49 protein-coding genes and 1 riboswitch (1 of these 50 cut by a window edge) are annotated in these 53,770 nt (G+C 53.3%); of the genes, 24 read left to right on the forward strand and 25 right to left on the reverse strand.

All coding sequences use genetic code 11. The features are described from left to right. Nucleotides 1-2,227, forward strand: partial view of a putative LPS assembly protein LptD gene (locus ABD931_RS15550; RefSeq protein ID WP_345268679.1) — the 3' portion only. The gene continues 752 nt to the left of window position 1, outside the view; the window shows 2,227 of its 2,979 coding nt (coding positions 753-2,979); its start codon lies off the left edge, out of view; it ends in the stop codon at nt 2,225-2,227. Between the two features lie 55 nt (nt 2,228-2,282). Here the strand turns inward: ABD931_RS15550 and ABD931_RS15555 are convergent, their stop codons facing one another. From ABD931_RS15555 to ABD931_RS15600, 10 genes are all read right to left on the reverse strand, one after another. Beyond that, nucleotides 2,283-3,140: an SRPBCC family protein gene (locus ABD931_RS15555; RefSeq protein ID WP_345268681.1), complete on the reverse strand. Its 858-nt coding sequence runs from the start codon at nt 3,138-3,140 to the stop codon at nt 2,283-2,285. Between the two features lie 162 nt (nt 3,141-3,302). Next, nucleotides 3,303-4,169 (reverse strand): metallophosphoesterase, encoded by an 867-nt coding sequence (locus ABD931_RS15560; RefSeq protein ID WP_345268683.1) that lies wholly within the window; start codon nt 4,167-4,169, stop codon nt 3,303-3,305. A 51-nt stretch (nt 4,170-4,220) separates the two neighbouring features. Beyond that, nucleotides 4,221-5,894, reverse strand: a complete 1,674-nt coding sequence (locus tag ABD931_RS15565; protein WP_345268684.1) for a complex I subunit 4 family protein — start codon at nt 5,892-5,894, stop codon at nt 4,221-4,223. 6 nt (nt 5,895-5,900) lie between these two features. Then, the gene (locus ABD931_RS15570) at nt 5,901-7,811 is read right to left on the reverse strand and encodes an NADH-quinone oxidoreductase subunit 5 family protein (RefSeq protein ID WP_370469325.1); all 1,911 of its coding nucleotides are present in this window, start codon (nt 7,809-7,811) and stop codon (nt 5,901-5,903) included. 27 nt (nt 7,812-7,838) lie between these two features. Beyond that, nucleotides 7,839-8,576 (reverse strand): class I SAM-dependent methyltransferase, encoded by a 738-nt coding sequence (locus tag ABD931_RS15575; RefSeq protein ID WP_345268686.1) that lies wholly within the window; start codon nt 8,574-8,576, stop codon nt 7,839-7,841. 105 nt (nt 8,577-8,681) lie between these two features. After that, nucleotides 8,682-9,296: a 2OG-Fe(II) oxygenase gene (locus tag ABD931_RS15580; protein ID WP_345268687.1), complete on the reverse strand. Its 615-nt coding sequence runs from the start codon at nt 9,294-9,296 to the stop codon at nt 8,682-8,684. A 45-nt stretch (nt 9,297-9,341) separates the two neighbouring features. Further along, nucleotides 9,342-9,653, reverse strand: a complete 312-nt coding sequence (nuoK, locus tag ABD931_RS15585) for an NADH-quinone oxidoreductase subunit NuoK (RefSeq protein WP_345268688.1) — start codon at nt 9,651-9,653, stop codon at nt 9,342-9,344. Beyond that, entirely contained in the window at nt 9,640-10,185 is a 546-nt protein-coding gene (locus tag ABD931_RS15590; protein ID WP_345268752.1) for an NADH-quinone oxidoreductase subunit J family protein, read from the reverse strand. The genes nuoK and ABD931_RS15590 overlap by 14 nt, the downstream gene beginning before the upstream one ends. 25 nt (nt 10,186-10,210) lie before the next feature. Further along, a complete protein-coding gene (locus ABD931_RS15595; RefSeq protein ID WP_345268689.1) occupies nt 10,211-11,188 on the reverse strand; it encodes a 4Fe-4S dicluster domain-containing protein in 978 nt (325 codons plus the stop codon). Between the two features lie 113 nt (nt 11,189-11,301). Continuing rightward, nucleotides 11,302-13,710 carry an alpha-ketoacid dehydrogenase subunit alpha/beta gene (locus tag ABD931_RS15600; protein WP_345268690.1) on the reverse strand — a complete coding sequence of 803 codons (2,409 nt, stop codon included), beginning with the start codon at nt 13,708-13,710 and terminating at the stop codon, nt 11,302-11,304. 267 nt (nt 13,711-13,977) lie between these two features. On the opposite strand from ABD931_RS15600, the gene ABD931_RS15605 reads away from it, so the two are divergent. Together ABD931_RS15605 and ABD931_RS15610 are read left to right on the forward strand one after the other, a co-directional pair. After that, a complete protein-coding gene (locus ABD931_RS15605; RefSeq protein WP_345268692.1) occupies nt 13,978-14,406 on the forward strand; it encodes a DUF1573 domain-containing protein in 429 nt (142 codons plus the stop codon). Nucleotides 14,407-14,543: 137 nt separating this feature from the next. After that, complete coding sequence (locus tag ABD931_RS15610; protein ID WP_345268693.1) at nt 14,544-15,446, forward strand: prohibitin family protein; 903 nt, start codon at nt 14,544-14,546, stop codon at nt 15,444-15,446. A gap of 33 nt (nt 15,447-15,479) precedes the next feature. Here the strand turns inward: ABD931_RS15610 and ABD931_RS15615 are convergent, their stop codons facing one another. The 7 genes from ABD931_RS15615 to ABD931_RS15645 all read right to left on the reverse strand — a co-directional run bounded on the left by ABD931_RS15615 (nt 15,480) and on the right by ABD931_RS15645 (nt 25,744). Further along, nucleotides 15,480-16,415 carry an alpha/beta hydrolase gene (locus ABD931_RS15615; RefSeq protein WP_345268694.1) on the reverse strand — a complete coding sequence of 312 codons (936 nt, stop codon included), beginning with the start codon at nt 16,413-16,415 and terminating at the stop codon, nt 15,480-15,482. 70 nt (nt 16,416-16,485) lie between these two features. Further along, complete coding sequence (locus tag ABD931_RS15620; RefSeq protein ID WP_345268695.1) at nt 16,486-17,733, reverse strand: serine hydrolase domain-containing protein; 1,248 nt, start codon at nt 17,731-17,733, stop codon at nt 16,486-16,488. Between the two features lie 282 nt (nt 17,734-18,015). Beyond that, the gene (gene metH / locus ABD931_RS15625) at nt 18,016-21,837 is read right to left on the reverse strand and encodes a methionine synthase (protein ID WP_345268696.1); all 3,822 of its coding nucleotides are present in this window, start codon (nt 21,835-21,837) and stop codon (nt 18,016-18,018) included. A 102-nt stretch (nt 21,838-21,939) separates the two neighbouring features. Next, a riboswitch (SAM riboswitch) is annotated at nt 21,940-22,045 on the reverse strand. Nucleotides 22,046-22,115: 70 nt separating this feature from the next. Further along, nucleotides 22,116-22,502, reverse strand: a complete 387-nt coding sequence (locus ABD931_RS15630) for an SxtJ family membrane protein (protein WP_345268698.1) — start codon at nt 22,500-22,502, stop codon at nt 22,116-22,118. A gap of 3 nt (nt 22,503-22,505) precedes the next feature. Further along, nucleotides 22,506-22,655 (reverse strand): DUF5989 family protein, encoded by a 150-nt coding sequence (locus ABD931_RS15635; RefSeq protein WP_345268699.1) that lies wholly within the window; start codon nt 22,653-22,655, stop codon nt 22,506-22,508. 22 nt (nt 22,656-22,677) lie between these two features. Beyond that, nucleotides 22,678-23,847 (reverse strand): SGNH/GDSL hydrolase family protein, encoded by a 1,170-nt coding sequence (locus ABD931_RS15640; RefSeq protein ID WP_345268701.1) that lies wholly within the window; start codon nt 23,845-23,847, stop codon nt 22,678-22,680. Nucleotides 23,848-23,881: 34 nt separating this feature from the next. Continuing rightward, nucleotides 23,882-25,744 (reverse strand): carbamoyltransferase family protein, encoded by a 1,863-nt coding sequence (locus ABD931_RS15645; protein WP_345268702.1) that lies wholly within the window; start codon nt 25,742-25,744, stop codon nt 23,882-23,884. A 174-nt stretch (nt 25,745-25,918) separates the two neighbouring features. On the opposite strand from ABD931_RS15645, the gene ABD931_RS15650 reads away from it, so the two are divergent. After that, nucleotides 25,919-26,806: a Ppx/GppA phosphatase family protein gene (locus ABD931_RS15650; protein ID WP_345268703.1), complete on the forward strand. Its 888-nt coding sequence runs from the start codon at nt 25,919-25,921 to the stop codon at nt 26,804-26,806. An 88-nt stretch (nt 26,807-26,894) separates the two neighbouring features. Next, a complete protein-coding gene (locus ABD931_RS15655; protein WP_345268705.1) occupies nt 26,895-27,914 on the forward strand; it encodes a GNAT family N-acetyltransferase in 1,020 nt (339 codons plus the stop codon). 2 nt (nt 27,915-27,916) lie between these two features. Here ABD931_RS15655 and ABD931_RS15660 read toward each other — a convergent pair whose 3' ends face one another. Then, entirely contained in the window at nt 27,917-28,786 is an 870-nt protein-coding gene (locus tag ABD931_RS15660; RefSeq protein WP_345268706.1) for a hypothetical protein, read from the reverse strand. Between the two features lie 123 nt (nt 28,787-28,909). Between ABD931_RS15660 and ABD931_RS15665 the strand changes: the two genes are divergently transcribed. The 13 genes from ABD931_RS15665 (at nt 28,910) to pfkA (ending at nt 42,288) form a co-directional block, all read left to right on the forward strand. Further along, nucleotides 28,910-29,896 (forward strand): NAD-dependent 4,6-dehydratase LegB, encoded by a 987-nt coding sequence (locus tag ABD931_RS15665; protein WP_345268708.1) that lies wholly within the window; start codon nt 28,910-28,912, stop codon nt 29,894-29,896. Further along, nucleotides 29,889-31,034 carry a LegC family aminotransferase gene (locus ABD931_RS15670; RefSeq protein ID WP_345268709.1) on the forward strand — a complete coding sequence of 382 codons (1,146 nt, stop codon included), beginning with the start codon at nt 29,889-29,891 and terminating at the stop codon, nt 31,032-31,034. Before ABD931_RS15665 ends, ABD931_RS15670 begins: the two co-directional genes overlap by 8 nt. After that, nucleotides 31,031-31,678 carry an acetyltransferase gene (locus ABD931_RS15675; protein ID WP_345268710.1) on the forward strand — a complete coding sequence of 216 codons (648 nt, stop codon included), beginning with the start codon at nt 31,031-31,033 and terminating at the stop codon, nt 31,676-31,678. Before ABD931_RS15670 ends, ABD931_RS15675 begins: the two co-directional genes overlap by 4 nt. Continuing rightward, nucleotides 31,675-32,697 carry an N-acetylneuraminate synthase gene (gene neuB / locus ABD931_RS15680; protein WP_345268711.1) on the forward strand — a complete coding sequence of 341 codons (1,023 nt, stop codon included), beginning with the start codon at nt 31,675-31,677 and terminating at the stop codon, nt 32,695-32,697. The genes ABD931_RS15675 and neuB overlap by 4 nt, the downstream gene beginning before the upstream one ends. Next, on the forward strand, nt 32,694-33,806 hold the full coding sequence (neuC, locus tag ABD931_RS15685; protein ID WP_345268713.1) for a UDP-N-acetylglucosamine 2-epimerase: 1,113 nt from the start codon (nt 32,694-32,696) through the stop codon (nt 33,804-33,806). Before neuB ends, neuC begins: the two co-directional genes overlap by 4 nt. Next, nucleotides 33,790-34,833 (forward strand): nucleotidyltransferase family protein, encoded by a 1,044-nt coding sequence (locus tag ABD931_RS15690; RefSeq protein WP_345268714.1) that lies wholly within the window; start codon nt 33,790-33,792, stop codon nt 34,831-34,833. Before neuC ends, ABD931_RS15690 begins: the two co-directional genes overlap by 17 nt. Further along, a complete protein-coding gene (locus ABD931_RS15695) occupies nt 34,830-35,525 on the forward strand; it encodes an acylneuraminate cytidylyltransferase family protein (protein ID WP_345268715.1) in 696 nt (231 codons plus the stop codon). Before ABD931_RS15690 ends, ABD931_RS15695 begins: the two co-directional genes overlap by 4 nt. Before the next feature lies 1 nt (nt 35,526). Next, complete coding sequence (locus tag ABD931_RS15700) at nt 35,527-37,062, forward strand: lipopolysaccharide biosynthesis protein (protein ID WP_345268716.1); 1,536 nt, start codon at nt 35,527-35,529, stop codon at nt 37,060-37,062. Nucleotides 37,063-37,080: 18 nt separating this feature from the next. Beyond that, nucleotides 37,081-37,887 carry an FkbM family methyltransferase gene (locus ABD931_RS15705; protein WP_345268718.1) on the forward strand — a complete coding sequence of 269 codons (807 nt, stop codon included), beginning with the start codon at nt 37,081-37,083 and terminating at the stop codon, nt 37,885-37,887. Between the two features lie 5 nt (nt 37,888-37,892). Next, nucleotides 37,893-38,738, forward strand: coding sequence for a class I SAM-dependent methyltransferase (locus tag ABD931_RS15710; protein WP_345268719.1), 846 nt, complete (start codon nt 37,893-37,895; stop codon nt 38,736-38,738). A gap of 2 nt (nt 38,739-38,740) precedes the next feature. Further along, a complete protein-coding gene (locus ABD931_RS15715) occupies nt 38,741-40,012 on the forward strand; it encodes a glycosyltransferase family 4 protein (protein WP_345268721.1) in 1,272 nt (423 codons plus the stop codon). Beyond that, the gene (locus tag ABD931_RS15720; protein WP_345268723.1) at nt 40,009-41,181 is read left to right on the forward strand and encodes a glycosyltransferase; all 1,173 of its coding nucleotides are present in this window, start codon (nt 40,009-40,011) and stop codon (nt 41,179-41,181) included. The genes ABD931_RS15715 and ABD931_RS15720 overlap by 4 nt, the downstream gene beginning before the upstream one ends. A gap of 132 nt (nt 41,182-41,313) precedes the next feature. Then, complete coding sequence (gene pfkA / locus ABD931_RS15725; RefSeq protein WP_345268724.1) at nt 41,314-42,288, forward strand: 6-phosphofructokinase; 975 nt, start codon at nt 41,314-41,316, stop codon at nt 42,286-42,288. Between the two features lie 2 nt (nt 42,289-42,290). Here the strand turns inward: pfkA and ABD931_RS15730 are convergent, their stop codons facing one another. Then, a complete protein-coding gene (locus tag ABD931_RS15730) occupies nt 42,291-43,076 on the reverse strand; it encodes a YdcF family protein (RefSeq protein ID WP_345268726.1) in 786 nt (261 codons plus the stop codon). A gap of 103 nt (nt 43,077-43,179) precedes the next feature. On the opposite strand from ABD931_RS15730, the gene ABD931_RS15735 reads away from it, so the two are divergent. Beyond that, nucleotides 43,180-44,619, forward strand: coding sequence for a DUF5106 domain-containing protein (locus ABD931_RS15735; RefSeq protein WP_345268727.1), 1,440 nt, complete (start codon nt 43,180-43,182; stop codon nt 44,617-44,619). Nucleotides 44,620-44,651: 32 nt separating this feature from the next. On the opposite strand, the gene ABD931_RS15740 is transcribed toward ABD931_RS15735, so the two are convergent. Further along, nucleotides 44,652-45,581: a DUF58 domain-containing protein gene (locus ABD931_RS15740; RefSeq protein ID WP_345268729.1), complete on the reverse strand. Its 930-nt coding sequence runs from the start codon at nt 45,579-45,581 to the stop codon at nt 44,652-44,654. A 305-nt stretch (nt 45,582-45,886) separates the two neighbouring features. Then, nucleotides 45,887-46,333 carry a septal ring lytic transglycosylase RlpA family protein gene (locus ABD931_RS15745; protein ID WP_345268730.1) on the reverse strand — a complete coding sequence of 149 codons (447 nt, stop codon included), beginning with the start codon at nt 46,331-46,333 and terminating at the stop codon, nt 45,887-45,889. 269 nt (nt 46,334-46,602) lie between these two features. Between ABD931_RS15745 and ABD931_RS15750 the strand changes: the two genes are divergently transcribed. Together ABD931_RS15750 and ychF are read left to right on the forward strand one after the other, a co-directional pair. Next, complete coding sequence (locus tag ABD931_RS15750) at nt 46,603-46,923, forward strand: DUF3276 family protein (RefSeq protein WP_345268731.1); 321 nt, start codon at nt 46,603-46,605, stop codon at nt 46,921-46,923. 171 nt (nt 46,924-47,094) lie between these two features. Then, the gene (gene ychF / locus ABD931_RS15755; protein ID WP_345268733.1) at nt 47,095-48,198 is read left to right on the forward strand and encodes a redox-regulated ATPase YchF; all 1,104 of its coding nucleotides are present in this window, start codon (nt 47,095-47,097) and stop codon (nt 48,196-48,198) included. A gap of 54 nt (nt 48,199-48,252) precedes the next feature. Here the strand turns inward: ychF and ABD931_RS15760 are convergent, their stop codons facing one another. The 3 genes from ABD931_RS15760 to ABD931_RS15770 all read right to left on the reverse strand — a co-directional run bounded on the left by ABD931_RS15760 (nt 48,253) and on the right by ABD931_RS15770 (nt 51,425). Continuing rightward, a complete protein-coding gene (locus ABD931_RS15760; RefSeq protein ID WP_345268734.1) occupies nt 48,253-49,008 on the reverse strand; it encodes a LytR/AlgR family response regulator transcription factor in 756 nt (251 codons plus the stop codon). A gap of 3 nt (nt 49,009-49,011) precedes the next feature. Then, complete coding sequence (locus tag ABD931_RS15765) at nt 49,012-50,580, reverse strand: sensor histidine kinase (RefSeq protein ID WP_345268736.1); 1,569 nt, start codon at nt 50,578-50,580, stop codon at nt 49,012-49,014. Nucleotides 50,581-50,786: 206 nt separating this feature from the next. Beyond that, nucleotides 50,787-51,425, reverse strand: coding sequence for a sensor histidine kinase (locus tag ABD931_RS15770; protein ID WP_345268737.1), 639 nt, complete (start codon nt 51,423-51,425; stop codon nt 50,787-50,789). 49 nt (nt 51,426-51,474) lie between these two features. On the opposite strand from ABD931_RS15770, the gene ABD931_RS15775 reads away from it, so the two are divergent. The 3 genes from ABD931_RS15775 (at nt 51,475) to ABD931_RS15785 (ending at nt 52,835) form a co-directional block, all read left to right on the forward strand. Further along, complete coding sequence (locus ABD931_RS15775; RefSeq protein ID WP_345268739.1) at nt 51,475-51,600, forward strand: hypothetical protein; 126 nt, start codon at nt 51,475-51,477, stop codon at nt 51,598-51,600. Between the two features lie 158 nt (nt 51,601-51,758). Continuing rightward, a complete protein-coding gene (locus tag ABD931_RS15780; RefSeq protein WP_345268740.1) occupies nt 51,759-51,911 on the forward strand; it encodes a hypothetical protein in 153 nt (50 codons plus the stop codon). 21 nt (nt 51,912-51,932) lie between these two features. Beyond that, nucleotides 51,933-52,835 (forward strand): alpha/beta fold hydrolase, encoded by a 903-nt coding sequence (locus tag ABD931_RS15785; RefSeq protein WP_345268741.1) that lies wholly within the window; start codon nt 51,933-51,935, stop codon nt 52,833-52,835. A 344-nt stretch (nt 52,836-53,179) separates the two neighbouring features. Here the strand turns inward: ABD931_RS15785 and ABD931_RS15790 are convergent, their stop codons facing one another. Continuing rightward, nucleotides 53,180-53,431: a hypothetical protein gene (locus tag ABD931_RS15790; protein ID WP_345268742.1), complete on the reverse strand. Its 252-nt coding sequence runs from the start codon at nt 53,429-53,431 to the stop codon at nt 53,180-53,182. Nucleotides 53,432-53,770: the final 339 nt, after the last annotated feature.

Below are 53,770 nucleotides of genomic sequence, written 5' to 3' on the forward strand. Positions count from 1 at the left end.
ACAGGTGGTGGCGGGGCCGTTTAACCTCGTTATCAATCAGGTGCCCCTGCCCATTGGGCTGCCGTTCGGCTTTTTTCCGTTTCCCAAGAAAAAAGATATTGGCGTATCGGGCATTCTGATGCCGCAGTATGGCGAAGAACCTAACGGCCGGGGCTACTACCTGCGCGACGGGGGCTACTATTGGGCCGTCAACGAAAATATCGGCCTGCAGTTCAAAGGGCAGATTTATTCGCGGGGAAGCTGGGGCCTGGGCCTTACATCGGCCTACAACAAGCGCTATAGTTTCAGCGGCAACGTAGATCTGCGTTTCAACCTCAACCGCTCCGGCGACCGGATCGATACCACCCAAAGCCCACGCAAGGACTTTGCCGTTATCTGGTCGCACGCACCCCAGTCTATCGGCAAGCGCGGCACGTTTTCGGCCAACGTCAACATCAGCAGCAACAGTTTTAACCAGTTCAACTCATTCGATCAGCAGCGCTATATCTCCAACGTGGCAGGCTCGTCGGTCCAGTACAGCCGCTCGTTTGGGCAGTATGTCCGGGCCAGCGCCAATGCGCGGGTCAACCAGCAGTTTGGTCAGACAAATCGCGTGACGAATATACGCGAACTCGGCCGCACCGATGCGTCTACCAATTTCAACCTGGGAGTCAACCAGATTGCCCCGTTTGCCTTGCGGGGTGGCAGTGGCCGCTGGTATGAGAGCTTCCGGGTAGGCTTTGACTTCAGTGGCTCGGCAGGAGTTAGTAATACTATTCGGCGACAACTCGATACCACAGGCCTGGGCTTTAGGGTGGTCGGACGCCAGGCCGTAAGCCGGGTTGAACTCATACGCGACAGCCTTCGGCGTGTTGAGGCCATTCGACAGGGCCAAACTGTTGCAGATCCAAACCTGATTGCCTTTAATATGGCTAACCTGCCAACCATCCTGAAGAACGCGCAGATTGAAGGCCGCTACAGTATCCCTATTGGTTTGCCAAACCTGAAGCTGCTCCGGTATATTAACCTGACGCCCGGTTTCTCCTTCTCCGGCGATATCTATACCAAACGACTTAACTACAGTTACCTGGGGGGCGATTCTGTGCGGGTCGATACAACGAAAGGTCTGTACACCGTATACAATTTTGCCGTCAGCGCCAGCATGAACACGCGGTTGTACGGAACAGTCTTTCTGCGGGGCAAACGGCTGGAAGCCATCCGGCATACCCTGGCTCCCTCGGTTTCATTTAGTTATGTACCGAATTTTTCAGACCCCAGCTTTGGCTTTTTCCAGGATTTGTCCATGATTCCGGGTCTGCGGCCGACGCAGCAGCGGGTCTCCCGCTTCCGGGGTCTGGGCGGAACCGCCGGCAGCAGCCTGCCGGGAGCCTCGGCCTTTATTTCGTTCGGGATTGTGAACCAGTTGGAGATGAAAGTTCGTACCCGCGACGATACCACGGGGCAACCGTTCCGCAAAATTTCCCTGTTTGATAACATTAGCCTGACGGGCAGTTATAACCTGCTGGCGCAGGAGTATCCGTTGTCGCCCCTTCAGTTAAGTGCCAACACGCAGATTTTTAAGAACATCAGTTTCAACTTTTCGTCGACCTTCGATCCGTACGCCTATCGGCTTTTCGGCGGCAATTACAGTTACCTGTTTCCGGGAAACGCTATTCCGGAATACTTACAGTCACCGATAATAACGCAGCCAAATTTTACGCGGGTCAATTATTACGCCATTCAGGCCGGGCAGGGGCTGCTCAGGATGACAAATATGCAGGCATACCTCAGCACCCGGCTGGCCCCCAAAAGTGCCAATAAGCCGAAGCAAAGTCCCAATGCCTCCGATGCAACCATGCGGTCGATCAACGCCAATCCGGACCTGTACGTAGATTTTAATGTTCCCTGGACGCTGAATGTCAGCTATACCCTGGGTATCAATAAATTTACTCCGACGGAGAGCAGCGTGATTCAGGCTTTGACGCTGACCGGCGATTTCAGTCTGACGCCAAAATGGAAATTCACCTTCCAGTCAGGCTACGATTTTCAGGCTATGTCACCCTCGCTTACCACCATCGGCATCAGCCGCGACCTGCACTGCTGGGAGATGAACTTCAACTGGACACCCTTTGCCGGCAGTTCGTTCCGGGCCAGCAACTACTCATTCGACCTGCGTGCCCGCTCGGCTATTTTGCAGGAACTGAAGCTGAGCCGTCGCCGGACGTTCTACGACCGGGGCGGTTTCTAAAATCAAAAAAGCCCGGCTTCCAAAAGCCAGGCTTTTTTGATCACAACTGTTATTGTTACACGGTTCCCCGCATGGGATCTACGTACGGCATTGCCGGCTGGGTTGTCGACGGCTGATCCAGTCCCTGATCGGCCAAGGCCGTAGCCGGCTGCTGCGTCGTTGGCTGATTCTTCAGGTTGTTGACGGGCACATCACCGGTCTCCAGGTAATACTTGAAACGCCGGATGTCTTCCCGGACCATATCCTTAAAGACCGGATTGAAGAGTTTGGCTACGGCACTACCCAGCGCACCGGCAGGCGGCTGGTAACGGATGGTCGCATGTACCTCGGTGCCCCGGTTGTTGGGTGCATCGGTGAAGCGTACCTCTCCGGCATTATCCACGGTAGCGCCCGGTACGGATTTCCAAACGATGCGGCTGTTTTCTTCCTCTTCAACAATTTCGGCATCCCAGGCCAGAGCAGTCAGACCCGGAACATTGACCGGTTTAGCCTCCCAGTGCGAGCGTTTGTTGTCAAGCTGGGTTACCCGCTCCAGATGGTGCATAAACATAGGCAGATTTTCCAACTGCCGCCAGAACTGGTACACCTCTTCGCGGGGTTTGTTGATGGTCACACTCCGGCTAATCTCCAGCGGCTCCGCACCCTGGTCACTGGTAGAGCTGTCGCGTCCGACAGCTTCGTTGACCGGGCAATAGCCTGATACGCCCCGGAAGATAAGCGACCCTCCCAGGATGGCCAGCAGGGTGCCTCCCAGGCCGCCCCGTTGTACACCAATGGCCGTCATAACCGCCCCGCCGGCGGCCGAAATAATGCGCTCCGTGTCGCCCACATTAATGCGGCTCGACCCAGTTGGTTCTGGTGTGATAGCGGATGTTCCCAATACATCCGATACGCTTTTTTGATGTTCTGCCATACGAATTAGATTTACACAATTTCTACAGGCTAAGCATATTAAAAGAGCAGTATTCGTACGAAAACAGTCACTGCCCTCCCTGTATGCTAACCCAGGATACGGCAGAATGTTGGCAATCGCGGCATTAAAATGAGTTTGCCGGGTACGGTAGGTTTATACTTGTCAGGGGTAGTAATGCAGTAGCGTAATTTCGGCCCGCGCCCAGAAACGGAAAGGGACCGTTGAGGTACCGAACCCTTTGGAAACGTACAGAAACGGCTTCTCCTTGTTATACCAGCCGCTGATATATTCTCCGGCTTTGGGGGGCAGTATGGGCGTAAACAGGCCGAAAAAGGTGACCTGCCCGCCATGATTGTGCCCGGCAAACAGGTAGCTGATGCTTATTTTATCGGCCTCGCTCCGGCCGGCGTTTAAACGAGCCAAATCCTTCCTGAGTTGTTCCTGCTGGAGAGGACTATGAATCAGCGCCAGGTGGTGACGCTCCGACCCGACGTTTTCCAGCGCCTGAAACAAATTAGCATCACCATTCAGCATGTCATCCAGGCCGGTAATCATAAAGCGGGTGCCCTGTATGTCATACGCTTTGGATTCATTAACGAGCAGATCACCGTTATGCTTCCGGTACACATTGCGCAGGGCGTCCAGCGAGATGTCGGCTTTGTATTCATGATTTCCCAGAATCGCCACTTTCGGAATCTGTTTGGGCAGAAGATTCAGAAATTCGTCCAGCGGCTGATTCTTCCCGTCGGCATCCACCGAATCACCCGCCATCAGGATCAGGTCGGGCTGTATCTGATTGATGGTTTCGGCCAGACGCGTGTAACGTGAATCGACTATTTTCTCCAGGTGCAGATCGGTCAGCAGCAGTAGTTTAAGCCGGGAGTTTTCGTCTTTAGCGTTTAGGTTGCCAATGGCATACCGCTTGATCTGAAAGAAGTACCGTTCCAGCACCAGTGCATCCAGCACGGCAATGGCTGCGCCGGCCAGTCCGGCGTAAAATAACGCTTGTTTGTGTTTTTGCCGGAGCATGGTTTCGGAATAAAAAAGTCTTTTTATCCAACTGCCCATACGGCAACCTGGTTACCCCACCACAAACTTCTCCAGCCAGCGGGCTACACTGGCATTGGTCAGGTTGAAGATCAGGTTAGGAAAAAGCCCCATCAGCAACGCCAGAACCCCTAAAGGTATAAGCAGCCAGCGCTCCCGATTGGTCAGGTCACTCAGGCTGTGGGTGGCCTCGTGCCGCGACCAATACGGGCCGAAGAACATTCGCTGCAGCGTCCAGAGGAAATACGCGGCCGCCAGCACAATACCCAGGGTCGCCACGGCGGTCATCCAGCCGGGTAGCCAGAACGACTGCAAACTCCCCATCAGCGTAAACAGCTCACCCACAAAGCCCGAAAAGCCGGGCAGGCCCAATGAGCCGAAAAAAGCAATGGCCGTGAGCGTAGCGTACTGCGGCATGGGCGCGATCAGACCCCGGTAGCTATCAATGCGCCGGTCGTGGGTACGGTCGTAAATGACCCCGGCAATCAGGAACAGCATGGCGGATAAGACGCCATGGCTGACCATCTGGTAAATCGCTCCGTTAATACCTTCGGACGTTAGCGATGCAATACCCAGCAGCACAAAACCCATATGAGATACCGATGAGTAAGCAATCAGCTTTTTGACGTCTGCCTGCGCTAAGGCATTCAGGCCACCGTAAAGGATGGAAAGCACCCCCAAAACCGCCAGGGGACGGGCAAATTCGGCACCACCGTCCGGAAACAATCCCCAGGCAATTCGCAGAAAACCGTAGCCGCCGATCTTTAGCAACACCCCCGCCAAAACCACCGAAACGGGCGTCGGCGCTTCTACGTGCGCGTCGGGCAACCAGGTATGTAACGGAACAATGGGCAGTTTGATGGCGAATCCGATAAATACCGCCCAGAATGCCAGCATCCGCGTGGGTAAGCCCAGTAGTATGGTTTCGCCCGATAAGCTGAGAAAAGAGCTCGGCAGGTAATTGCTGCCGTCGGCCATATACCGCAGGTCGAAGGTATGCACAATCTCCGCCGAACTGAGCTGAAAATTGGCCAGTCGCAGTTGCACCAACCGGATTATATCGCTGGTTACGGCCGCCGGATCAGCTACCATGCCCGATGCCACCGCTGTGCTGACCGGGTCCATCACCGACATGTACAGGGCAATCATCACCAGCAGGATCAGCAGCGAGCCCAGCAGCGTATACAGAAAAAATTTGATGGAGGCATACTCCCGGCGCAGACCGCCCCAGAGGCCGATGAGAAAGTACATCGGCAGCAGCATGAACTCGAAGAACAGAAAAAACAAAAAGAAATCCAGGGCCATAAAACAGCCCATCACGGTTCCCGTCAGCAGCAGGTACAGCGAGAAATACGCTTTTTCGCGGTGGCGTATAGACCAGGACGATACAACCCCGGCCAGCAGCACCACCGCCGACAGCAGCACCAGCGGCAGACTAATGCCGTCGACCCCAACCAGGTAATCGATGGAGGCAATACCGAAGTTGCCCAGCGGCAGCGTAATCCAGTCGGCCTGCTCCAGCAGTTGGTAATCGGCCAGTTGCCCGTCAAAGGCGGTGTAAGCCATCAGACTTAACAGCACTTCGGCAACGGCAACCACCAACGCAACCCAGCGGAAGCGTTCGGGCCGGTCGGCGGGCAAGGCCGTTACCAGCAGCGCACCCGCCAGTGGAACAAAAATTAACAGAGTGAGTATGGGTATATTCATAAGCCTTTACAGCAACCACCAGAGAAAAAGCAGCAGACCCGCCACGGCGGTCGCAATATACGACTGCACCCGGCCATTCTGCACCGACCGCGCCAGCCGACCCAGCCGACCTGTCAGCCAGACAGAGCCATTGACAAGACCATCGACAAACCATCTGTCTACCCAATGCATGATATGAGCCAGCACCACCGAGCCCATACCGGTGCCGTCGACCACGCCGTCGATCACCTGCCGGTCGGTACGGTACAGCAGCGTCGACACAAAACGAACCGGATTAATAATGCTCCGCTGGTAAAACTCGTCGAGGAATCCATACGCCACCGACGCCCGTACCCACACTTTTTCCGGGCGGGGTTCAACCAGGCGAAAACCCAGCCAACCACCGAGCAACACTAAGGCTACAGACACCACCGCCAGCCACCAGGGCGCTGCCGGTTCTTTGGCCGATAGCCAGTAAAAAAACCAGCTGTTATGCGCCGAAAGCGGGTTTAACGAAAACCAGAAGGCCACCGACAGCCCCGCCAGCAGCAGCACCGGAACGCGCATGAGCGCATCCGGCTCGTGCAGATGCCGGTAGGCCACCCCTTCATTCCGGTAGTTGCCAAAGAAAATCAGTCGCCACTGCCGGGCCATATACAAGGCTGTTAATCCGGATGAGAGCAGCAGCAGCAGCGGAATACAATAGGCCAGATTGGTCGGTGGCCCGGCGGCCCAGCCAAAGGCCCCAGCCAGTATGGCTTCTTTAGACAGAAAGCCGGAGAAGAAGGGCAAACCCGCCAGCGCAGCCGCGCAGATAGTGTACGCCCAAAAGGTAATAGGCAGCGCTTTCCGCAAACCACCCATCTGCTGCATATCCTGTGTATGCACGGCATGTAGTACAGCCCCGGCGCTCAGGAAAAGACCTGCTTTAAAAAACGCATGGGTCAGCAGGTGGAACATAGCCCCCGATACATTTCCGGTACCCATAGCGGCTACCATTAGCCCAAGCTGAGAGACGGTCGAAAACGCCAGTACTTTCTTTATATCCGATTGGAATAAGGCGGAATAGCCTCCCCACAGCGCCGTTACTGTTCCGATAACGACAATCGCCAGCAGCGCATCCGGCGAAAAAACCGGGTGAATACGCGCCAGCAGAAAAATACCGGCCGCCACCATTGTAGCCGCGTGCAGTAGCGCCGATACCGGCGTAGGGCCTTCCATGGCATCAGGCAGCCATGTCAGCAGCGGAAACTGCGCCGATTTGGCCACACAACCCATAAACAGGCATAACCCCACCACTGTGGGCATACCGCCGGCCGGCACCGCCATACCCAAAGCTGCCAGTTCTGTAGTACCAAGCAGATGATAGGTATAAATAATGCCGAACAGAAAAGCCGCATCGCCCACCCGGTTCATCAGGAAAGCCTTTTGGGCTGCCAACGCGGCCGCCGGGCGCTCGTACCAGAACCCTATGAGCAGGTACGAGGCCAGCCCAACCAATTCCCAGAACGCATACAGGATTATTAGGTTTCCGGCAAGGATAATACCCAGCATAGCCCCCACAAACAACTGCAGGTAAGCAAAATACCGGCTCAGCCGGCGTTCGTCGCGGAGGTATGAGATCGAATAAACCTGCACCAGCAAGGCTACACCATGAACCAGCAGGAGCATCAGCACCGCCAATCTGTCGAGCTGAAAGCTGACGGCAACCTTCATACCGGGTAAGGTTACCCACTCGTGCCGAAGGTGAACCGGCGCACCCGGGAGGAGCCAGGTCAGCCACAGAGATGCCAGCAACCCCGTTAGGGTCAGGCCGGCCGCAAGCCGGCCGGCGCGGTGGGGAGCCGGCAACCGCAACAACATCAGAAAACCAGAAAACGGCAGAAGCAGTACTCCGGTGGTAAGCAGGGTAAGCAGCGACAATGCGTTATCCGTTATCCGGCATTCATATACCAAAGCAAAGAGTTATACAGCTTTCTTACGCGCCACGCACAGAATGGATATACCAAAAGGCAGGGACGACCATTTGAGCAGGTAGCGCTCAAGCGAAAAAATATACTGCAACGGGATATTTATAAAACTGGGAGTAAGTGAAAAATCGGTAGCCTCTCGTTTCTTTTTCGACGCCCGCAGCAAAAAACGAGCAGCACTAATGGGCAAAAACAGCAGGAAATTAAAGTAACTGATTTTCTCGACAACCAACCCCGACGATTCCATCAGTTCCTGTAAACCATCTTTTGTGTATCTGCGCTTGTGGTGTACTACGTCGTCATGCTCCGACCACAGCCAGTTATAGGCCGGAACCGTAATTACAGTAATCCCGTTGGGCTGCAGCATACCGGCAATAGCCGTTATTGCGCTTTTGTCGTCCTCAATATGTTCAATTACATCAAACGCCGTAATCAGCTCATACTTGGCGTCGGGACGATCCTGCGGAAAAAATCCATGAATAATGGTAGCTTCGGGCAGATTCTCCTTGGCCATGGTTACGCCCTCAATGGAAGGCTCCAGCAACGTAAGCCGCTGAGCGTGCCTTTTCAGCATGATTGCATTTATAGCCGGCCCGGACCCAATATCTAAACAATTAGACGCTTTTTTAGGCACAAAAGCCGATAAAATAGAATCCAGAATACCACGCCGGGCCTTGAACCACCAATGAACGCGTTCAATATGCGCAAACTCGGCATACACATGAGACTGCATAGAGAAGTAATGAGTAGTTAAATTTTTATGTCTTCTGTTTTCAAACGTGATACTAGTGTTAATTAGCGACCTCGCGCAAAAAAACGTGCAAATCTTATTAACGGGTCACGCTGTTTTGAGCCAGCCGGTCAGACTCAGCCGCTCCCGGGTGGCCGGTAGCACCTCGTGCTCCAACCGGCCACTTTCGAAACAAACCAGCCGGCCGCCTTTCGGCACTACTAGTTCGGTCCGCTCCTGCCCTGCTGCCTGCGGCAGGTAAATCGCTAACTGCCCTCCGTCGTGCTCCTCCCAATCCGGATTCAGATAGCAGATTACCGATAACTTTCGTCGGGAATCTGTCCGAAACTGATCGAGGTGACGTTTATAAAAGGTGCCGGGCGGATACAGGGCATAGTGAAATTCCGACTCGCGCAGGCCCAGGTAGCAGGTGCGGTTCACATAGTCCATAAACGCCTGAACCCGCTGCCAAAAGACAGCCTCATCGGGCGTCAGGTCCGATTCGCTGAGCCATTGGATTTCGTCACCCCGAATCTGGGCTTCCACAACGACCTGCTGATTACCCATGCCCGCCGTTCGAAACTGCCCCTGTGCCCGACGCGCACGCAGGCGACTGGCCAACGGCAGCATTTCGTCTGCCGTCAGGAAATCATCGGCAACACCGTAGCCGTTTTCAAGAATGCCTTGTATTAGGGTTTCGTATAGTTCTTCCACCGTATTCATAAGCTGGTTACTGCGGCCGGAAATACGCTCCGGCGTTCAGGTATCCTACTGCTTCATCTCATTCAGTTCATCCAGTTGCACTGTCCGGAAGTGCCGGTATACCTGAATGATTATGGCCAGGGCAACAGCGGCTTCGGCAGCGGCCACTACCATGACAAATAACGCCAGCATCTGGCCCTGTAAATGGTCGGGGTCGTACTGACTAAAGGCCACCAGGTTCAGGTTCACCGCATTAAGCATCAGCTCCACCCCCATCAGCACCATAATGGCATGCCGTTTTAACAGCACAATAGCCAGCCCTATGCTGAACAGGGCCGCTCCCACCAGCAGATACCAGCCCGGATTAATGGTTTCCATTGGTGATACCGGGTTTACGTGGGTAAGCCAGATAGGCCGCACCAATCAGGGCAGCCAGCAACAGCATACCGGCAATTTCAAACGGCACCACGTACTCCGTCATCAGTTGCCGGCCGATCGTATCCACACTGGTCTGCCATACCGCCGGCCGATTGAACAGCACATAGTCTGATCGTACCAGGACACTGTAAAGAGCCCCAAACAGGGAGCCCGCCACCAGCAGGGCTACTGGCCAGCTTCGGTGCCGGGTCAGGATATAATTTGGCCGCCGACTGTCTGTTTCGGGCACCGACGATGCCGTTTTGCTGGTCAGCATTACTCCGAAAATAACCAGTACCAGAACCCCGCCTACGTAAATCATGATCTGGGCAACGGCCAGAAAGTCGGCACTGGCAATTACAAACAGGCCGGCAACGCCCAACAAGGTCAGCAGCAGAAAAAATGCTCCGTAGAGAACATTCCGGGTGAGCAGCACCGCCACTGCTCCGCTCAGCGTCAGAAGCGCAAATCCGTAGAAAGCCAGTTCAACCATCCCGGCAAAGATAGTTAGTACCAACTTATTTTCCTGCATCGGGTTCAGACGCTTCCGGAGCGGCTGGCCTGGGCTTCATCGTCGGCCGGAATCCGGGACGTGCTGCAGGTGATGCTGACTCGCTGGTTGGTGCGGGCTTTTTTGCTTCTTCTGTGGCTGCAGCAGGCTTTTCGGCCGGGGTTACTGCGCCGGTATCAGGGGGGCCGTCTTCAGGAGCAGCCGGCTTTACTGCCGGTTTTTGGGTAGGTCTGAACACTGGGCGCTTCGGTACGGGCGTTTCCGTCTTGTCCTCAACCGGCGCGGCTGCGGGCGCAGGTTCGGGGGCCGGTGCTGGTTCAGACACACTGGCTGCGGGTTTCTGCGTAGGCCGGAATACCGGGCGCTTGGGGGCTGAAGGTTCAGCGGGTTGTTCGGCTTTAACTTTGGCGGCCGCCTGCTGGGCTTTCAGTTCTTCTTTTTCCAGCTGGAACTGCTCAAATAAGCGCTTCTTTTCTTTAGCCTCTTCCGGGCTCAGGTTGGAAAAGTTGTAGGTGAGATTACCCAATTCATAGGCACTATAGTCGAAGGTCTTCTCCATAGTCAGGCATTCTGTCGGGCATACCACCGTACAGAGGCCGCAGTAGCAGCACTTAGCCATATCGATGTCGAACTTGGAGGCATACAGGCGAATGGGCGACCCATCTGAAGCGCGGCCAATTTCTTCCGTGGCTTTAATGGCTTCAATAGTAATGCAATCCACGGGGCAGACTTTGGCGCACTTATCGCAAACGATGCAGTCTTCGATCTCATTGTGGAGCCGGTAGCGGCCGTTATCCGGGATAGGCAGTTGTTCGTGCGGATACTGTAGCGTAACCAGGCCGGTCTGCTGCTCAAAATAGTTAGCTGCGGCCACGCCAATAGGCTTCCGGCGGCTGGTGGCATCACGCAGGTGCTGCAGGGTCAGCTTTAGCCCCTGGAGTGTCGTACTGATCCCTTGCTGTATATCCTTGAAGTAACTACTCATGGTAAACTAAAAACGCAGATGACGCTCAGCGTTTTGGTAAAAGTGGCGGGGATGGCAGGGGGGCATGGATAGCAGGGGAGTTCCCGCAAACCAGGCCATCCCTGCAATCTCCGCTAATATAGAGCCGGAAAGCGCTGCGGTTCTGCCTCGTGCATGATCTCGTACACTATATCTACTACATCTTCGACATTCGGCTTCGAGAAATAGTCGCCATCGGAGCCGTAGGGAGGCCGGTGAGCTTTGGCAGTGAGCGTACGCGGGGCCGAATCCAAATACCGATAAGCGTTTTGCCCTTCCAGTACCTGCTGCATCATGTAGGCCGTTGTGCCACCGGGAAAATCTTCATCGGCAAACAGTACGCGGTTGGTCTTCTTCACCGATTCCACAATGTGGTGGTACCTATCGAAGGGCAGCAGCGATTGCACATCGATGATCTCTATGCTAATGCCGAGTGCCTGCAAGGACTCTACGGCCTCCAGCACAATGCGGCACATAGAGCCATACGTCACCACCGTCACATCGGTGCCCTGCCGGAGCGTTTCGGGTATGCCCAGGGGCAGACAGAATTCCGTCAGATTGGCCGGTAGTCTTTCTTTGAGCCGGTAGCCGTTCAGGCATTCGACCACCAGCGCCGGGTCGTCGCCTTTGATCAGGGTATTATAAAAGCCGACCGCCTGCGTCATGTTGCGCGGCACCAGCACGTGTATACCCCGCAGGCTGTTCAGCAGGGCACCCATAGGTGAGCCGGAATGCCAGATACCTTCCAGCCGGTGCCCCCGCGTCCGGACAATCACCGGCGCTTTCTGCCCGCCTTTGGTGCGGTACTGCAGCGTCGCCAGATCGTCGGTCAGCGTTGCCAGCGCGTAGAAAATATAGTCGAGGTACTGGATTTCCGCAATGGGCCGCAGGCCGCGCATGGCCAGGCCAATACCCTGCCCGATAATGCTTGTTTCACGAATGCCGGTGTCGGTGATGCGGAGTTTGCCGTATTTCTCCTGCAAACCGGCAAAGCCCTGATTGACGTCGCCAATCCGGCCTACGTCCTCCCCCATCGCTACGACGCGTGGGTCACGACCGAACAGGCTGTCGAAGTACCGCTGCATAATGAGGTAACCATCCAGCAGCGGGCTATCATCAGTATACTGAGCCGCCAGGGGGGTAACCTGCATTGGGGATTCGGGCGATTCGCTGTAGAGGTGCGAGCTAAACCGGTCTTCGTTCTCCTGCCCTGCCTGTTCCAGCCAGTTGAGCAGGGCCTGCTTACCGGCCGAGTGGTCGTGCCGCAGCACCCGCAGCGCTTTTTTAACGGAGATTACGGCATCTTTGTACAGGGGATTAGTCTCCCGGCGCAACTCTTCCCGCAGAGCCATCAGCTCGGGCGCTTTGGGGTTATTCCGGGCAGCCTGCTGCAGCAGGGCAAGGGCCTCTTCATGGGCACTTTTGGTCGACTCCAGAAACGCTTTCCAGGCATCGCCCCGCGCTTTTTTGGCCGTTTGCACAGCTGCCAGTTCAATTTCGTCGAGCTCTTCGGTAGTGGCCATGCCGCTTTCCAGTAGCCACTGCCGGAACTTCCGGTTGCAGTCGTGTTCGGCCTCCCAGGCCAGCCGGTCTTTTGATTTATAGCGTTCGTGGGAGCCGGAGGTAGAGTGTCCCTGCGGCTGGGTCAGTTCCTGCACGTGAACCAATACCGGCACGTGCTCGTCGCGGCAGATGCGGGCTGCCTGCTCAAACGTCTCGACCAGCGCCGGGTAATCCCAGCCATTAACGGTGAAGATGGCAAAGCCTTTATCCTCCGCATCCCGCTGGAAACCGGCCATCGCCTTGGAAATGCTGGCTTTGGTGGTCTGCAGGTTCACCGGCACCGAAATGCCATACCCGTCGTCCCATACCGACAGCAGCAGCGGTACCTGGAGTACGCCGGCCGCGTTCATGGTTTCCCAGAACATCCCCTGCGAAGTAGAGGCATCGCCGATAGTGGCAAAAACCACCTCGTTGCCGTGCCGGGAGAATTGGGTAAAGGCGTGAAGGTCGGGATTTTCCCGATACAGTTTGGAGGCATACGCCAGACCAAGCGATCGGGGTATCTGCCCGGCGGTAGGCGCAATATCACTGGCGCAGTTATACAGTTCGGTCTGATTCCGCCACTGCCCGTTATCGTCGAGCCAGCGGGTGGCATAATGGCCATTCATCTGGCGACCCGCCGAATTAGGGTCGTGTACTACATCAGGATGGGCATACAACTGGGCAAAAAAAGCGGTCCAGGTTAACTCTCCCAGAGCAGCCACGAACGTTTGATCCCGATAGTACCCCGACCGGAAGTCGCCCCGTCTGAAAGCGCGGGCGGCCGCCAGTTGAGCGACCTCCTTACCATCGCCGAAGATCCCGAATTTGGCTCGTCCGCCCATTACATCTTTCCGCCCTAACAGACTCACCTGCCGGCTCTCCCAGGCCAGTCGGTAATCTGCCAGAATAAGTTCCCGGCTCAGTATATCAACCGTACGTAGGTGTTCGTTTGCTACCACAGAACTGCCTTTAAAGGGTTTGACTAACGTTTGATGATGAAGGTGTTGCCGTCTTTTCCGAGTAATAACGTATACCGTTTACTCAATTCGGCCTGGCATAAAGCCGTATAAAAATAATATAAAAAGAGGCAGCTTTCAAAAAAACGATTTTTTACGTTTCTTTGTTAACAGGTCGGCGGCCGATGTTTGTTTGGCTAAGCCACAGAGGCAGTTTACATTTGTAGTGTGTAGCAACTAATTAACCAAACCTAAATTTATCAAATACCAATGAAAAAGTTTTTTTCACTATTCGTAGCTCTTTTTGTATTTATTGCAGTTGGCTACGCACAGAAGGGCGTCATGAAGTTCAAGAAAGAAACGCATGACTTCGGTAAGGTAGAGCAGGGGAAGCCCGTCACGCATGTATTTGAGTTTACCAACGCAGGTACAGATCCGATAGTGATTGCCGATGCGGTAGCGTCTTGTGGCTGTACCAAACCTACGTTCTCCCGCGAGCCGATTATGCCGGGTAAAACAGGTTCGATCTCGGCTACCTACAACGCAGCTGCCATGGGTGGCTTCAACAAGTCGGTCACCGTAACCAGCAACGCCGAAACGCCTTCTGTTGTCTTGTATCTGAAAGGCGAAGTTGTGTCGAAAGAAGCAGCTCAGGCGGCTACCTCTTCCTCTGCTGATAAGAAGAAAGGTACAAAGTAACTCCCGTTCTCACTCATATAGGTACGAAGACTTCACGCTTTTAAGCTGAAGGGTTAATTGATCGAGTAGTACCTAAAAGGCATCTGGCAATACCGGATGCCTTTTTTTATAACTTAACCAAAAAAATCCCGAAGACCATGTTTTTCATGATATTAGGCGTGTTCGCGCTCATCGCCGGGTATGCCGTTAATACTCCAGCGCTGACTATATCGCGCTTTTCCCGGCCGTTTAAAGTAATCGGCCTGATTCTGCTTATTGTCGGTTTTCTGACGGCCAGTATTCGCCAGATCGATGCCGGCCATGTGGGTGTGGTATCCCTGTTCGGTAACGTAAGCGATCATATATTGACACCGGGTCTGAACTTTGTGAACCCCCTGGCTACCGTCACCGAAGTGGATGTAAAAACCCAAAACTATACCATGTCGGGCGTAAATGATGAAGGCCAGAAAACCGGAGACGATGCCATTCGGGTGCTGACCGCCGACGGTCTGGAGGTAATTATTGATCTGACTGTGCTGTACCGGGTAGTGCCGACCGAATCACCCCGGATTTATCGGGAGATCGGTACGGACTTTAGTGATAAAATTGTCCGGCCGGTTACCCGTACCCGTATCCGCGATAATGCCGTTTATTACGATGCCGTAGCCCTGTACTCCACCAAGCGCGACGAGTTTCAGGCCCGGATTTTTAAGGCCATCGATCAGGATTTTAAAGCCAGGGGCATGTTTCTGGAGCAGTTGCTGGTGCGGAATATCACGCTGCCGACCTCGGTTAAGCAGACCATCGAGTCGAAGATAAACGCCGAGCAGGAAGCACAAAAGATGCAGTTTGTTCTTCAGAAAGAGCGCCAGGAAGCTGAGCGTAAGCGCGTTGAGGCTCAGGGTATTGCCGACTACCAGAAGATTCTGGCTACGGGTTTGAGCGATAAGCAGTTGCAGTATGAGCAAATTAAAGCCCAGCGCGAACTGGCGGCATCGCCTAACGCCAAGATTGTGATTATGGGTAGCCGGGGCAACTTACCGGTGATTCTGAATAATTGACAAAAGAGGCCCCTGAACCGGGGCCTCTTTTGTTTAACGAATCAGATTTTGGCTCCTCAACCAGGCCTTGCAACTCTCCGGCCAGTTGACCAGTGAGCCTTTGCCCTCGGTGCGTAGGGCGTAGCCATGCCCGCCGGTGGGGTACAGGTGCATTTCGGCCGGAACGCCGTTCTTCAGCAAAGCCAGGTAATAGTTGATACTGTTTTCGACAGGTACGGCTTTGTCGTCCATCGAGTGAACCAGAAACGTAGGTGGTGTCTGGTTGGTCACCTGGAGTTCGTTGGAGTAATAGGCAATCAGGTCGGCGGAGGTTTTATTGGCCCCCAGCAGTTTATCGCGGGAGCCGGTATGTGCCTTATCCCCAAAGGTCACCACCGGGTACATCAGAATGGCAAAATTGGGCTTAGCCTCGGCGCTAGCCTGCGCTCCCCGGTAGTAGTGCGTCGACAGGGTAGCTGCCAGGTGGCCCCCGGCCGAAAAGCCGATAACGCCGATTTTGGCGGGATCGATACCGTACCGGCTCGCGTTCTGCCGGATCAGCTTCAGGCCCTGCATGGCATCCATCAGGGGCACCTCGTGCTGGTTGGTCATCAGTCGCTCGTCGGGTAGCCGGTATTTGAGTACAAACGCCGTTACACCCAGATCGGCAAACCAGCGGGCCATATCGGCCCCTTCGTGGCCGGAAGCCAGAATGGAATAGCCACCACCCGGACAGATCATAATGGCGGCACCCGTGGCTTTGGCTTTGTCGGGTCGGTAAACCGTCAGTGTGGGTATCGAAACCTGGCTGATCCGGAGAATACCGTCATTGCCTGGGTCTCCTTTTTCGGGCAGACTGGCCCCCGGAATAGCGTTGGGAATGGCGTTGTCCGGCCAGAGTTTGATTACTTCGTTGGGAGTTTGGGCTATGGCAGTGGCCATAAGGAAAGAGGCAGAGACGAACGTCGCCAGCCGACGAAAAAGGTTCATACAAAACAGGTCAGGATTTTTCGGCAACTTACAGCATTCTTATCAAACCTGCCAGCCCAACGCCTGTTTATCAGATATCGACTTCACCATCGTCGTCGGGGCCAATATCCCGGTTGGTACTTTCCAGTACGTTGGCAATACCCTGCACATCATACACCAGTCGGTTCAGGCGGTTGCTGAGCATAATAATGACATATTGGTGGCGCGGACTAAACCAGAACATGGTATTGTAGCCTTTCCACCAGCCGGTATGGTAGATGTATTCCGGCTGCTCATTATTATCGAGCCGCATCCGAAACCCGTAGCCATAGTTCTTCAGGCTTTTTTTCTCAAAACTGCGGGGAATAAACGCTTCAGCCAGGGTTTGCTTTCGCAGCAGACAATCGCCGTTGAGGGCCATGTACCATTTGAACAGATCGCCGATGGTTGAGTAAACCCCTTTATCACCCAGCACATCGTCGTAATAATCTTTCGGAATACGCCGGTTGCCCTGGTATCCCGCCGTTTTATGGAGGTTAAAGGAGTCATTCTTAGACGTAGCCAGGTACGTATTGTGCATACCCAGGGGCTCAAAAATATTCTTACGGACAAAGGTTTCAAAAGGCTGGTTGGCTACTCTTTCAATGATAGAGGCCAGGACCATATAATTGGTATTGCTGTAACTGAACGTCCGGCCGGGAATATTATACCGCTTGGGCGTCGGCTTCACCGTGGCAAACCAGTGCATAATGGTGGCGTTGGTCGGGTACGGCTTGTCGCGTTTGTAAAAGTTGATCTTCATGCTGTCGTCGAAGGCGTAGGCGTAGTTGGGCAGCCCGCTCCGGTGACTCAGCAAGTCGTGGATGGTAATGTTGTGGTAGGGAAAATCAGGGTAAAATTTCTGGATAGTATCTTCAAAGCTCAGCTTACCGGCCTCTACCAGTTTCAGGGTAGCCACGGCGGTAAAGGTTTTGGACAACGAAGCCAGTTGGAATTTTGAATCTTCAACGATGGTATCCCGGTTTCCTTTTTCAAAATGGCCCAGGCCGTTCCAGCCCTTGTAAAGCACAACGCCTTTCTGCGCTACCAGAATACTGCCGTTCATGCCGGCCCGGAACTTGGCGCGGGCGATTTCCCGGATGCGCTGCTCTTTTTGTTCGGCCTTTATATCGTCCCGGATACGAGCCTCCTCCTGCGGTGACAGCTCCAGTTCTTTGGCGCAGTTCCGCATAGCCGTGGCCGAACGGTTCAGTTGCTTATCCTGGGCAGTGTCCGAATTGCAGGATGAGCAAATGAGGGTAATCGAAATAAACGTAATCCAAACGTTGAGAACATGCATCGTCACTAACCTGGCCCTGCGGGTTTTAATAGTTTAGCAAATGGTACTTGGTAAATAGCCGGCGGCCTCTTTTGTTCGGGCAATTAGTAAGTATTTATCGTACAGCAGGTTTGGCTGTATAACCGCGCCCAACTCCTGTTCCTTCGTATATAAACGTATTTTTACCCACGCAAAGGTATAGATTGCCGCACTATCGCCAACGGTATTTGGCAAAATCTATGGATTGACTAATGTAAAGGTAAGGCCTAAAAAAAGCCTCCCGGGTACTCAGGAGGCTTATCATCAGGCGTCGTAGCTGAGGACCGGTGCCAGCCAGCGCTCCAGTTCTTCTACCGGCATGGCTTTGCGCTGGGCGTAATCCAGCACCTGATCCCTGCTGATTTTGCCCACGGCAAAATACCGGGATTCCGGGTGCGAGAAGTAGAAGCCGCTCACCGACGAGGCCGGGTACATGGCAAAGCTCTCCGTCAGCGTAATACCGGCCTGACCAGCATCCAGCAGGTCAAACAGAATTTGCTTTTCGGTATGGTCGGGGCAGGCCGGGTAGCCGGGTGCCGGCCGGATACCCTGGTATTTTTCGGAGATCAGATCCTCGTTCGATAGTTTTTCGTCAGGCTGGTAGCCCCAGAACTCCTTGCGAACCCGCTGGTGCATCAGTTCGGCAAAGGCTTCGGCCAGGCGGTCGGCAATGGCTTTGATCATGATGCTGTTGTAGTCGTCGTGATCGCGCTCGTACTGCTCAACGAGGGTTTCGATGCCGATACCGGCCGTGACGGCAAACATGCCGATATAGTCTTCGCGCCCGGTCTCCAGCGGGGCCACAAAATCGGCCAGGCAGAGGTTGGGCAGGTTAGCGGCTTTCTGGTTCTGCTGGCGCAGAAAGCGAAGTACGGCTTTGGTGTCGTAGACGAGGGAGCTGGCGGCGGGGGTGGATTGCTGACGCGGGGAAACGGATTGGATCGCATCGGCGAACCGATCCGTTTTACTGAGCTTGTACTCCAGATGCGTGTGCGAGCCGTGCCGTTCGCAGGGAATTTCCCGGATTACTTCGTCGAACTCGTGCAGCAGTACGTCGTCGTCGGTTGAGTTGGCCGGGTAAAAGCCGATGACGGCATTTGCCTTGAGCAGTTTTTTGTCAATTACCTCCTGCAACAGCCGGTTGGCGTCGTCGTACAGCTTACGCGCTTCGGCTCCGACGGTGGTATCGTCAAAGATCTTAGGGTACTTGCCGTGGAGCTGCCAGGTCTGGAAGAACGGTGTCCAGTCGATGTATTTGGCGATTTCTGCCAGCGGATAGTCTTCAAAAAGCCGGTTTCCCAGGAAAGCGGGTTTAACCGGCTCAAACGTCGACCAGTCAATAGGCGTACGGTTGTCGCGGGCCGCAGCAATGCCGATATAGTTCTTTTCCTGACGACGCTTGGCATGATCTTCGCGCAGCCGGGCGTATTCGGCTTTTATATTGGCAAAGATCTCGTTGCGGGTAGCAGCCTCCTCACTCGTTAGCCGACCGGCCACGGGTACGCTCCGGCTGGCGTCCAGCACGTGAACCACCGGCCCGGAGTAATGCGGGTCAATTTTAACGGCTGTGTGGATACGGGAGGTGGTAGCGCCACCAATCAGCAGCGGAAGGGTAAAGCCCTGCCGCTCCATTTCCTTAGCCACACCCACCATCTCATCGAGCGAGGGAGTAATCAGGCCACTCAGACCGATGATGTCTACGTTCAGCCGCCGGGCTTCGTCCAGGATCTTCTGGGTAGGCACCATCACGCCGAGGTCGATGATCTCGTAATTGTTACAGGCTAGCACCACGCCCACAATATTCTTGCCGATGTCGTGAACATCGCCTTTGACGGTAGCCAGCAGAATCTTGCCGACAGGTCGGGCTTCTCCGCCCCCTTTCAGCTTCTCGGCTTCGATAAACGGAATCAGATAGGCCACCGCTTTTTTCATCACCCGCGCCGATTTCACTACCTGCGGCAGAAACATCTTACCGGCCCCAAACAGGTCGCCTACCACGTTCATGCCGTCCATCAGCGGCCCTTCAATCACCTGCAACGGCTTATCGAACTGCTGCCGGGCTTCTTCAATATCCTGGTCAATATAATCGGTAATACCTTTCACAAGGGCGTGTTTCAGCCGCTCGTGTACCGGCTCGCTGCGCCAGCTTTCATCCTGCACCACTTCTTTGCCTTTGGCCTTCACGGTTTCGGCAAATTCGACCAGGCGCTCGGTAGCGTCGGGCCGGCGGTTGAGCAGGACGTCTTCCACCCGTTCCAGCAGGCCTTTGGGTATTTCGTCATATACGCCTAACTGACCGGCGTTAACGATTCCCATATCCATACCAGCCCGGATGGCATGGTACAGAAAGGCCGTGTGAATAGCCTCCCGGACGAGATCGTTACCCCGGAAGCTGAACGATACGTTGGACACACCCCCGCTCACTTTGGCCAGCGGCAAGTTCTCTTTGATCCAGCGGGTGGCATTGATGAAGTCAACGGCGTAGTTGTTATGCTCTTCGATACCCGTGGCAACCGTCAGAATGTTCGGGTCGAAGATAATATCCTGGGGCGCGAAATCTACCTTATCGACGAGTATCCGGTAGGCCCGTTCGCAGATTTCGATGCGCCGTTCGTAATTATCGGCCTGTCCATTTTCGTCAAAGGCCATCACCACGGCAGCCGCGCCATAGCGTTTGATGAGTTGGGCACGCTCGATAAACTTTTCCTCGCCGTCTTTCAGCGAAATGGAGTTGACGATGGCTTTGCCCTGCACGCACTTCAGACCTGCTTCGATGACCTCCCACTTGGAGGAGTCGATCATGATTGGCACGCGGGCAATATCGGGTTCCGAGGCAATCAGGTTCAGGAAAGTAGTCATTACCTCCACCGAATCGAGCATACCTTCGTCCATATTGACGTCGATAACCTGCGCACCGTTCTCCACCTGCTGCCGGGCCACCGACAGGGCCGCATCGTAGTCACCCGCCTTAATCAGCCGGGCAAACGCTTTGGAACCGGTCACGTTGGTGCGCTCGCCGATGTTGACGAAGTTGGTCGTTTCGGTAATTTTCAGCGGTTCCAGGCCGCTGAGTTTCTGGTAGGGTTCGGGCTGAGGAATCGGCCGGGGCGGGTATTTGGCCGCAGCCTCGGCAATAGCCCGGATATGGTCGGGTGTAGAGCCGCAGCAGCCACCAACAATATTGACAAATCCGTCGCGGATAAAGCCTTCGATCTGTGACGCCATGCTGGCGGGCGTTTCGTCGTACTCGCCAAACTCGTTGGGCAGGCCGGCATTGGGGTAGGCCGAAGTATAGAAATGGGCTTCTTTGGCCAGGGTTTGTACGTAGGGCCGCATCAGTTCGGCACCCAGGGCACAGTTCAAACCCACGCTCAGCAGGGGCAGGTGCGAAACCGAATACAGGAACGCTTCGGTCGTCTGCCCGGATAGTGTACGGCCGCTGGCGTCGGTAATGGTACCCGATACCATAATCGGCAACGGTTGCGTGCCACACCCCGTAAAAAAGGTATCAATGGCAAACAGGGCCGCTTTGGCATTAAGTGTGTCAAAGATGGTTTCCACCAGCAGCAGATCGCAGCCGCCTTCGACCAGCCCTTTTACCTGCTCGTAGTACGCATCAACAAGCTCATCGAACGTAATGGCGCGGTAACCGGGATTGTTTACATCCGGCGACAGGGAGGCCGTGCGGTTGGTCGGCCCCATAGCCCCGGCCACAAAGCGGGGTTTTTCCGGATTCAGTTGGTTAAACTCCTCCGCCACTTCTTTCGCAATCCTGGCCGACTGGTAGTTCAGTTCATACGCCAGGGCCTCCATATAGTAATCGGCCATGGCAATGGAGGTACTGCTGAAGGTGTTGGTCTCGATAATGTCGGAACCCGCGTCGAGGTACTGCCAGTGAATTTCCTTAATAATGTCCGGCTGCGTGATCGACAACAGATCGTTGTTGCCTTTCAGGTCGTGGGGCCAATCGCGGAAGCGCTCGCCCCGGTAGTCAGCTTCGGTTAAGTTATAACGCTGGATCATCGTACCCATAGCACCGTCGAGGACGAGGATACGCTGTTGCAGGAGGTCGGCAATCTTTTTCAAGGGCACAAGCAGTTAACAGCTCGATTAAACATCGGTTCGTTAGTCCGAAAAGTCTACGTCAATCAGGTAAATTATCGAAGAAAGGGCAGGTGTTGACTGTCACACTTATCTTCCCCCGGCTGGGGTGGAATGTGGCACCGTTTCTGTGGGGAGCAGCCGGTTGCCAAGACTTCGTCGGGTCCAATCCCTCTGTCTTTCTCGATAAGTAACACAAATATATACAAAAAATAGGCGCACCGCCAAACGGTGCGCCTACAGAACCTCCTGAACGGTCTTTTTTACCAGGTATGTTCCAGATCGTCTTTCGTGTACGTATGATTTCGCTCGGCGTACATAGATTTTTCCGCGCTCCGTTTCACGGCCAGCGGATTTTTGGTCGACAGCCGGTACAGTACCGCAATGGGAAACAGAAAAACGTAGAAAAGCAGTGACAGGATAATTTTGCCGTTTACGGCACCCAGCACTTCGGCCAGTTTAAACCACATTCTGACCAGAAAGTCACCAATGACGGGTATAGCCAGACTGACCACCCCTACAGCAACCGCAGCGTACAGCAACCAAACCGATTTAAAGACAAAATACAATACCAGCAATCCGGTAACAATGACTAACTGAGCCTTTACCTTCTCGGTGGTATTCATAGCAAGCTTTCCGATAGCATTCATGGATTAAAACAGGGTGTAAATAAACGGAGCAACGGCCGAGCCACCGCCAATTACAATCAGGACGCCAATCAGCAGCAGCAGGATAATCATCGGTGCCAGCCACCACTTTTTACGCTCTTTGAGAAACTGAAATATGTCTTGAAAGAAATCCATAACTTAAAGTATTAAGTGTAACTTATTTAGAACTTGCCAGCGGTGCGGCTCCGGCCCCTTTGGTCTTGCCGCCCGATGCTACCAATTGAAACAGAGCCTCGCCCACCCGCCTGTTTACCAGCGCACTGGCGTGGGCGTCGTTCCGCCCGACAATGCGGTCATCGGGATCAATATTACGTACCAGATCGGCTACTTTGAGTACCGGTACATTGTTTTTCTGAAAAAAGTCGACTACTGGCTGCGTATACTCTGTTGTCTTTTCCAGGTTATGCGAGAACGGAAACAGCACCAGATACATTTTCGCGTTATGCAGCCGGGCATACGCCATAATCTGATTCAGGTCATTCAGGTGTGCATTGATAATCTCCGGCTTTGTGTATGCGGTTCTCACATACGAAAGATACGAGGAGGCCTTACCATGCGGCAGTTGCCAGTAGATAAAGTTCAGCAGGTATGACCGCACAAAAAGCGTTTGAACAGGCTTTGGCAAATCTGTGTAGGGTTCAAACCCCTCCAGAGTAAGCCCGTTATCTCTGGCCGCTTTCTCAATATCATTCGGAAAATACTGCAAAATCAGAATATCGGGTTTGACCGGAAATGTTTCCAGCCGCTTGTATTCTTCTTTTGTATCCAGGCCGGACAAACCCAGGTTATAAACCACATATTTGTCTTTGCCGAGCTTATCGGCGAGGACGTTGCCGTAGCGATCTTCGGCTGATTTTATACCATGCCCGGCGGTGAAGGAATCTCCTACCACGAGCACTTTCTGCTTGCCCGCCGTATCGATTTTTTCAGAATCCCGGTAGCCTTCCGGCGTCATGGGCGGCCAGTAACGCTCAAACCAGATATGCGATGCCAGCGTCAGGCCACCTTCGTGACTCTGGGCCACAAACATAAAGGCAATCTCCAGAAAAACCAGCAGCAGCACCACCGGTAAGGCCAGTGTAACCAGATTACTCAGCAGCCTGGGTGCTTTCTTGTTCTTGACAATGCCGTAATAATACATCCGGACTAGTTCAACAACCACCAGGATGAGTAAACAGCCTCTGGCAATGCGTATATATACATTGTCGAATACTTCATTGTAAGGGTAGTTAAACTTGACTTTCATCCAGTCACTGAAAAAGACAAAGAAAGTCAGAAAACCCAGCAATATCAGACGAAACAGGCTGCTAATAAGCTTTGAACCCATGTAGTGAAAATCTAAAACGTTAGGTCAACGGTGGTTAATCCAGCACAAACTCTTCTTTCCAGTTGTCTTTCTCCTGCCACTCCGGCTGCTTCTTTTTGTCGAATACGTAATTGCCCACTACCAGATAGTCCATTTCAGTACGCATAAAACAGCGATACGCATCGTCGGGCGTACAGACAATCGGCTCACCCCGTACGTTAAAGCTTGTGTTGACAATCACCCCGTAGCCAGTCAGTTGCTTAAACGCGTCGATCAGTTGATAATACCGCGGGTTGGTGTCTTTGTGTACGGTTTGAATACGGGCCGAAAAGTCGATATGCGTAATCGACGGCAGATCGGAGCGCTGGTAATACAACTTCTCCCGCAACGGAAACGAATCATAATTGGCGGGCAGGGCCGTCCGCCGTTTATCTACAACCGGATGTACCAGCAGCATATAGGGCGACGGGCCGTTATAGTCAAAATAATCGGCACAATCTTCGGCCAGTACCGAAGGCGCAAATGGACGGAACGACTCCCGATACTTGATCTTCAGGTTCAGTTTCTTTTGCATCTCGGCATTGCGCGGATCGCCCAGGATACTACGCCCACCCAACGCCCGCGGTCCGAACTCCATACGGCCCTGCACCCAGCCCACCACGTTTCCGTCGGCCAGAATACGGGCAACATCGTTACTTAATACGCCAAAGTCATCGAAGTGGGTATATACGGCCTTGTATTTGCGGGCCATCAGCTCCACATCCAGATCCGAGAAGGTAGGGCCCAGGTAAGAGCCCCGCATGGCATCACGTTCGTAATCAATAACGCGCTCGTTGCCAAAATAAATATAATAAGCTGCCAACGCGGCCCCTAACGCGCCACCCGCGTCGCCGGCAGCGGGCTGAATAAAGATCTCGTCAAAAACGCCGGACTTCTGCAATTTGCCATTGGCGACGCAGTTCAGCGCTACCCCGCCGGCCAGCACCAGGTTATTGGCATTGGTCAGTCGCCGGGCTTCTTTGGCCATCTGGATCACAATATCCTCCGTCACCTGCTGAATGGCCAGGCCGAGGTTACAATGGTGCGCCTGAAGTTCATCCTCCGGGTTGCGTTTTGGAAAGCCGAACAGATCGGCCCATTTCTGCTCGTGAACCATCCGCAGGCCGGTAGCATAATCAAAATATGCCTGATTCAGCCAGATAGAGCCATCTTCTTTGATATCGACTAACTTCTCTTTAATGGTCTTCACATAGCGGTCGATGTCTGGCGAAAGCGGGTTACCGTAGGGAGCCAGACCCATTAGCTTATACTCACCGGAGTTTACCTTAAAACCCAGGAAATACGTGAAAGCGGAGTAAAGCAGCCCGAGGGAATGTGGAAATCGTAGCTCTTTCAGGATCGAAATATTCTTGCCTTCTCCGAGGCAGATGGAGGCTGTTGCCCATTCGCCTACGCCATCAACGGTCATGATGGCAGCCCGCTCAAAGGCAGAGGGGTAAAACGCACTGGCGGCATGCGAGAGGTGATGCTCCGGAAACAAAAGTTTAACCTTTTTCTTCGGGTCGTAGCCCAGCTTTTCCAGCTCTTCGCGAATCAGGCGCTTGAGAAAAAGCTTCTCCTTTAGCCAGACAGGTATTGCCATCAGGAACGACGAAATACCTTTGGGAGCAAACGTATAATACGTCTCCAGCAGCCGCTCGAACTTCAGCAGGGGTTTGTCGTAAAAGACAATGGCATCGAGCTGGTTGAGCGTGGTTCCGCCGTACTGAAGACAATGTTGTATTGCATTCGCCGGAAAGTTCGGATCGTGTTTCTTTCGGGTGAACCGTTCCTCCTGAGCAGCAGCAACAATACGCCCATCCTCGATCAACGCTGCGGCAGAGTCATGGTAAAAGGCTGAAATACCTAAAATTGTCATGAAAGATTGGGATAATCAAACAGGTCAAAATTAAGGGGAATTCTAATAAACAAAAATTCATGTTAAGCCTTTCTGCCAATTTCTGAGTAACCGGAATTCAACGGGTGCCCAATAGCAGCGTTATAAAATTGCTATCTTTGGCCGTTTATTTCAGCACACGTAACAGACTGTAAGTTGAAAATTGCGGCTATTGATATCGGCTCTAACGCAGCCCGGTTACAGATTTCAACGGTTCTTCACAACGCTGACGCGGTTAGTTTCAAGCGCGTAGAATATGTTCGCTTTCCCCTCCGGCTCGGCCACGATGTTTTTTCCTTTGGCTCTCTCACGCCCGAAAGTATTGAGCGTACCACCAAACTCATGCAGGTCTACAAACTGCTGATGGAACTGCACGAGGTGGAAGGCTACATGGCCTGCGCCACCTCTGCCATGCGCGAATCGGAAAACGGCCACGCCGTTGCCAGCTACATTAAATCCGAAACGGGTATTCCCATTCACATCATCGACGGCCAGAAAGAAGCCCAGCTCATTAATAATGTAGTAGTTCAGGCTCTCGACGACCGGCAGTATCTGCACATCGATGTGGGGGGTGGTAGCACAGAGCTTAATCTGTATCTCAACCGGCAGAAGATCAATTCCAAATCGTTTAAAATCGGATCGGTCCGGCTGCTGGAGGGCAAAGAAACCAAAGGAGCCTGGACAAAAATGGAGCACTGGATTGAGGAGAACGTTGACTCGTCCCGCGAAATCATTGCGGTAGGCACGGGCGGCAACATCAGCAAGCTGTTCAATATGGTGTCCAAGCTATCGGAAACGACCACTACGCTGGCCGAAATAAAACGGATGAAGAACTACATTGCCCACTTTAGCCTGGATGACCGAATTAATAAGCTCCGGCTCAACGCCGACCGGGCCGACGTGATTGTACCGGCCGCCGAGATCTATATCTGCGCGATGGAATGGGCCGGTGCCCAAACGATTGTGGTTCCTGATCTGGGTCTGAAAGACGGCATTATCCAACTTGTTTTCGAGCAGCTTAGCAAACGAAAAAAGCGGAAGTAACCGCATTAGCAAAACGTCGTTTCGTTTTACCTTTTCCGGCAAATAGGGGCAGAAGCTATACGGATTTCAAAAAACGGAGTTGATCAGGATGGCCGAAAACCTGGGAGATGAGTATGAAGTCAGATGCCTGACCACGGCTGCGGAGACTGTACCCCTACCGCCCTTCTCTTTTGATGTCTTTCTGTACCTACAGCCCGAACACGTAGCCTTACAGGCAGGCCCTGATTGGCAGATGTATGTGCTGCTCAATAAACAAACCGCACAGATAGATGGGCTGGCGCATTTCTTTCGGGAGAATGCGCTGGCACGCTCTCCCTGGCGGGCACCCTTTGGCGGGGTTCAACTGCGCCAGGGTCTGCCCGAAATCACGGCAACGGCTTTTTTGCATCATCTCCAGCTTCATCTTTGGCAGCAGGGCATCCGTCAGGTGCAGTGGCTGCAGTGTCCGGATGCCTATGCCCCCGAAACCAATAAATGGCTACGAGCTGTGTTGCCCGGTTATGGCTACACGTTGCAATATAACCAACTGAACCACCATATTCCGGTTACAGAATCGCCGTTTACCGCTAACCTGCATGATTCCCTCCGCAGACGACTCAGAAAGTGCCGGAAGGCCGGCTTCCTGTTTCAACAGGAAGCCGCAGTCACGCTGCCCGAAGCCTATGCGTTTATAAAACGCTGTCGGGACGAGAAACAGAAGCCACTTTCGTTATCGCTCGACCAGTTGAGCCGCTATTTCGATCTGTTTCCGGATCGTTACTTTCTCTTTACGGTGCGAACGGAGGGCGAACTGGCTGCGGTGGGCGTGGCGGTATTGGTTACACAGGGTATTCTGAATCATCTGTACCCCGCCAGCCCCAAACGCTTTAATACGTATAGCCCCTCAGTGCTGCTGAATGCCGGCTTGTATACCTATTGTCAGAGCCGGCATATTTCTATGCTGGACCTGGGCGTGTCGGCACCCGTACAGGAGCGCGAAGAAGACTATAGTGGGTTATTTACCTTCAAAGAACGGCTGGGCGGTCTTCCTTCCTGGAAACCTGCTTTTCTGAACGCGGATCCCGGTACCCGAACCTCTCCCAACCTGGTATTCGGGAAGACACTGTAGTGTCAGGCCTCAGCTACTTCTGTTGTTTTGTAAATGTCCAGGGTGTGTTGTTTAGGAAAACTGTCTACCAGGCCCTGCCGGTTCAGGTTCACAATCGGGTAGTTCTTAAACTTTTCGAGGTGTTTGAACAGGTAATGATGAAAATACAGCAACTCACCTACACTGTTGGCATGGGTATCCCGCACTCTGGAAGGAGCAGCCCCCGGCCTGTCGTAGAAATGTTTGTCGATATAGTACATATCGTTATGCTCATCGACCATCAGGTTCAGGAAGTAATCATTATCGAAGCCGCAGATATAGATCTGACTGTAGCCCATATAACACGCAGCCGCCAGGGCTTTGTAGGAGGTCATGGAGATATAACTGCGCGGCCCGGTAATGGTAATCCGGCTGAGAAACAGATTACCCCGGTCGTAGTAGCCAAACTTTTTGCGGAACGGTGCCTTACGATAATGCTCAAGCGGCACAAAACAGGTAATGTCTGTCTGACTCAGGAGCGCCATATCCCGCTGCAGCCGCTCGGTCAGATGCGGGTACCGCTCCGGATAAAAAAACGCCGGATCACTCAGCAGGTAATAATCGGGAACTACCACCTCCGCCAGGGGCGAGCTGATGTACGAATTAACCGCAAAGACCTCAAACCCGCTTTCCTGCTGCAGGCGGGCAATCTTCTGCGGGTCGAGTTTGGCAACAGAAGGTCCGTTAGCCAGCACTATGGCCTGTTTCGCTCGCTTACTGCCTTTCAGCCGCCGGGTTTGCTGCAGATAGCCATAATTCCGGATAACCACCTTAAACCGGTAATACCAGTTACGGGCTACGGTATCCAGCCAGAACAGAAGAATGCGCGGTATATTCAGATCGAGGTACTTCATCAATGGCCACAAAAACAGGATGCAAAGCTACTACGAATACCCCAGACTGCGTAGCGGAGAGACGCTGCGTTGCCACCCCATATTTATTTCTTAATTTTGTCTGGTTGCGAACACCTCCTGTGGATGAAAAACGTACTAGTTACCGGTGCCGACGGTTTTATCGGCAGCCATTTGGTAGAGAAACTCCTGGAAGACGGGTATGCCGTAAAAGCCTTTACGTATTACAATTCCTTTAATAGCTGGGGCTGGCTGGACACCCTTCCGGCCGAAAAACTACAGTCGGTAGAAATCTTTGCCGGTGATGTGCGCGACCCAAACGGCGTACGGACAGCCCTGAAAGGCGTTGATATCGTTTTTCACCTGGCCGCACTTATTGCCATCCCGTACAGCTATCATTCGCCGGACAGCTACGTCGATACCAACATCAAGGGTACGCTCAATATTTTGCAGGCAGCCCGCGATATAGGCGTCGAAAAAGTGCTGGTGACCTCTACATCGGAGGTATACGGCACCGCCCTGACCGTACCCATCGACGAAACGCACCCGCGACAGGGGCAATCGCCCTACTCGGCTACCAAAATCGGGGCCGACTTTATGGCCGAATCCTTTTACCGTAGTTTCAACCTGCCAGTGGTAACGGTTCGTCCGTTTAACACCTATGGTCCGCGACAATCGGCCAGGGCCGTTATTCCAACTATCATAACGCAGTTGCTCAACGGATACCGCCAGATCAAGCTGGGAGCCCTCCACCCCACCCGCGATCTGGTGTTTGTCAAAGACACGGTCAGTGGCTTTGCCGAAATAGCGAAACAGGATGCGCTGATCGGGCAGGAGGTAAATATTGCTACCAACGCCGAAATCAGTATAGGTGACCTGGCGCATAAAATCATCGACCTGATGGGGGTGCAGGCCGAACTTGTTTCAGATGACCTCCGGTTGCGACCGGAAAAAAGCGAGGTAGAGCGGTTAATGGGGTCTAATCATAAGATTACGTCGGCTACACCGTGGCGGCCCCGCTATACGCTCGACCAGGGACTCCGGGAAACCATTGAGTGGTTCAGCAATCCCGATAATCTTAACCAGTATAAGGCGCATATCTATAATGTTTGACCAGTTTGTTCAGTTTGTACGCGATCAGTTTGGCGAACAGGAGCGCTTTATTCCGTTGCACGAACCCCGCTTTACGGGCAACGAGAAAAAATACGTCAATGATGCTATTGATTCGACGTTTGTCTCGTCGGTTGGCAAGTACGTCGACCGTTTTGAAAACATGATCCGGGCGTATACCGGGGCCTCCTACGCCATTGCCACAGTAAACGGTACGGCGGCTCTGCACATTGCCCTGATCCTGGCAGGTGTTAAACGCGATGAACTGGTCATCACTCAACCGCTGTCGTTTATCGCCACCAGCAACGCCATTTCCTATACCGGGGCTGAGCCTTGCTTTGTCGACATCGACCCGGCGACGCTCAGCCTTAGTCCCGAAAAACTGGCCGTATTTCTGAGCGAGCAGACAACCGTCAGCGAAGGAAACTGTTACCATACAGCCAGTGGGAAGCGCATTGCCGCCTGTGTACCAATGCACACGTTCGGGCACCCGGCGGAAATTGACGCTATTGTCCAACTCTGCAACACCTATCATATCCCCGTAATCGAAGATGCGGCCGAATCGCTGGGCAGCACCTACCAGGGCCGGCAAACGGGTACGTTCGGGTTGGTAGGCACCTACAGCTTCAACGGGAACAAAACCATTACCTGCGGGGGCGGAGGCATGGTAGTTACCAACGATGAAACGCTCGGCAAACTGGCCAAACACCTGACCACCCAGGCTAAGGTGCCGCATAAATGGGCGTTTGACCACGATTATATCGGTTATAACTACCGTTTACCTAATCTGAACGCGGCCATGGCCTGCGCCCAGCTGGAGCAACTGGATGGGTTTATTGCCAATAAGCGGGAGCTGGCCCGCCTGTATGAAGCGTTCTTTGCCACCACTTCGTACCCGTTTATCCGGGAGCCGGCCCGGAGTCAGTCAAATTACTGGCTGAACGCCATCTTACTGCATGACCGCCGGGAGCGGGACGAGTTTCTGGAATATACCAACAGCCGGGGTATAATGACCCGACCGGCCTGGACGCTGCTGACCAAACTTCCTATGTTCAGCCACTGTCTGCGGGACGATATGTCTGTTGCCGAATACATAGAAGACCGGCTGGTTAACATCCCCAGCAGCGTACGAACGACATGAGCCGGGAACCGTTGATTCTGGTAGGCGGTGGCGGTCACTGCAAATCGGTGATCGAGGTGGTAGAAGCCTCCGGTCAGTTCAGTATTGCGGGGATTGTCGACGTCAGCGAAAAAATAGGCACCGAGGTCAGTGGGTATAAAGTAATTGCCGGCGATGCGGATCTGGACTTGCTGGTGGGCTCTTACCGTTATTTTCTGGTAACGGTTGGGCAGGTCCGGTCCGGTGCCGTCCGCAGCCGTCTTTTTCACCTGATAAAAAGCCGGGGCGGTATACTGCCCACCCTGATAGCGCCCACTGCCTACGTTTCCGGCCGGGCAACACTCGGCGAAGGGTCGGTGGTTCACCACCATGCCTTTGTCAATGCCGGCGCGCAGATCGGGGTAAACTGCATCATCAACACCTCCGCGCTGGTTGAGCACGATGCCCGTATCGGCGACCACTGCCATATAGCAACGGCAGCCGTTATTAACGGCGATTGTTCCGTGGCCGATCATTGTTTTGTGGGTAGCCATGCCGTAGTGGCGCACGGTATTACGGTAGCCTCCAGCTGCCTGATTGGCGCAGGAGCCGTTGTCTTAACCCATACGGAAGCCAATACCCTGTACGCGGGCAATCCGGCGGTTTTCAAAAAGAAAATACAATGAGCAGAACATTAATTATTGCCGAAGCCGGTGTTAACCACAATGGCAGCACCGACCTCGCCAGACAATTGATTGATATAGCCGCCGATGCCGGAGCCGATATTGTCAAGTTTCAGACGTTTAAGGCCGAAAAGCTGGTCAGCTCCTCGGCCCGGAAAGCCGACTACCAGGTGACCAATATGCCCGGCGAGGCCGATACCTCCCAGTTCGGTATGCTGAAAAAGCTGGAACTCTCGCCGGAGCAGCACCGGGAGCTGATGGCCCACTGCCGGACGCGGAACATCCGGTTTCTGTCTACCGCCTTTGACCTGGAGAGCCTTGCTTTTCTGGCCGGGCTGGGCCTGGAGGTCTTTAAGATTCCGTCCGGCGAAATCACTAACCTGCCTTACCTGCGACAAATCGGCCGTTTTGGCAAGCAGGTGATTGCCTCGACCGGTATGGCCACAATGGACGATATTGAGGCTATGCTGGCGGTGCTGACCTCCGCCGGCACGCCAAAAGAAAACATTACGGTGCTGCACTGCAATACCGATTATCCGTCACCTTTTCAGGACGTGAACCTGCGGGCCATGCAAACCATCAGGGATACGTTTGGGGTTGCGGTCGGGTACTCCGACCATACCCCCGGCATTGAAGTTCCTGTTGCGGCCGTGGCGCTTGGGGCCACCGTCATTGAAAAACACATTACCCTCGACCGCTCGCTGGAAGGCCCCGATCACCTCGCTTCGCTGGAACCCGAGGAACTCCGGCACATGGTCCGGGCCATCCGGCATATTGAGGTAGCCTTAGGCGACGGCGTGAAGAAGCCGACGCCCTCCGAACAAAAAAACATGGCAGTGGCCCGCAAAAGTATTCACCTGGGGCAGGCGCTGCCGGCCGGCCATGTGCTGACCGAGGCCGACCTGGTTATGAAACGCCCCGGCAGCGGGATCTCGCCCATGCAGATGGATAGGGTAATTGGCCGTACCCTGGCCGTTGATGCAGCCTCCGATCACCTTTTAACATGGGAAGACCTGCAATGAAAATTGGCGTTCTGACCAGTTCCCGGGCCGATTACAGCATTTATTACCCCCTGCTGGTAGAGCTGGCACGCGATCCTTCTTTTGACCTTGGTATCATTGCCTTCGGCACACACCTGTCCCGGCATCACGGCCATACCGTCGACCAGATCATTGCCGACGGCTTTGCGGTAACGCACCGGATCGGGACCATGCCGCCGGGCGATGCGCCGGCCGACATCAGCTGGGCTATGGGTGCTACCCTACAGGCGTTTTCAGCGCTATGGCCGCAGGAAACCTACGACCTGGTTTTCTGCCTCGGCGATCGCTACGAAATGTTTGCGGCTGTGGCCAGTACGCTGCCGTTCAACCTGCCGGTAGCCCATATACACGGGGGCGAAACTACACTGGGGGCCATTGATAATGCCTTCCGGCACGCCATATCGGTCATGTCGGCGTATCATTTTACCACCACCGACGTTTACAAAGAACGGGTTATCACGCTGACCGGGTCGGCAGAGAATGTGTTCAACGTAGGTGCACTGAGTATCGACAACCTTAGCCACCTGACGCTGCTGACCAAAAGCGAATTCAGGGAGAAGTACGGTATCGACCTCGATATACCGACCATTCTGATTACGTTTCATCCGGAAACGGTATCGTTTGAGAAGAATAAAGAACATGTAGCGGAACTCATTGAGGCCCTGACGCAATTAACGGATTATCAGCTGGTCATTACCATGCCCAATGCCGATACTATGGGCAATTATGTACGCGAGCAACTCGTTCGGTTTATAGACCGGCACGATAACGCTATTGGTATCGAGTCATTCGGCACGATCGGTTATCTTTCGTGCATGAAATACTGCCGCTTTATGTTGGGAAACACCTCCAGCGGCTTTGTCGAAGCCAGCTTTTTCCCGAAGTACGTGATCAACCTGGGAAATCGGCAGGACGGACGGCTTGTAACACCCAATATCCTTAGCTGCGACCTGAAAGCCGCCCGCATTGTTGATGCCGTGCGTACCCTTGAAAATGCTCCCGTACCGGCGCCGATAGCCGTTTACGGCCGTGGAACCGCAGCCCAACACATTGTTTCTATTTTAAAACAGCTTAGTGGAAGATTACAGTAAACATATTATCCCGCAGGATGCGCCCATTACCACCGCGCTGGGGCAAATTAGCAGTCTTGGCCAGTACCTCACCCTGTTTGTGACCGATAAGGCCGGGAAACTGCTGGGCACGCTGACCGATGGGGATATCCGCCGGGGGCTCCTGAGCGGTAAGCCCCTCACCGACCCGGTAAGCCGGTTCATGAATACCCACTACCGGTTTCTCCGCCAGAACGAGTACGATACAGAGACCATCCGGCGGTTTCGCGGGCAACTGCTGCAGCTTATTCCGGAGCTTGACGAACACAACCGGATCATACGCATCATTAACCTGGCAAAGACAAAAGCGCTGTTGCCGGTCGATGCCGTTATTATGGCCGGCGGCCGGGGCGAACGGCTGCTGCCCCTTACCCGTAATACACCAAAACCCCTGCTGAAAGTAGGAGACAAGCCTATTATTGAGCATAATGTAGACCGACTTATCCGCTTTGGTATCAACCACATCCATATCACTACCCGGTACCTTGGTGAGCAACTGGAAGATTACTTTGGCGACGGTTCATCCAGGGGAGTACATATTGATTACACCCGGGAAGACGAACCCCTGGGCACCATCGGATCACTGCGGCTGACGAACAACTACCATTCCGATGCCGTGCTGCTGATGAATTCCGATCTGCTCACCAATATTGATTTCGAAGACTTTTACGAAGAGTTCCGGCGGCACAACGCCGATATGTCGGTCGCTACGGTACCTTATCCGGTCAGTATTCCCTACGCCGTGCTGGAGACGCAGGATGGGGATATTCTGTCGCTGAAAGAAAAGCCCACGTACACCTATTATATCAATGCCGGCATTTACCTGATGAAGCGGGCCGTGATAGACCTGATACCAGCGGGCCAGTATAATGCAACCGATCTGCTCGACCGGCTCATCGACGGGCAGTATAAAGTAACCTACTTTCCGCTGCTGGGCTACTGGCTCGACATCGGCCGGCCCGAGGATTACCAGAAAGCGTGTGTGGATATAAACCACATTACCTTATGAGGTGCCTGTTTCTGATCACGGCGAGAGGTGGCTCCAAAGGTATTCCCGGCAAAAACATTAAGCCTTTTGTGGGTAAACCCTTGCTGTATTACGCCATCGATACCGCCCGGAAACTGGCCTCCGATAAGGATATATGCTTGTCGACCGATGACGACGCCATTATCAAAGCGGCCGAACTCTATGGGCTGCGGGTACCATTTAAGCGGCCGGCCGCTCTGGCTACCGACCGGAGCGGGAGCTATGAGGTAATTCTCCATGCGGTAGATTTCTATAAACAACAGGGGAAACGCCCGGAGGCTGTCGTGCTGCTTCAGCCCACATCACCCTTTCGGACCGACCAGCATGTGCGGGAAGCCCTGGCGCTGTATTCCGACGAACTCGACATGGTAGTATCGGTGACCGAGTCGGCGAGTAACCCCTACTACAACCTGTTTGAAGAAAATCCGGAAGGCTATCTGGAGCGGTCGAAAAAAGGCCATTTTGCCCGGCGGCAGGACTGCCCGCCGGTGTATGAATACAACGGAGCCGTGTATGTAATCAATACGGCATCGCTGGCGCAAATGCCGCTCAGCCAGTTTACCAGAATAAGAAAATACGTCATGAGCGCCGAGGATTCCGTCGACCTGGATACTCCGCTCGATTGGGAAATTGCCGAGTTTCTGGCCGGCAAGCGTTCCCGGACAGGAGCATAAAATGGGTATTATCAAGAAACAGGCTATTCAGGGGACTATCTTCTCCTATGCCGGTGTGGTGCTGGGGTTTATTACTACGGGTATTCTGATGCCCCATATGCTCAGCAAAGACCAGGTGGGTCTGCTGGGGCTGCATGTCTCCGGGGCCATTATGCTGGCTCAGTTTGCCGGCCTGGGCGTCAGCAATGCCGGGGTCCGGTATTTTACCTACTTTCGGGATTACGAGCGCCAGCACAACGGCTTTTTGCTGATTACCATTATCGCTTCGCTCATTGGTTTTCTACTGAGTACCGGAGTCTTACTGGCGCTCCGTCCGCTGATTGTCGAGTGGTACGGTAAAAACTCACAGTTGTTTGTTTACTACTATTACCTGCTGATACCGGTTACGTTTTTTACCCTCTTTTTCGGCCTGTTCGATAACTACGCCAAGCTGCTTTACGATTCGGTAACGGGTACGTTCCTCCAGCAGTTTGTGCAGCGGCTGCTGATTATGGGGGCGGTGGTGGTGTATGGGCTGGGGCAGGTATCGTTTCCGGCGTTTCTGGGTTTATGGTTGCTGTCGCTGGCGCTACCCCTGCTCATGCTTATCGGCAAAATAGCCCGCAACAAAGCGCTCGCGCTAAACCGGCAGTACATCCGCGTTGACGAGACCATGCGCCGGCAACTGGGCCGCTATGCCTCGCTGACGTTGCTGACCGGCCTGTCGTCGCAGGTTATTCTGCATATCGATAAATACATGGTCAGCCACTACCTGGGCCTGACGGCGGCTGGCATCTATACCATTTGTTCGTATTTCGGCACCGTAATTCAAATGCCGGCCATGGCGCTGTACAAGGTGTCGGGGGTGATTATTGCCGACTCCTGGAAAACCAATGACCTGGCCAATATTCAGAACATATACCGCAAAAGCTGCCTGATTCAACTCGTAGCCGGCTGCCTGGTTTTTGTGGGTGTAGCCGCTAATCTGCCCAGTATTTTCAGGATTTTGCCGGCCGGCTACGAAGCAGGCTACTATGTAATTCTGTGGATCGGGCTGGGTAAGCTGTTTGATATGGCTACGGGCGTCAATGGCATGATTCTGGCCACCTCCCGGTACTACGCCTACGATTCGGCGTTTTTTATTCTTCTGGTCGTTATTACCTTTCTGACAACCCAATACATGCTGCCCCGCTATGGGCAGGAAGGAGCCGCCATTGCAGCCGCTTTTGCCACCGCCCTGTTCAACAGTATGCGCACGTGGTTTGTCTGGTACAAGTTTGGTCTGCAACCGTTCTCGTGGCGCAACGGTATTGTCCTGGTCATTGCGGCTGGTATCTGGGCGCTGGCAGCGGCCGTGCCGAATACCTCAGACACCTGGCTTTCGATCGGGGTCGACGTATTGGTGCGCTCATTATGCATAACGCTGCTTTTTCTGGGCACGCTGTATGTCTCTCGGATCGTACCCGACCTGAACCACCTGATCCTGAATACGCTGAACCGGTTCAGGAACCGGACTGCCATTGCACCGGCTGATAATAAGCAGCAGGAATCGCGGTAAACTCACTACTTTTGCCCCATGTTTTTAGCCCGGTTTTTGTTTAAAGATGCGTATCGGTCGGTTACCAATCCAAGCGGCCGCGAATTCCTAAGGCTGCTGCTGCGGTACGCCGACCGGAAACGGTACATGCCTACGCTGGTTTCTTTTGACGACTATCAGTTCACGGTTCCCGATGCCTTTTCGTTCGTCTGGCAGTATAAGGAGATCTTCGTCGATGAATTTTACCGGTTTGGCACTCAGCAAACCAATCCCGTTATTCTGGATTGCGGGGCTAATATCGGCATGAGCGTGGCTTATTTCCGGAAGCACTACCCCACTGCCCGCATTGTTGCCTTCGAAGCGGATCCGGCCATTGGGGCCATTCTCCAGCAGAATATCAGCCAGAACCACATAGCCAATGTTGAGGTCGTGAATAAAGCCGTCTGGGTTAACAACGACGGTATTCTGTTCGGTAGTGAAGCCGCCGACTCGTCGTCCATCTATTCGCAAAGTCCGAAAAACGTTGTTCCGTCGGTTCGCTTGCATGATTATCTGGTCCAGGAGCCCCGCGTAGATATGCTGAAGATTGACATTGAAGGTGCCGAAACCGACGTGCTGGACGACTGCCGCCATGTGTTAGGCCATGTGCAGAACCTCTTTGTCGAGTTTCATTCGTACATCGGGCAACCCCAGTCACTGGCCAGGGTAGTGCAGATTCTGGAAGAAAACGGCTTCCGGTACTACGTCAACACCTACCAGGATCGCAACAAGCCGTTTATCAATCACCAGTATAAAAACAATACGGTAATGGATCTGCAGTTAAACCTCTTTGCCTGGCGGCCATAAATTATATGAAAGCATTACTAATCCGTATTTTTGGCAAAGAGCGTCTGTATAAGGTACGAAAATCGTACGCGGTTAACTTGCTTCCCCGTATCTGGCACGCCAGCCGCTCCTACAATTACCGGTACGGTCAGATTCTCCAGTGGGCGCTGCAATCCCGCGAAGACACAAACTTCACTTACCCACTTCCCGAGGATAATATTTTGTATCTGGCCTGCACCATTAATGTGGTTACCAATACGCCGGTCGACCAGGTAGTAGCCTATATTCGGGAAGCTCAAACCGACGATACCCTAAAAGAGCACATTATTAATAAAATCAAGCAATCTCCCTACAAACTCGTAGCGGATGAACGGGTAGAGTTCGGTCGTCGTTTGGGATGGTATGCATTGGTTCGTATTCTGAAGCCGGGTGTTATAATTGAAACCGGAGTCGACAAGGGTATGGGGTCTGTTTTATTATGTTCGGCCCTCCTGCGGAATGGTCAGGAAGGACATCCGGGACAATACTACGGAACGGATATCAACCCCAGAGCCGGTTATCTGTTAGATGGTCCTTACCAGGAGGTAGGCAAAATACTGTACGGCGATTCTATAGAAAGTCTGCGGGCGCTGGATGCCCAGATTGATTTATTCATTAATGACAGCGATCACTCTGCCGATTATGAATACCGAGAATACGACACCATCTATCCTAAGTTAAGTTCTAAAGCCGTTCTACTCGGCGACAATGCCCACATAACCAGCAAACTGGCCAGCTTTTCAGTAGAGAAAGGGCGTAGGTTTCTCTTTTACCAGGAGGTCCCGGCTGCTCATTGGTATCCGGGAGCAGGCATTGGCTTTTCCTTTGTCTGAGCATGAAAATTGTACAGCTAAGCACATACCACACCACCGGCGGAGCAGCTGTGGCGGCTACGCGTCTCCACCGGGCTTTGCAGCGTTACGGCATCGACAGCAGCCTGCTGGTTGGTACGTCAAGGCGTCAGGAGATGCCCCAACCGGATCCTGGTGTAATACGCCTGGCCAATAATTTCCTGGCCGATCAGATGGCATTTGGCCGGTTTGTGACCGAGCGGCTGTTTTTTCTGCCCTACGAACGGGATAAATCGGTTCGGTTTCAATTTTCGCCCGCCATTACCGGTGCCGATCTGACCTTTCACCCGGCCATTCAGCAGGCCGATATTATTCATCTGCACTGGATAAACTTCGGTTTTCTGTCGGTAAAGGGCTTAGGCAGGCTGTTCAGGCTGGGCAAGCCCGTGGTCTGGACCCTGCACGATATGTGGATGTTTACGGGCGGCTGTCACTACAGCCGGGGCTGCGACCACTACCAAACGCACTGCCACCATTGCCCCTATCTGCGCCGGCCCGGAGAGCACGACCTGTCTTTTCAGGTTTTTGACGATAAACGACAGGCGTATCAGGATGCACCGCTTACCGTGGTTTCGCCCAGTCGATGGCTGCGCGACCTCGCCGGTAGCAGTCCACTCGGCCGGGCCTTCCAGGCACTGACGATCCCCAACCCGATCGATACCGATGTATTCCAGCCGGCAAACCGCCAGGCAATACGCGAACGTTTAGGCTTACCGACAGACCGGCCGCTGATTCTGTTCGGCAGTTTCAATACCGCCGATCCACGCAAAGGTTTCCAGTACTTTACCGAAGCCCTCCGGTTGCTGAAGGACCGGCTGAACGCTATACAACCCGAAATTCTGATCTTCGGTAAGGGGCATGCCGGCAATTTTGTCCATCTGCCCTTTCCAGTACGGCACCTTGGCCTGCTCACCACCGAAGCGCAGACCGCTGCTGCCTACAATGCCGCCGATGTCATGGTAGTCCCCTCGCTGGAAGATAATCTGCCTAATACGGTGGTGGAGTCGCTGGCGTGCGGCACGCCGATAATCGGCTTTCAAACCGGCGGTATTCCTGAGATGATCGACCACCAGCAGAATGGATATCTGGCCGCGGTTGGTTCGGCCGAAGAACTGGCCGAAGGCATGCACTGGCTGTTGACCACTGCCAACCCGGCCGCGCTCCGGGAACAGGCCCGGCAAACGGCCGAGAAGCGGTTTTCGGAGCCGGTGGTAGCCCAGCAGTTTCTGGAACTATACACATCGCTGCTGCCATGACAAGCGATCGCGCTCTTACCATTGTCAACCGGCACTATCCGCCCAATCCGGGCATAACGGGCGAATCGGCCTGGGACCTGGCCAAATACCTCATCGAGCAGCATCACATTCAGGTAAACATCGTTCATATCGATCGCACCTATGCCGGTGGGGGGCAGGTACGCCGGCCGGTGGGTGAAACGTATGCCGTAAAGACAATATATGAAGGCAATAATGGCCTGCTCCGACTGGTGGCGGGGCTGCTGGATGGCTTTCTGTTGCTGCGTAAAGCTTTAGCCGTACGTCAGGGTCCGCTATTGGTGATGACCAGTCCGCCCATGCTGCCCTTCTGGGCTGCTATCCTGCTGGGCCGGCGCATCCCCTATTGGCTGTGGGCAATGGATCTGTTTCCGGAAGGGTTTGCCGCCGAGGGAAAGGTCAGCCCGGCTAATTTTCTGTACCGCTGGGTCATCCGCAAAACCTACCGGCACGCCCCCGAGTGGCTCATCGCCCTTGGACCCGAGCAGGCTGCTCATATCCGGGCAAAGTACCAGCGCCCTGATCTACCCACCATTGTGCTCCCCTGTGGTGTGCTGATGCACCAGGACCGGGACCCGCAGCCGCCTGCCTGGCGCACAGACAACACCAAAGTATACCTCGGCTATGCCGGTAATCTGGGTCAGCCCCACTCCGCCGAATTTCTGCTCAGCGTTATCCGTCACCTCGATCCGCAACGCTACCACCTGGTGCTGGCCCTGTACGGCGAAAAAGCCGATGAGGTCATTCGGGCCGCATCCGGACAGAAAGGCATAACCCTGCTGAAACACATTCCGCGCAGCCAGTTACACTACCTGGACCTGCAACTGGTCAGCCTGCTCCCCCACTGGACGCATATAGCGGTGCCCTCCAAGGCGGTGAGTGCCGTGTGTGCCGGTTCCCCGATTCTGTTCTACGGAAGCCGCGAGAGTGACAGTTATGTTCTGCTCCAGGAAGCTGCTTTTCTGATCGATGCGGCCCGGGATATGGACGGTCAAATTCTTGCGTTTCTGCGCGAGCTCACCCCGGCACTACTGGCCACCAGGAAAATGGCTGCGGCTCATGTGGCTGAACAGTTACAACAATCGGTCACGAGCGCGTATCAAACTCTGGCCCGCCTGATTACCGGAAATACCCTAAAAATTATAAAATGAGTTATGCGAAATTTTCGTGAACCCCGTTTTACAAAAATTTTATACGTGTTTTTTTAACATAATGCCAATAAATTTGCAGGCTGATTTTCCGAACCCTCTGAGTATATAGTACTACCATAAATTGACCAACCTATGAAACGAGTCGCTGTGTTTACCTCTGGTGGCGATGCTCCGGGGATGAACGCCTGCATCCGGGCTGTAGTCCGGGGGGCTGTTTACCACGGAGTTGAAGTATTTGGCATCCGTCGGGGGTATAACGGCATGATAAATGGCGATATATTTCAGATGACCTCCCACTCTGTCAGCAACATTGTGCAGCGGGGCGGTACCATTCTGAAATCAGCCCGCAGCCGGGAGTTTATGACGCCTGAAGGCCGCAAAAAAGCATACGAGCAAATTCAGAAATTCGGTATAGAAGGCCTGGTGGCCATCGGCGGAAACGGTACCTTCACGGGAGCTACTATTTTCTTTGATGAGTTTGGAATTCCAACGGTCGGTGCGCCGGGCACCATTGATAACGATCTGTACGGTACCGACCATACCATTGGCTTCGATACGGCGGTAAATACCGCGCTGGAGGCCATTGATAAAATTCGGGATACGGCCGATTCACATGACCGCATTTTCTTTATTGAGGTGATGGGCCGCGACTCGGGCTACATTGCTATTCAGTCGGGTATTGCCGGGGGGGCCGAGCTGGTGATGGTGCCGGAGGTGCTGACACCTATATCCGAGGTTGTTGAAACCCTGAAACAAGGCTGGGATCGTCAGAAATCCTCATCCATTATTGTGGTCGCCGAAGGTGATGAAGAAGGGAATGCCACGGAAGTAGCCGAAAAAATCAGCCGGCAGATTGGTACGGAAATCGATATGCGGGTCACCACACTGGGGCATATTCAGCGCGGAGGGATTCCAACCGCCTACGACCGCATTCTGGCCAGCCGGCTGGGCCTCGGTGCGCTGGAAGGCCTGCTCCACGGGCAGAAAAATGTTATGGCCGGTGTGGTCAACAATGAACTGGTCTATACTCCTTTTCGCGACACTATCCGCCTGCCCAAGCCTATCAACGAAGACCTGCTCCGGATGGTAAAGATTCTGAGTGTATAACCTTAGCAATACCCCGCCAGTCTGTACGTAATCAGGCCGGCTATCTCGCGGATAATGCTGTGGGCATCCTGCAAAGCCTCTTCTGTGGGTAGCAGCCAACTGGCCGGCGACCAGGTGCGGGCGTGCCCCCGAAAGGCTCCCGGATACGGCACTACCCGAATGCCCTGTTTTTGAAAACAGGCTTCGGCCCGGCGCATGTGACTGGCCGATGTAACCAGAATACACCGATCGGTTTGCAACTGCTCACGCAATATTTTCGCAGAGTACAGTGCGTTTTCGTACGTGTTACGTGATTTCGGTTCCCAGAGGATATCCTGGGACCGAACTCCGGCCAGCCGCAGAAACTCAGCGGCTGCCTGCCCCTCCTGAACGACGGAAACCGGAACAACAAACAGATTACCCGACCCACCACTAATCAGAATTTTTCGAACAATCCCTGTTTTATACAAGTAGAGCGCCTGTCCCATTCGGTCAGCTTCACCGGCTAAGAGTGGGTGTTGGGGTATAATTCGCTTACTGACGTTGACCATACCCCCGGTCAGCACAACCGCTACCCGGTTGTGCGCTATGGTGTCGGTGGGTAAGGCGGCCGGTGCGGGTTCCCACCAAATAACCAATTCGTTGGTCAGGCAACCATTGCCCAGCATCCAGAACAGAACCAGCGCCACCCCCACCGCCCACCGCCGTCGCGTCTGGTTCCGGGTAGCAACGGCAAGCAGCAGTGTGCAGAAAAGCCAGCCTGCCGGTGTTAGCAGATAGGATATGGTTTTTGACAGGAAATAGAACATGAACGTATGCGAAGAAGCTGGGTAGCTTCGTTTTACAAAGGTGGCGCTTCGTGACAATCAGATTTAAACCGTAAATTTGTAGCTAACGGCTGATATTGTTTGCATGCTTTCTATGAAAAAATACTTCTTTAGCTTTCTTCTGCTGGTCGGGTTGTTGTCCTCCGTATCGGCGCAAACGCCTGAAGGATACCGCATCAACGCCCGAATCAAAGGCATACAGAATAAGCCTTGCGTACTGGCTCATTTTTATGGTTCAACCCAGTATATTCCTAAGGATACTGCCCAGGCTGATGCCGAAGGCCGGATGGTCTTTGAAGGCAACAAACCCTTACCGGAAGGTCTCTACCTGGTAGTACTACCCTCCGGTAAATACATGGAACTTATCATCGGCAATCAGAACTTCTCGTTCGAAACAGATACCACCAATTTTATCGGAACCATGCGGGTGAAGGGCTCGCGGGAAAACGAATTGTTTTTTACCTATCAGCAACACCTCGGAAAGCTTTTTGATGAAATGCAGGCGCTTAATGAGCAAAAGAAGGTTGGGGCCGATAAAAGCGTCATGGCCAAGTTCGACACTCAGATCGATCAGATTCAAAAGCAGATGCAATCCTACCGGGATTCTTTTCTGCTGGCCAACAAAGAAACATTCACGGCCAGCCTGCTGAAAGCAACCGCAGAACCACAGATCCCAACTGCCCCCAAAGCCAGCAATGGCCGCCCAGACTCTATCTGGGTGTTCAATTACTACAAGAATCATTTCTGGGACGACTTCGACTTTTCCGATGAGCGTTTTGTGCGGACACCCATTCTCCAGAAGAAGCTTGACCGGTACATCAAAGAACTAACCGTGCAGAGTACCGACTCACTGATCAAGGCCGCTGACTTTATTGTAAACAAGGCCAAAGCTAACAAGGATATTCTGTCGTACACGATCTGGTACATCACCAACCAGTACGAGCAGCCAAAGGTAATGGGTACCGACGGTCTGTTTGTCCACATGGCAGAAACGTATTATTTAGCCGGAGTAATACCTGTATCAGACCAATCAACGCTGGATAAGATTCGGGAGCGGGTTAACACGATGAAGCCGCTACTGGTCGGAAAAGTGCTGCCGACGCCGATGGTTAGTGACACGCTCAAAAGGCCTCTTAGCCTGATGAACATCAAAGCCGATTATACGGTGGTCTTCTTTTACTCACCTACCTGCGGACACTGCAAAGAAGCTACCCCGAAACTGAAGAAGTTTGCTGATGCCAACAAAGGCAAAGGGGTGGAGGTCTTTGGCATCGCCATCGACGAAAGCCCCGACACCTGGAAAAAGTTTATCCGGGAGTATAAAACCGGCAACTGGGTCAACGGCTTTGATTACAATAACCGCGTCGATTACCGGCGTCAGTTCGACGTGTTCTCTACGCCCACGGTGTATATTCTCGATAAAAACAAAAAGATTATTGCCCGCCGGCTCCCCGTTGAGCAGGTTGAAGATTTCCTGAGCTTTTATAAAAAGCAACAGGCCGAGAAGATGGCGGCTGCGAAGTGATTGTAGACCGGAATTACATTCCGGGGTACGTCTCACCGCATCTTCGTCCGCTTTACCAGATACGACGTCAAAATCTGGTCGAAGCCTTTGGCGATGTCGGCTTCGATGAAGTCGATTTTGTACTGCCCGCAGCGCATTTTGAGTTCGTGGAAGTATTCCTTCACAGCTTCCTGATAAGAAGTCCGGATTTGTCCCGGTTGCAGTTTCACCCGCTCACCCGTCTCCAGATCAATAAATTCGTAGGGGCGTTCGTCAAAAGCGAAGTCCTCTTCAGTTTGCTTGTCGGTGACATGAAACAGCAGTACCTCATGCAGATTGTGCCGCAGGTGTTGGAGCGATGAGAACAAGGCTTCAAAGCGGCTGCTGTCAGGCGCCCCGGCATTCTCAAACATATCGCTGAAGATAATCACCAGCGACCGCTTGTTGATCTTCTCGGCAATCTCGTGGATAACATCGGCCGCCGACGTTTTACGCTGAGGCATCGGCTGCTGCAGCAGGTTATCCAGATTACTGAACAGTTTATGCACGTGCGACGGGGTAGACCGCACCTGAGTTTGTGTCTCTACGGCATCTGAGAACGTAAACAACCCCACGGCATCTTTCTGCCGCTGGAGCATATAAGCCAGGCTGGCGGCCGCCATCACGCTGAAGGTGATCTTACCGTAATTCTGCTCCGGATAATACATGGACGACGAAGTATCGATCAGGATCACGCAACGCAGGTTGGTTTCTTCTTCGTACCGCTTCACAAACAGCTTTTCGGTTTTGCCGTACACCTTCCAGTCAATATGGCGGGTACTTTCGCCGGTATTGTAGAGCCGGTGCTCGGCAAACTCTACCGAGAAGCCGTGAAAAGGCGATTTATGCAAACCGGTAATAAAACCTTCGACGAGCTGGCGGGCCAGAAACTCCACGTTACCGAATTCGCGCACCTGCGCCAGATTAAGCTGCTGTTTTTTCATGTGTGTAGGGGATGCAGGACGTTGGATAGTAGACGTTGGACGTTAGACTAAAGAAAGATACAGATTGTTTATCCTCAATTTACAGGTGTTTTCCTTTTTCCTGGTCCAGCGCCTAACGTCCACTGTCTAATGTCTGGTGTCTACCATCTAACGTCCAACATCCAGCATCCAATGTCTTCAGAAAAGAAAAACCTGATTGGCCGTACGGTTCCGCCAGGAATTGCACTCAGGTGTTCGGCGGAAGTCGTACGACAAATCAGGTGATAATTCCGCGCTAGGGCGGTCCGGCACCAGGGCCGGTAGCGTTACTGCTGGTTAACCGGTCCTGCCAGCGAGAGCAGTTCAGCGGTGTTCCCATAGGTTAAAACGTTCGGCGCAGCGGTCAGAAAATCACGCGCACCGACGACACGAACTTTCACATTGGCAATTCCTCTGCTTACGATGCCAAGTGATTTTGCGGCCGCCCTGGAGAGGTCAATGATACGGCCTTTGATGAATGGCCCCCGGTCATTGATTCGTACAATTACGGACCGGTTGTTGTGGAGATTGGTCACTTCCACTAAGGTGTTGAACGGCAGCGTTTTGTGAGCGGCAGAGAATACATTTGGGTTTACACGCTCACCGCTTGTCGTTTTGCGGCCATTGAATTTGCGAGAGTAGAACGAAGCCTTACCCTTCTGTATGAGACCCTTTGGGGCCTCCACTGCTTTCATACTGCTCGAAAGCAGCATTAAACACATGATTACACTCATACAGCGTTTGGTTTGGTGAAACAAAGAGGAAGCATACCGTTTCTGACAACGCTACACTATCCCAACGCGAAAAAGTGCAATTCCTATTCGGCAAAGGTACGCCAAAGCCTCTAGAAAACAAAGCTTAATACATATGAAAGCGCCGGATTGACGCAGATTAAGCCAAATGAACGCTCCGTCGTATCAAAAATTAATTTGCCTTGAATCTTTTGGAAGTGACACTAAACCGCTTATTTTAGCGTTTGCGAAACCTATAAACCTCACTGATTGTGGAAGAAAAAGAGAAGGAAAAAATTTACTCGAAACGAGTCAGGGCGGGCAAACGCACCTACTTTTTTGATGTAAAATCGACGCGGGCAAACGACTACTACTTAACCATTACTGAGAGCCGCCGGCATCCGCAGGGAGACGGCTTTGTCTACGAAAAACATAAGATGTTTCTCTACAAAGAAGATTTCGCAAAATTTATTGAAGCCCTCCAGGATTCCGTTGATTACATCAAAACCGAACTGATGCCCGACTTCGACTTCTCCCAATACACCGCCCGCGAAGAAATTGACGAGTTTGGCAGTGACCTGAAGTGGGATTAATTCCATCATTCTGACCGTATTCCTTCAGCCTCGGCCCCGCGTCGGAGGCTTTTTTGTTGTAATTTTGTATTTAAGTCGATAGTCGATGGTCGATAGTCTTTAGTAAAAGAGCACTCTTCTACGGACGACTATCGACTATCGACTATTGACTATCGACTAACAACTAAATTCATGGGTTTACAATGTGGTATCGTGGGTTTGCCGAATGTGGGCAAGTCTACCTTGTTTAATGCAATCTCGAGCGGCAAGGCCGAAGCGGCCAATTATCCGTTCTGTACAATAGACCCCAACGTGGGCGTAGTGACCGTACCCGACGAGCGGCTGGATACGCTGGAAACGCTGGTGAAGCCGCAGAAGGTGGTGCCGACCATTATCGAGTTTGTCGACATTGCCGGTCTGGTCAAAGGAGCCAGCCAGGGACAGGGGCTGGGTAACAAGTTTCTCGCCAATATCCGGGAGGTAGACGCGATCGTTCACGTGATCCGCTGCTTCCAGGACGAGAACGTGGTTCACGTAGAGGGCCGCGTCGACCCGATCTTCGATAAGGAGATCATCGACACTGAGCTACAGTTAAAAGACTTGGAATCGGTCGATAAGAAGCTACAGCGGATTGAGAAAGCCGCCCGCGTCAGCGGTGATGCCAAAGCAAAAGCGGAACTGGAAACGCTGCTGAAGTACAAGAAGGCGCTGGAGTCGGGCAAGAGCGCCCGCACAGTGGATGTATCTGAGGAAGAAAAACAGGCTGCTATCGGCGACATTCACCTGCTGACGGTAAAACCGGTGATCTATGTGGCCAACGTAGATGAAGGCTCGCTGCCCAACGGCAATGAATACTCGGAGCGCCTAAAAGAAGCCGTTAAAGACGAAGGGGCCGAGGTGGTGATTATCAGCGCGGCCATTGAGTCGCAGATTGCCGAGATGGAAGATCCCGACGAGCGGCAACTGTTCCTGGAGGAGTATGGCCTGACCGAATCGGGTTTGAGCAAGCTCATCAAGGCCTGTTATAGTCTGCTGGGTCTGATTACGTACTTCACCGCCGGGGTAAAAGAAGTACGGGCCTGGACAATCCGCAAAGGCTGGAAAGCGCCCCAGGCGGCCGGTGTGATTCATACCGATTTCGAGAAGAAATTCATCCGAGCGCAGGTAATTAAACTTCCTGATTACATACAGTACAAAACGGAAGCCGGCGTGCGAGAAGCCGGTAAACTGGGTGTCGAAGGCAAGGAATATGTGGTGCAGGACGGCGACATTATGGAGTTTCTCCACGGCGCATAAAACAGAAGAGCGGGCCAAACGGTCCGCTTTTTTTCCTTTGTACGGGACCATACCCTACGCATCCAGCCAGTCCTTGAAGGTGCTGACCTTCTCTTTGCTGATAAATACCTCCTCCCGCGGATCGGGCTGGAGCTCGAGCTTCAGTTTGCTGCTGGAGTAGGTATGAATGTTGCGGATGCACGACATGGCTATCAGAAACTGCCGGTTGGCCCGGAAAAAGTCGGCCGGATTCAACATACTGGTCAGTTTGTCAAGACTGTAGTCGATGGGCAGCCGCTGGTTATCTCTGGTGACCAGAAAGGTAATTTTCTCCTCGCTGTAGAAGTACGCCACCTCCGATGTTTCGATGGTGCGCAGCCGGGTACCAACGGTGATCAGGAACCGGTTTTTGAACTCCTGCTGCGGCCGGCCAACGACCTGACGTAGCGCGTCGAGGTCGGTTTGGGAGAACTGCCGCTTCATAGACTGGTATTTCTGCATGGCCGCCGACAGCCCCTCAAAGCTGACCGGTTTCAGCAGGTAATCGATGCTGTTGACACGGAAGGCTTTGACCATGTATTCGTCAAAGGCAGTTGTAAAAATAACCGGCACCGACAGCGAGACCTGCTCAAAGATCCGGAAACACAGGTCATCTTCCAGGTGAATATCCATAAAGATCAGGTCCGGCTCTTTGTGGGTTCTCAGCCACTGCACCGTGTCCTGCACCGACGGCAATTGCGCCAGCACGTTGATGTCAGGGTCGTATTTTTGGAGCAGACTCTGGAGCCGGTCGGCGGTCAGGTCTTCGTCTTCAATGATAATAACGTTCATAACTTACGTAAGGTTGACCGGCAGCTCGAAGGCAAACGTGGCTCCCTTGCCGGTGTGGTTTTCGTACCAGATATCGCCCTGTAACAGATGGACTAACTTTTTAGCAATGGCTAGCCCCAGCCCGTTGGAGCTTTCGCCGGCGGTGGGCCGGGTCGACAGGCGCGAGAACTTGCGGAAGAGCTTATCGGCTTCCTCCAGCGGAATACCGGCCCCCTCATCCTGCACCCGAATAATCATTGACTCATCGCCCCGTGTTACATCAATCCTGATGCCCTGCCCCACCGGCGAGTATTTGATGGCGTTGGAGACCAGGTTATCCAGCACCTGCGAAACAGCGTTCTCGTCTGTTCGAATCTCCGACGGGCCACCGGGCCAGTTGATGGTCACCGATAGCTGCTTTTGCCGCAGGGGTTCTTTGTAAAGCTGCACCACCCGATTGATTTGCTCCAGCAGATCGACCGGCCCAACATGCATCAGCATCTTACCTGATTCGATGGAGTGGATACTTAGGAAATTAGTAATCAGACTGAGCATCTTATCGGCGCAGCGCAGCACCTGCTCGGTATGTTGCACGGCCTCCTCCGGGTTTTCGAGAATAGACCGGGCTTCATGCTGCAGGTTATAGAGCGGATTCTTCAGGTCGTGCGTAACAATCTGCATCAGCTCGTTCTTCTCGTCGTTCAGCTTTTTCAGTTCGCGGTTTTTCAGCCGGATCTCGAGGTTGCTGCGTTCGATTTCGCGGGCGTCGCTTTCGGCTTTTTCTTTGGCCTGCCGCAGGGCTTCTTCAAACTGCTTCCGCTCGGTTATATCCCGCATATTGGCCAGCAGCCCTCCAACGGCTTCATTGTCGAACTGATTCGACGCGTACGTTTCAACGTAGCGCATGACTCCATTGGCATCAAAGGTCCTGTATTCCTCCTTGGCATCCGGTACTTCACCGAATACCACTTTGCGAAACGCATCGATAACGCGCGGCCGGTCGTCGGGATGTATCCACCAAAACATCTCATCAGACTGGTTAATTACCTCAATCGGATACATGGTAGGTTTACTGGTAAACAGCATCTTCCCATTCTTATCGTAGATTTGGATGTAATCGGCAATGTTGGCGATCATAGCATGAAACCGCTCGGCAGTGCGCTCAATCTGGGCCTCCAGTTCTTTACGCTCGGTAATGTCGCGGAAGTTCAGGATAATACCCTGGATCAGCGGATTCTGAAGCTGGTTCGACGCCGTGGCCTCAATCCAGCGCCAGGTGCCGTTCTTGTGCAGGAACCGGAACGAAAAAATAATGGGCGTGGCCGATTCGCTCCTGACAAAATCAAAAAATGTCCTGCGGACCCGATCACGGTCATCGGGGTGGTGCAGCACGTACTGGCTGCGTAACAACAGTTCTTCGGGCTCGTACCCCAACACCCGCACTACCGACGGACTAATGTATCGCTCGATACCGTCTTTGTCGGATATAATGATCACGTCCGAGCTGTGCTCTATGAGCGCCCGGAAGTTGGTGAGCTGCGACTGTAACGCGGGGTCTAAAGGCATGGAGGTATCATAAGATATGGCTGGCATACCGGAATCTTTCTTATTTACAGTGGCGTGTCCGTAATCCGGCAGGGCAGCCGGTGAATTCTACACCGGAGGCTTTCGGAACGTGACCCAATAATGTTTGTCGATATCCTGTGTCTCCCGTTGAATCAACGGTTGAGCATTTCTCGTTTTATATAATAAAGATACCTTATTTGAGGGCATAAATGTCACAATTTAACTGGCTTTGTTTACCCCAACGATGCATCATTGCTTAGTAAAGGTACGTTTACGGTAAACAGGTTTTCCTGGGGTAGTACCTGCACCAGCCGGCCCGTCAGTTGCGCATAGCGGTGCTGAATGCCGGCCAGTCCCTGCCCCCGGCCACCGTCGGGCTGGCTCCGGATCTGGAGGTTATTGCCCACCGACAGGCAGCAGCCCTGCTCCAGATGACAGAGGCAGATATCGATCACCAGCGGGTCGGCCACCGACATGCGGTTGTGCCGGATGGCATTCTCAATAAGCAGTTGCAGGGTAAACGGCAGTAAGGTGTAATTCCCCATCGAGGCCGCCGACGGAATGTTGACCTTAAACTTCCGGGCGAAGCGTACTTCGAGCAGAAAAGCATACGACCGGGCAAAGCTGAGTTCTTCGTCCAGCGTCACGCGCTCATTGTCGCGGTGCTCCAGCAGGTAGCGGTACACCCTGGCCAGGTGGTCGATAAACTGCTCCGACAGGTCCGGGTCTCTCCGCACCAGCGACGATAGTACACTAAGGCTATTAAACAGAAAATGCGGGCTGATCTGGTCTTTCAGCGCCGTAAACTGCGCCTGAAAGTGATGAGGGGGCAAGGAATGTATGGCGTTCATATCAGTGTCGTCGTCTTTCATAGTTGAGCGAGTACAGGTGATGGATTATCAGCGTATCGCGACTACTCCTATGCAAGCTACGCTTGGCAGCCCCGCCGACGAAATAAAGTCTGCTGAAACCGCCTTTTCGACCGAAGAAACCGGAAAACAGTACCCTGAAATTCTATTCCGGACCATCATGTACAAACGCTATTAAAACTTGATTTCGAAAACTGACAAAGTATTTGTATGTTGTAACGCATAGATTTTCAGCATAAATCCCTATGCTTTATTGCCATATTCTCGTTTTGCTGACCTTGACTTCCCGACTGCTTTCGTTGGCCTTGCTGCTTTGGGTAACCAGTTTGTCGGTAGGTGCTCAGGTCGCTTACCGGTGAGAAGAATCTGGTAGGGCTCGATGGCTATATCCCGCAGCTACCCATCCGACACATTCCCGACGAGACGCACTGGGTTATCCACAAAAAGCCCGGTTTGGTCAACCAGTATATCCAAGAATTTATCAAGTAGCAAGTCAACCATTTTAAACACATGAAAGCCATCTATCTCAGCTGCTTATGCGTGGCGCTATGGCTGCCTGGTGCCCGCCTACAGGCTCAGCAAATGGCCACGTCCACCCCGGCCAGCCTCAAAACCGCCCCCGATAAATACCTGGCGTTTGATGATGTCCGGCTTCGGTATCGCGATTTCGGAAAGGGCGAACCTATTGTTCTGTTGCATGGCTACTCCGACAACCTGGAAATGACCTGGTCGGAAGTGGCCGATTCGCTGGCAAAAACCAACCGCGTCATTGCCCTCGATCAGCGGGGCTTTGGCAAGAGCAGCAAGTTCAGCGACCCGGCTCATTACCAAACCGGACTCTTTACCGATGTCATTCGCCTGCTCGATTCGCTGGGTATTCAACGGGCGCATATTATCGGGCATTCGATGGGGGCGTTGGTGGCGGCCAACGTGGCTCTGCGCTATCCCAAACGGATGGCAACGGTAACGCTGGTCAGCGGAGCCATGTATCCTGATTCTGCCTCCCTCCCAAAGGCCATCGGCAACAATATGACAATTGATCTTCGCCAGGGACGTGGTATATCCGGCATTGTGGCTTTCTTTTACCCCACGCTCACCGATACGGCCATGATTCAGGCCATCAATAAAGACGTGATGTTACGCAACGATCTTGGTTCGCTGATAGCTGTTAGTCAGGTAACGCCATCGTGGCTAATTTCTCAGAAGCAAGCCACCAAAGCCCCTATGCCCGCTCTGCTCATGGCCGGGACCAATGATCCACTACTCCCTACATCGCGGCAGGTGGCGGGGCACTGGCCCGGTGCTCGTTTTGTGGAAGTGGCCAATGCAGGTCATGATGATGTGTTGCAGAAGCCCGAATTTTTGCGGGAAGTTCGGGCGTGGCTGAAAGCCGGCTCCAGAAGAAGTCGATAGCGTACTTTTCTCATTATGAGGCAGGACTTACTGGTATAGGTATTGGTCCCGGTGATCGGGTCCACCTAAAGACATTTGAGCTAAACGACAAGGGCGAAGCAACTGCTCTGGCGGCTATGCAGACCAACGGCAATTTTAAAGCTACCCGAAAAGTTGCCAAACCCGTAGCTGAGAAGAAAGCCTAACCTGTAATCTTTCCTAATTCGTAATCCCGTCTCATATTCTGCCGCCCCTGCCATGAACAACCAGGCTGGTTTAGACCCGGAACAAAAAACCGGGGTGGTGGCCCCGGCTTTTTCTTGTAAGGTTGCTTTATGTGTGGATAGTTGCGTGGTATGCAATCGTTAGCTTTTTTCAGCGCCCAGCATCAGCCGGATGCCCTTGCTTACCAGCGTCTGCTTGTGGGCATCGGTCCGCTGGCAGTGCCGGTTTGTCGATGGTATAAATCCCCGGTTGGTAAACAATGATGGTCTGGCAGAAGTAGCGTTGTGCAGGCACACCTTCGAGTCTGCCGGCATGGGTATTTCCAGTGTCAGGCTCTGTACTCCCGTCAGTTTGCTGATGATCAGCAGCGCGATTACCATGATTGTTTTCATAATCGAAACTGTTATGTGTGGATGACGAGTCAAAGATATAGCCGACCCCGGCCCAGCGAAAGTAAAAGACGATGAACTGGCAAAAATCAGGGAGGAACCGGGCAAACGGGGGCCTCAATTGCTGTACCCCGGAATGCAATTCCGAACCTGTAGAACGGAATTGCATTCCGTTCTTTGAGTTTGCTTTAACAACTCGGTTGAAACGGAATTACATCGCTTCGGCCTTTAGATTTGATTCATTGTACGATTCCAGGACGAGTCGTATAACTTAGGGCCACTCACAAAAAGTGAGCGACCAACCCCAGCAGGGACACCTTAACGCTTCGGCCAGGCAAAACC

The sequence above is a fragment of the Nibrella viscosa genome (genome assembly GCF_039541875.1).
In the GTDB taxonomy this organism is placed as follows: Bacteria; Bacteroidota; Bacteroidia; order Cytophagales; family Spirosomataceae; genus Nibrella; species Nibrella viscosa.

Excerpts from the sequence above, each read along its gene's own strand:
- ABD931_RS15575 (WP_345268686.1), bottom strand. The coding sequence starts at position 8,576 with ATGCAGTCTCATGTGTATGCCGAGTTTGCGCATATTGAACGCGTTCAT.
- ABD931_RS15555 (WP_345268681.1), bottom strand. The coding sequence starts at position 3,140 with ATGGCAGAACATCAAAAAAGCGTATCGGATGTATTGGGAACATCCGCT.
- ABD931_RS15620 (WP_345268695.1), bottom strand. The coding sequence starts at position 17,733 with ATGCATGTTCTCAACGTTTGGATTACGTTTATTTCGATTACCCTCATT.
- ABD931_RS15615 (WP_345268694.1), bottom strand. The coding sequence starts at position 16,415 with ATGAACCTTTTTCGTCGGCTGGCGACGTTCGTCTCTGCCTCTTTCCTT.
- ABD931_RS15675 (WP_345268710.1), top strand. The coding sequence starts at position 31,031 with ATGAGCCGGGAACCGTTGATTCTGGTAGGCGGTGGCGGTCACTGCAAA.
- ABD931_RS15640 (WP_345268701.1), bottom strand. The coding sequence starts at position 23,847 with ATGGGTTCAAAGCTTATTAGCAGCCTGTTTCGTCTGATATTGCTGGGT.
- ABD931_RS15560 (WP_345268683.1), bottom strand. The coding sequence starts at position 4,169 with ATGCTCCGGCAAAAACACAAACAAGCGTTATTTTACGCCGGACTGGCC.
- neuB (WP_345268711.1), top strand. The coding sequence starts at position 31,675 with ATGAGCAGAACATTAATTATTGCCGAAGCCGGTGTTAACCACAATGGC.
- ABD931_RS15655 (WP_345268705.1), top strand. The coding sequence starts at position 26,895 with ATGGCCGAAAACCTGGGAGATGAGTATGAAGTCAGATGCCTGACCACG.
- ABD931_RS15590 (WP_345268752.1), bottom strand. The coding sequence starts at position 10,185 with ATGGTTGAACTGGCTTTCTACGGATTTGCGCTTCTGACGCTGAGCGGA.
- ABD931_RS15770 (WP_345268737.1), bottom strand. The coding sequence starts at position 51,425 with ATGAAAGACGACGACACTGATATGAACGCCATACATTCCTTGCCCCCT.
- ABD931_RS15740 (WP_345268729.1), bottom strand. The coding sequence starts at position 45,581 with ATGAAAAAACAGCAGCTTAATCTGGCGCAGGTGCGCGAATTCGGTAAC.
- ABD931_RS15745 (WP_345268730.1), bottom strand. The coding sequence starts at position 46,333 with ATGAGTGTAATCATGTGTTTAATGCTGCTTTCGAGCAGTATGAAAGCA.
- ABD931_RS15665 (WP_345268708.1), top strand. The coding sequence starts at position 28,910 with ATGAAAAACGTACTAGTTACCGGTGCCGACGGTTTTATCGGCAGCCAT.
- ABD931_RS15700 (WP_345268716.1), top strand. The coding sequence starts at position 35,527 with ATGGGTATTATCAAGAAACAGGCTATTCAGGGGACTATCTTCTCCTAT.
- ABD931_RS15705 (WP_345268718.1), top strand. The coding sequence starts at position 37,081 with ATGTTTTTAGCCCGGTTTTTGTTTAAAGATGCGTATCGGTCGGTTACC.
- ABD931_RS15790 (WP_345268742.1), bottom strand. The coding sequence starts at position 53,431 with ATGAAAACAATCATGGTAATCGCGCTGCTGATCATCAGCAAACTGACG.
- ABD931_RS15760 (WP_345268734.1), bottom strand. The coding sequence starts at position 49,008 with ATGAACGTTATTATCATTGAAGACGAAGACCTGACCGCCGACCGGCTC.
- ABD931_RS15735 (WP_345268727.1), top strand. The coding sequence starts at position 43,180 with ATGCTTTCTATGAAAAAATACTTCTTTAGCTTTCTTCTGCTGGTCGGG.
- ABD931_RS15605 (WP_345268692.1), top strand. The coding sequence starts at position 13,978 with ATGAAAAAGTTTTTTTCACTATTCGTAGCTCTTTTTGTATTTATTGCA.
- ABD931_RS15630 (WP_345268698.1), bottom strand. The coding sequence starts at position 22,502 with ATGAATGCTATCGGAAAGCTTGCTATGAATACCACCGAGAAGGTAAAG.
- ABD931_RS15695 (WP_345268715.1), top strand. The coding sequence starts at position 34,830 with ATGAGGTGCCTGTTTCTGATCACGGCGAGAGGTGGCTCCAAAGGTATT.
- nuoK (WP_345268688.1), bottom strand. The coding sequence starts at position 9,653 with ATGGAAACCATTAATCCGGGCTGGTATCTGCTGGTGGGAGCGGCCCTG.
- ABD931_RS15710 (WP_345268719.1), top strand. The coding sequence starts at position 37,893 with ATGAAAGCATTACTAATCCGTATTTTTGGCAAAGAGCGTCTGTATAAG.
- ABD931_RS15785 (WP_345268741.1), top strand. The coding sequence starts at position 51,933 with ATGAAAGCCATCTATCTCAGCTGCTTATGCGTGGCGCTATGGCTGCCT.
- ABD931_RS15635 (WP_345268699.1), bottom strand. The coding sequence starts at position 22,655 with ATGGATTTCTTTCAAGACATATTTCAGTTTCTCAAAGAGCGTAAAAAG.
- ABD931_RS15595 (WP_345268689.1), bottom strand. The coding sequence starts at position 11,188 with ATGAGTAGTTACTTCAAGGATATACAGCAAGGGATCAGTACGACACTC.
- ABD931_RS15720 (WP_345268723.1), top strand. The coding sequence starts at position 40,009 with ATGACAAGCGATCGCGCTCTTACCATTGTCAACCGGCACTATCCGCCC.
- ABD931_RS15645 (WP_345268702.1), bottom strand. The coding sequence starts at position 25,744 with ATGACAATTTTAGGTATTTCAGCCTTTTACCATGACTCTGCCGCAGCG.
- ABD931_RS15565 (WP_345268684.1), bottom strand. The coding sequence starts at position 5,894 with ATGAATATACCCATACTCACTCTGTTAATTTTTGTTCCACTGGCGGGT.
- ABD931_RS15660 (WP_345268706.1), bottom strand. The coding sequence starts at position 28,786 with ATGAAGTACCTCGATCTGAATATACCGCGCATTCTTCTGTTCTGGCTG.
- ychF (WP_345268733.1), top strand. The coding sequence starts at position 47,095 with ATGGGTTTACAATGTGGTATCGTGGGTTTGCCGAATGTGGGCAAGTCT.
- ABD931_RS15765 (WP_345268736.1), bottom strand. The coding sequence starts at position 50,580 with ATGCCAGCCATATCTTATGATACCTCCATGCCTTTAGACCCCGCGTTA.
- ABD931_RS15610 (WP_345268693.1), top strand. The coding sequence starts at position 14,544 with ATGTTTTTCATGATATTAGGCGTGTTCGCGCTCATCGCCGGGTATGCC.
- ABD931_RS15670 (WP_345268709.1), top strand. The coding sequence starts at position 29,889 with ATGTTTGACCAGTTTGTTCAGTTTGTACGCGATCAGTTTGGCGAACAG.
- ABD931_RS15730 (WP_345268726.1), bottom strand. The coding sequence starts at position 43,076 with ATGTTCTATTTCCTGTCAAAAACCATATCCTATCTGCTAACACCGGCA.
- ABD931_RS15775 (WP_345268739.1), top strand. The coding sequence starts at position 51,475 with ATGCAAGCTACGCTTGGCAGCCCCGCCGACGAAATAAAGTCTGCTGAA.
- ABD931_RS15580 (WP_345268687.1), bottom strand. The coding sequence starts at position 9,296 with ATGAATACGGTGGAAGAACTATACGAAACCCTAATACAAGGCATTCTT.
- pfkA (WP_345268724.1), top strand. The coding sequence starts at position 41,314 with ATGAAACGAGTCGCTGTGTTTACCTCTGGTGGCGATGCTCCGGGGATG.
- neuC (WP_345268713.1), top strand. The coding sequence starts at position 32,694 with ATGAAAATTGGCGTTCTGACCAGTTCCCGGGCCGATTACAGCATTTAT.
- ABD931_RS15715 (WP_345268721.1), top strand. The coding sequence starts at position 38,741 with ATGAAAATTGTACAGCTAAGCACATACCACACCACCGGCGGAGCAGCT.